The 56,753-nt window shown below is 63.9% G+C and carries 53 protein-coding genes and 5 pseudogenes (1 of these 58 running past the window's edge); 26 read left to right on the top strand and 32 right to left on the bottom strand.

Annotation, left to right across the window (positions count from 1 at the left end):
• Positions 1–75: the 5' end (the start) of a gamma-glutamyltransferase gene (gene ggt, locus AC1D2O_RS30225; protein WP_478158400.1), read on the bottom strand. Its footprint begins 1,521 nt before the window's first position; the window shows 75 of its 1,596 coding nt (coding positions 1–75); it begins with the start codon at positions 73–75; its stop codon lies beyond the left edge, outside the window.
• Between the two features lie 65 nt (positions 76–140).
• Positions 141–1,091, bottom strand: coding sequence for a Bug family tripartite tricarboxylate transporter substrate binding protein (locus AC1D2O_RS30220; protein WP_477650078.1), 951 nt, complete (start codon positions 1,089–1,091; stop codon positions 141–143).
• A 234-nt stretch (positions 1,092–1,325) separates the two neighbouring features.
• Here AC1D2O_RS30220 and AC1D2O_RS30215 point away from each other — a divergent pair, with 234 nt between their 5' ends.
• The 4 genes from AC1D2O_RS30215 (at position 1,326) to AC1D2O_RS30200 (ending at position 5,426) form a co-directional block, all read left to right on the top strand.
• Positions 1,326–1,769: a GAF domain-containing protein gene (locus tag AC1D2O_RS30215; protein ID WP_477650079.1), complete on the top strand. Its 444-nt coding sequence runs from the start codon at positions 1,326–1,328 to the stop codon at positions 1,767–1,769.
• A gap of 4 nt (positions 1,770–1,773) precedes the next feature.
• Positions 1,774–2,751 carry a Bug family tripartite tricarboxylate transporter substrate binding protein gene (locus AC1D2O_RS30210; protein ID WP_478158399.1) on the top strand — a complete coding sequence of 326 codons (978 nt, stop codon included), beginning with the start codon at positions 1,774–1,776 and terminating at the stop codon, positions 2,749–2,751.
• 15 nt (positions 2,752–2,766) lie between these two features.
• Complete coding sequence (gene ggt, locus AC1D2O_RS30205; protein ID WP_478158398.1) at positions 2,767–4,392, top strand: gamma-glutamyltransferase; 1,626 nt, start codon at positions 2,767–2,769, stop codon at positions 4,390–4,392.
• 71 nt (positions 4,393–4,463) lie between these two features.
• The gene (locus tag AC1D2O_RS30200) at positions 4,464–5,426 is read left to right on the top strand and encodes a LysR family transcriptional regulator (protein ID WP_478158397.1); all 963 of its coding nucleotides are present in this window, start codon (positions 4,464–4,466) and stop codon (positions 5,424–5,426) included.
• Positions 5,427–5,761: 335 nt separating this feature from the next.
• On the opposite strand, the gene AC1D2O_RS30195 is transcribed toward AC1D2O_RS30200, so the two are convergent.
• Both AC1D2O_RS30195 and AC1D2O_RS30190 read right to left on the bottom strand, forming a co-directional pair.
• Positions 5,762–6,097, bottom strand: coding sequence for an FAD-dependent monooxygenase (locus AC1D2O_RS30195; protein WP_478158396.1), 336 nt, complete (start codon positions 6,095–6,097; stop codon positions 5,762–5,764).
• A 38-nt stretch (positions 6,098–6,135) separates the two neighbouring features.
• Positions 6,136–6,261, bottom strand: a pseudogene (locus AC1D2O_RS30190) (DUF2783 domain-containing protein); the annotation flags it as partial.
• A gap of 2 nt (positions 6,262–6,263) precedes the next feature.
• Here AC1D2O_RS30190 and AC1D2O_RS30185 point away from each other — a divergent pair.
• The 4 genes and pseudogenes from AC1D2O_RS30185 to AC1D2O_RS30170 all read left to right on the top strand — a co-directional run.
• A pseudogene (locus tag AC1D2O_RS30185) lies at positions 6,264–6,512 on the top strand (aldehyde dehydrogenase family protein); the annotation flags it as partial.
• Between the two features lie 23 nt (positions 6,513–6,535).
• Complete coding sequence (locus AC1D2O_RS30180) at positions 6,536–7,501, top strand: Bug family tripartite tricarboxylate transporter substrate binding protein (RefSeq protein ID WP_478158395.1); 966 nt, start codon at positions 6,536–6,538, stop codon at positions 7,499–7,501.
• Between the two features lie 116 nt (positions 7,502–7,617).
• On the top strand, positions 7,618–9,303 hold the full coding sequence (locus AC1D2O_RS30175; protein ID WP_477649990.1) for an FAD-dependent oxidoreductase: 1,686 nt from the start codon (positions 7,618–7,620) through the stop codon (positions 9,301–9,303).
• A 49-nt stretch (positions 9,304–9,352) separates the two neighbouring features.
• Positions 9,353–10,318 (top strand): Bug family tripartite tricarboxylate transporter substrate binding protein, encoded by a 966-nt coding sequence (locus tag AC1D2O_RS30170; RefSeq protein ID WP_477649989.1) that lies wholly within the window; start codon positions 9,353–9,355, stop codon positions 10,316–10,318.
• A gap of 91 nt (positions 10,319–10,409) precedes the next feature.
• Here the strand turns inward: AC1D2O_RS30170 and AC1D2O_RS30165 are convergent, their stop codons facing one another.
• Positions 10,410–11,309 (bottom strand): LysR family transcriptional regulator, encoded by a 900-nt coding sequence (locus AC1D2O_RS30165; protein WP_478158394.1) that lies wholly within the window; start codon positions 11,307–11,309, stop codon positions 10,410–10,412.
• Positions 11,310–11,510: 201 nt separating this feature from the next.
• Between AC1D2O_RS30165 and AC1D2O_RS30160 the strand changes: the two genes are divergently transcribed.
• From AC1D2O_RS30160 to AC1D2O_RS30130, 7 genes and pseudogenes are all read left to right on the top strand, one after another.
• Positions 11,511–12,068 (top strand): DODA-type extradiol aromatic ring-opening family dioxygenase, encoded by a 558-nt coding sequence (locus AC1D2O_RS30160; RefSeq protein ID WP_477649987.1) that lies wholly within the window; start codon positions 11,511–11,513, stop codon positions 12,066–12,068.
• 266 nt (positions 12,069–12,334) lie between these two features.
• Positions 12,335–13,237, top strand: a complete 903-nt coding sequence (locus AC1D2O_RS30155; protein ID WP_478158393.1) for an NADP-dependent oxidoreductase — start codon at positions 12,335–12,337, stop codon at positions 13,235–13,237.
• Positions 13,238–13,361: 124 nt separating this feature from the next.
• A pseudogene (locus tag AC1D2O_RS30150) lies at positions 13,362–13,910 on the top strand (IS5 family transposase); the annotation flags it as partial.
• A 149-nt stretch (positions 13,911–14,059) separates the two neighbouring features.
• Positions 14,060–15,304, top strand: a complete 1,245-nt coding sequence (locus tag AC1D2O_RS30145) for a tyrosine-type recombinase/integrase (RefSeq protein WP_477649985.1) — start codon at positions 14,060–14,062, stop codon at positions 15,302–15,304.
• Positions 15,301–16,236, top strand: a complete 936-nt coding sequence (locus AC1D2O_RS30140; RefSeq protein WP_477649984.1) for a tyrosine-type recombinase/integrase — start codon at positions 15,301–15,303, stop codon at positions 16,234–16,236. The genes AC1D2O_RS30145 and AC1D2O_RS30140 overlap by 4 nt, the downstream gene beginning before the upstream one ends.
• The gene (locus tag AC1D2O_RS30135) at positions 16,229–17,224 is read left to right on the top strand and encodes a tyrosine-type recombinase/integrase (protein ID WP_478158392.1); all 996 of its coding nucleotides are present in this window, start codon (positions 16,229–16,231) and stop codon (positions 17,222–17,224) included. Before AC1D2O_RS30140 ends, AC1D2O_RS30135 begins: the two co-directional genes overlap by 8 nt.
• An 80-nt stretch (positions 17,225–17,304) precedes the next feature.
• A pseudogene (locus tag AC1D2O_RS30130) lies at positions 17,305–17,748 on the top strand (IS5 family transposase); the annotation flags it as partial.
• Between the two features lie 157 nt (positions 17,749–17,905).
• Here AC1D2O_RS30130 and AC1D2O_RS30125 read toward each other — a convergent pair.
• Entirely contained in the window at positions 17,906–18,400 is a 495-nt protein-coding gene (locus AC1D2O_RS30125; protein WP_478158391.1) for a cupin domain-containing protein, read from the bottom strand.
• Between the two features lie 322 nt (positions 18,401–18,722).
• Here AC1D2O_RS30125 and AC1D2O_RS30120 point away from each other — a divergent pair, with 322 nt between their 5' ends.
• The 6 genes from AC1D2O_RS30120 to AC1D2O_RS30095 all read left to right on the top strand — a co-directional run bounded on the left by AC1D2O_RS30120 (position 18,723) and on the right by AC1D2O_RS30095 (position 24,474).
• Positions 18,723–19,739: an ABC transporter substrate-binding protein gene (locus tag AC1D2O_RS30120; protein WP_478158390.1), complete on the top strand. Its 1,017-nt coding sequence runs from the start codon at positions 18,723–18,725 to the stop codon at positions 19,737–19,739.
• 8 nt (positions 19,740–19,747) lie between these two features.
• Positions 19,748–20,548, top strand: coding sequence for an ABC transporter permease (locus tag AC1D2O_RS30115; protein WP_478158389.1), 801 nt, complete (start codon positions 19,748–19,750; stop codon positions 20,546–20,548).
• A gap of 1 nt (position 20,549) precedes the next feature.
• Entirely contained in the window at positions 20,550–21,320 is a 771-nt protein-coding gene (locus tag AC1D2O_RS30110) for an ABC transporter ATP-binding protein (protein ID WP_478158388.1), read from the top strand.
• The gene (locus AC1D2O_RS30105) at positions 21,317–22,741 is read left to right on the top strand and encodes an amidase (protein WP_478158387.1); all 1,425 of its coding nucleotides are present in this window, start codon (positions 21,317–21,319) and stop codon (positions 22,739–22,741) included. The genes AC1D2O_RS30110 and AC1D2O_RS30105 overlap by 4 nt, the downstream gene beginning before the upstream one ends.
• Positions 22,738–23,469 (top strand): GntR family transcriptional regulator, encoded by a 732-nt coding sequence (locus AC1D2O_RS30100; protein ID WP_477650635.1) that lies wholly within the window; start codon positions 22,738–22,740, stop codon positions 23,467–23,469. Before AC1D2O_RS30105 ends, AC1D2O_RS30100 begins: the two co-directional genes overlap by 4 nt.
• Before the next feature lie 345 nt (positions 23,470–23,814).
• Entirely contained in the window at positions 23,815–24,474 is a 660-nt protein-coding gene (locus AC1D2O_RS30095) for an IS6 family transposase (RefSeq protein WP_477650637.1), read from the top strand.
• A gap of 290 nt (positions 24,475–24,764) precedes the next feature.
• On the opposite strand, the gene AC1D2O_RS30090 is transcribed toward AC1D2O_RS30095, so the two are convergent.
• The 13 genes from AC1D2O_RS30090 to AC1D2O_RS30030 all read right to left on the bottom strand — a co-directional run bounded on the left by AC1D2O_RS30090 (position 24,765) and on the right by AC1D2O_RS30030 (position 38,158).
• A complete protein-coding gene (locus AC1D2O_RS30090; RefSeq protein WP_478158386.1) occupies positions 24,765–24,947 on the bottom strand; it encodes a hypothetical protein in 183 nt (60 codons plus the stop codon).
• A 505-nt stretch (positions 24,948–25,452) separates the two neighbouring features.
• Positions 25,453–27,261: a serine hydrolase domain-containing protein gene (locus AC1D2O_RS30085; RefSeq protein WP_478158385.1), complete on the bottom strand. Its 1,809-nt coding sequence runs from the start codon at positions 27,259–27,261 to the stop codon at positions 25,453–25,455.
• A 31-nt stretch (positions 27,262–27,292) separates the two neighbouring features.
• On the bottom strand, positions 27,293–27,460 hold the full coding sequence (locus AC1D2O_RS30080; RefSeq protein ID WP_478093452.1) for a hypothetical protein: 168 nt from the start codon (positions 27,458–27,460) through the stop codon (positions 27,293–27,295).
• A gap of 286 nt (positions 27,461–27,746) precedes the next feature.
• Positions 27,747–29,063, bottom strand: coding sequence for an NAD(P)/FAD-dependent oxidoreductase (locus tag AC1D2O_RS30075; RefSeq protein ID WP_478093454.1), 1,317 nt, complete (start codon positions 29,061–29,063; stop codon positions 27,747–27,749).
• Positions 29,064–29,067: 4 nt separating this feature from the next.
• Positions 29,068–30,333, bottom strand: a complete 1,266-nt coding sequence (locus AC1D2O_RS30070; RefSeq protein ID WP_478093457.1) for a Glu/Leu/Phe/Val family dehydrogenase — start codon at positions 30,331–30,333, stop codon at positions 29,068–29,070.
• 69 nt (positions 30,334–30,402) lie between these two features.
• On the bottom strand, positions 30,403–30,606 hold the full coding sequence (locus tag AC1D2O_RS30065; RefSeq protein WP_478093458.1) for a hypothetical protein: 204 nt from the start codon (positions 30,604–30,606) through the stop codon (positions 30,403–30,405).
• A 73-nt stretch (positions 30,607–30,679) separates the two neighbouring features.
• Complete coding sequence (locus AC1D2O_RS30060; RefSeq protein ID WP_478158384.1) at positions 30,680–31,996, bottom strand: M20 family metallopeptidase; 1,317 nt, start codon at positions 31,994–31,996, stop codon at positions 30,680–30,682.
• Between the two features lie 34 nt (positions 31,997–32,030).
• Positions 32,031–32,885, bottom strand: coding sequence for a carbon-nitrogen hydrolase family protein (locus AC1D2O_RS30055; RefSeq protein ID WP_478094471.1), 855 nt, complete (start codon positions 32,883–32,885; stop codon positions 32,031–32,033).
• 39 nt (positions 32,886–32,924) lie between these two features.
• Positions 32,925–33,689, bottom strand: a complete 765-nt coding sequence (locus tag AC1D2O_RS30050; protein ID WP_478094473.1) for an ATP-binding cassette domain-containing protein — start codon at positions 33,687–33,689, stop codon at positions 32,925–32,927.
• The gene (locus AC1D2O_RS30045; RefSeq protein WP_478158383.1) at positions 33,689–34,669 is read right to left on the bottom strand and encodes an ABC transporter ATP-binding protein; all 981 of its coding nucleotides are present in this window, start codon (positions 34,667–34,669) and stop codon (positions 33,689–33,691) included. Before AC1D2O_RS30045 ends, AC1D2O_RS30050 begins: the two co-directional genes overlap by 1 nt.
• On the bottom strand, positions 34,666–35,520 hold the full coding sequence (locus tag AC1D2O_RS30040; protein ID WP_478090063.1) for an ABC transporter permease: 855 nt from the start codon (positions 35,518–35,520) through the stop codon (positions 34,666–34,668). Before AC1D2O_RS30040 ends, AC1D2O_RS30045 begins: the two co-directional genes overlap by 4 nt.
• The gene (locus AC1D2O_RS30035) at positions 35,517–36,488 is read right to left on the bottom strand and encodes an ABC transporter permease (protein WP_478090062.1); all 972 of its coding nucleotides are present in this window, start codon (positions 36,486–36,488) and stop codon (positions 35,517–35,519) included. The genes AC1D2O_RS30040 and AC1D2O_RS30035 overlap by 4 nt, the downstream gene beginning before the upstream one ends.
• 47 nt (positions 36,489–36,535) lie before the next feature.
• The gene (locus AC1D2O_RS30030; protein ID WP_478090061.1) at positions 36,536–38,158 is read right to left on the bottom strand and encodes an ABC transporter substrate-binding protein; all 1,623 of its coding nucleotides are present in this window, start codon (positions 38,156–38,158) and stop codon (positions 36,536–36,538) included.
• 180 nt (positions 38,159–38,338) lie between these two features.
• On the opposite strand from AC1D2O_RS30030, the gene AC1D2O_RS30025 reads away from it, so the two are divergent.
• Positions 38,339–39,769, top strand: coding sequence for an amidase (locus tag AC1D2O_RS30025; RefSeq protein WP_478090060.1), 1,431 nt, complete (start codon positions 38,339–38,341; stop codon positions 39,767–39,769).
• Entirely contained in the window at positions 39,750–40,682 is a 933-nt protein-coding gene (locus tag AC1D2O_RS30020) for a MurR/RpiR family transcriptional regulator (RefSeq protein ID WP_478090059.1), read from the top strand. The genes AC1D2O_RS30025 and AC1D2O_RS30020 overlap by 20 nt, the downstream gene beginning before the upstream one ends.
• A gap of 428 nt (positions 40,683–41,110) precedes the next feature.
• On the opposite strand, the gene pdxR is transcribed toward AC1D2O_RS30020, so the two are convergent.
• Positions 41,111–42,571 (bottom strand): MocR-like pyridoxine biosynthesis transcription factor PdxR, encoded by a 1,461-nt coding sequence (pdxR, locus tag AC1D2O_RS30015; protein ID WP_478090058.1) that lies wholly within the window; start codon positions 42,569–42,571, stop codon positions 41,111–41,113.
• A 106-nt stretch (positions 42,572–42,677) separates the two neighbouring features.
• Between pdxR and AC1D2O_RS30010 the strand changes: the two genes are divergently transcribed.
• Together AC1D2O_RS30010 and AC1D2O_RS30005 are read left to right on the top strand one after the other, a co-directional pair.
• On the top strand, positions 42,678–43,946 hold the full coding sequence (locus AC1D2O_RS30010) for a 4-aminobutyrate--2-oxoglutarate transaminase (RefSeq protein WP_478090057.1): 1,269 nt from the start codon (positions 42,678–42,680) through the stop codon (positions 43,944–43,946).
• Positions 43,943–45,409, top strand: a complete 1,467-nt coding sequence (locus AC1D2O_RS30005; RefSeq protein WP_478090056.1) for an NAD-dependent succinate-semialdehyde dehydrogenase — start codon at positions 43,943–43,945, stop codon at positions 45,407–45,409. The genes AC1D2O_RS30010 and AC1D2O_RS30005 overlap by 4 nt, the downstream gene beginning before the upstream one ends.
• Here the strand turns inward: AC1D2O_RS30005 and AC1D2O_RS30000 are convergent.
• From AC1D2O_RS30000 to AC1D2O_RS29950, 11 genes are all read right to left on the bottom strand, one after another.
• On the bottom strand, positions 45,400–45,879 hold the full coding sequence (locus tag AC1D2O_RS30000) for a hypothetical protein (RefSeq protein WP_478090055.1): 480 nt from the start codon (positions 45,877–45,879) through the stop codon (positions 45,400–45,402). The two genes, AC1D2O_RS30005 and AC1D2O_RS30000, sit on opposite strands and share 10 nt — an antisense overlap.
• A gap of 566 nt (positions 45,880–46,445) precedes the next feature.
• Positions 46,446–47,210 (bottom strand): SDR family NAD(P)-dependent oxidoreductase, encoded by a 765-nt coding sequence (locus AC1D2O_RS29995; RefSeq protein ID WP_478158382.1) that lies wholly within the window; start codon positions 47,208–47,210, stop codon positions 46,446–46,448.
• Positions 47,211–47,226: 16 nt separating this feature from the next.
• Complete coding sequence (locus AC1D2O_RS29990) at positions 47,227–47,679, bottom strand: GNAT family N-acetyltransferase (RefSeq protein WP_478158381.1); 453 nt, start codon at positions 47,677–47,679, stop codon at positions 47,227–47,229.
• Positions 47,676–49,109: an amidase gene (locus AC1D2O_RS29985; protein ID WP_478090644.1), complete on the bottom strand. Its 1,434-nt coding sequence runs from the start codon at positions 49,107–49,109 to the stop codon at positions 47,676–47,678. The genes AC1D2O_RS29990 and AC1D2O_RS29985 overlap by 4 nt, the downstream gene beginning before the upstream one ends.
• A gap of 5 nt (positions 49,110–49,114) precedes the next feature.
• A complete protein-coding gene (locus tag AC1D2O_RS29980; RefSeq protein ID WP_478090643.1) occupies positions 49,115–49,948 on the bottom strand; it encodes a polysaccharide deacetylase family protein in 834 nt (277 codons plus the stop codon).
• Between the two features lie 37 nt (positions 49,949–49,985).
• A complete protein-coding gene (locus AC1D2O_RS29975) occupies positions 49,986–50,723 on the bottom strand; it encodes an SDR family NAD(P)-dependent oxidoreductase (RefSeq protein WP_478090642.1) in 738 nt (245 codons plus the stop codon).
• 4 nt (positions 50,724–50,727) lie between these two features.
• On the bottom strand, positions 50,728–51,468 hold the full coding sequence (locus tag AC1D2O_RS29970; RefSeq protein WP_478158380.1) for an ABC transporter ATP-binding protein: 741 nt from the start codon (positions 51,466–51,468) through the stop codon (positions 50,728–50,730).
• Positions 51,461–52,243 carry an ABC transporter ATP-binding protein gene (locus AC1D2O_RS29965; RefSeq protein WP_478090640.1) on the bottom strand — a complete coding sequence of 261 codons (783 nt, stop codon included), beginning with the start codon at positions 52,241–52,243 and terminating at the stop codon, positions 51,461–51,463. The genes AC1D2O_RS29970 and AC1D2O_RS29965 overlap by 8 nt, the downstream gene beginning before the upstream one ends.
• Positions 52,240–53,148 (bottom strand): branched-chain amino acid ABC transporter permease, encoded by a 909-nt coding sequence (locus AC1D2O_RS29960; RefSeq protein WP_478158379.1) that lies wholly within the window; start codon positions 53,146–53,148, stop codon positions 52,240–52,242. Before AC1D2O_RS29960 ends, AC1D2O_RS29965 begins: the two co-directional genes overlap by 4 nt.
• A gap of 1 nt (position 53,149) precedes the next feature.
• Positions 53,150–54,031, bottom strand: coding sequence for a branched-chain amino acid ABC transporter permease (locus tag AC1D2O_RS29955; RefSeq protein WP_478090638.1), 882 nt, complete (start codon positions 54,029–54,031; stop codon positions 53,150–53,152).
• Between the two features lie 16 nt (positions 54,032–54,047).
• Positions 54,048–55,202 carry an ABC transporter substrate-binding protein gene (locus AC1D2O_RS29950; RefSeq protein ID WP_478158378.1) on the bottom strand — a complete coding sequence of 385 codons (1,155 nt, stop codon included), beginning with the start codon at positions 55,200–55,202 and terminating at the stop codon, positions 54,048–54,050.
• A gap of 157 nt (positions 55,203–55,359) precedes the next feature.
• Here AC1D2O_RS29950 and AC1D2O_RS29945 point away from each other — a divergent pair, with 157 nt between their 5' ends.
• A complete protein-coding gene (locus tag AC1D2O_RS29945) occupies positions 55,360–56,166 on the top strand; it encodes an IclR family transcriptional regulator (RefSeq protein ID WP_478158377.1) in 807 nt (268 codons plus the stop codon).
• 322 nt (positions 56,167–56,488) lie between these two features.
• On the opposite strand, the pseudogene AC1D2O_RS29940 reads toward AC1D2O_RS29945, so the two are convergent.
• Positions 56,489–56,753, bottom strand: a pseudogene (locus tag AC1D2O_RS29940) (DDE-type integrase/transposase/recombinase); the annotation flags it as partial.

The raw sequence follows: 56,753 nt of genomic DNA, 5'->3' as shown, positions 1-56,753 counted from the left end.
ATCAAGCGCGTTCCCCCCGGCGCGAAGCACGCTCGCCCCTGCCTCGACGGCTTCCGGCTGAGGTGCAACGATCATCGACTTGGCTCGGGGAAGCCTGTTCACTGGAATTCGGTCAGTCATCACAATCGGCTTCGCAAGGATCAGTCGTTGGAGATGCCAAGCTTGCGGATGAGCGGACCGAAGCTCTCCGACTCATGCGAGGCCTTCTGCATCACGGTCTCAGGCTTAGAAGGCAGGGGCTCCAGCGACATGCTGACCAGCTTGGCGTTGATCTCAGGGTTGAGCAGGAACTTCTGGGTCTCTGCGTTCAACCGGTCGACGATTGGCTTCGGTGTCCCTGCCGGCGCAACCAACGCGTACCAACCCGGGGCCGGAAAGTCCTTCACACCCAGCTCCGCAACCGTGGGCACGTCGGGCAGCGCAGGCTGCCTCTTCTCGCCAATGACCGCGAGAGGTACCACCTTGCCGTTCTTGGCTTGCGGCGCACTGGTGGCGAAGACGTCCGACATCAACTGGGTCTGCCCGGCCAGAACGCTCTGCAGTCCGGGCGCCGAGCCGTTGAACGGAACGTGCGTGATCTGAATATTCAAACGTTGGAAAAGCAGTTCGCTCACCAAATGGGTCACATTGCCTTTGCCCGCAGAAGCGAAGTTCAAGGAGTCGGGCTTGGCCTTGGCGACCCGCACTACATCATCCAAGGTCTTGATCCCTGTTTCGGGATGGGCCACCAACAGGAACGGCGTGTTCACGAGAAGCGCGACACCGGTGAAGTCCTTTTGGGGGTTGTACGACAGAGATTTGTACGTGATCGGGTTCAGCGCAAGCTGCGACACGCCTGCGAGCAAGAGCGTGTAGCCGTCAGCGGGCTGTCGTGCTACCAATGTTGACGCAAGGATGCCGTTCGCGCCAGGGCGGTTCTCGACGATCACCGGTTGCCCGATCGACTTCGAAAGGAAATCGGAATACAGGCGGGCGATAGTGTCCGACGCACCGCCGGGTGCTTGTGGAACGACCAGCTTGATTGGCTTGCTAGGGAAGATGGCCTGAGCGAAGCTTGGCGCCGACAAGCAAGCCAAGGTAGACAGGGCCATGGCCCTCACGCAATTTGACAACTTCATGAAATCCCACCTTGAGCTTGAGTGAATGCTTCAAGTTTCAGGGCGATGACACATCAACGCAAATGAATAAATTCGCTTAAACCATAAGCAAAATTGCATGCTTGCCCGCATGCGCCTAGGGAAACATGAGCTGGTGGTTATGGATGGCCACCGATTTATTCATTTGTGGCATGCGCATATGTCAAACAGAATCATTGGATGCCGCCGATGCACATCAACGCCTTTGAAGACCTCGAGCAGGTCTACGCACATGCTGCCGGTCACAAGCTCCTGACGGTGCTCACCATCGATGTGCCTCGGTCGCTCAACCGGCGTGTTCATTCAAGCAATCCTGTCGCGTATCCAAGAGGTGGAACGAAGCCTCTCCGAACAGACAGCGAGTTCTATCGCACGATCGTGGTTGAAGGAACGCCGAGGCTATGCGCTACACCGCAAGCCTGCCGAGACGCTTTTCCCGACTTCGCGATTTTCGAGGCTCTAGGCTGCGGCAGTGCCGTGAACGTCCCCATCAGAGCCAGCGGAATCACCATCGGCTCGATAAACGTTCTGCATGAAGCTGGGTGGTACCACCAGGACATGTTCCCGCTTCTCTTGGAACTGGCGGCACTCGCGGTGCCGCTGTTGAAGCAGCCTTCCGAATTCGAGGAGTAGTCCGATGACCCTTTTTACCCGCTGTCTTGTCCTTTCGATCTGCAGCCTGTTCGCAGCCGGAGCGGCAACGGGAGCAGCGGCCGCCGAGTACCCGACGCGTCCGATCACCATCGTCTTCCCCTACGCCGTCGGCAGTGCCTCGGACACACTTGCTCGGCAGGTCGGTGAGATTCTCACCAAGGCGCTGGGACAACCCGTGGTGGTCGATCCAAGGCCAGGAGCTGGCGGATCCACTGCTCTCGAGTACGCGTCCAAGGCTGCACCGGACGGATATACCCTCGTTCTGACCGGCACGGGGACGATGGCGGTGAACCCGCACATATACAACCTCCGGTACCGACCCGTTGACTCGCTGAAGTCGATCACCATCCTGACCGAGATCCCCTTCATCGTCGTCACCAATCGTGACCTGCCGGTAAAAGACCTCAAGGACTTCATCAACTACGCAAAGGCACGTCCTGGCCAGGTATCCTTCGGAAATGCAGGGATCGGAACGCAGGCACATCTCACGCAGATGATGTTTCTCAAGGCGGCCGGTATCACTGCAAATGTAGTCGCCTACAAAGGTGGTCCTCCTGCCACGACGGATCTCTTGGGTGGCCACATCAACGCGATGATCGACAACGCGGCGTCGCAGACGGAGAACGTCAGGGCGCAACGGGTCCGGCCGTTGTTCGTGACGACGCAAGTTCGCAGTCCCTCGATGCCGAACGTGCCGACCGCCGATGAAGCGGGTCTCCCGGGTTTCGTGACCTCAGGCTGGTTCGCCCTCGCCGCGCCGAAGGGCACGCCCACCGAAATTGTGGACCGGCTCCAAGCGGCCGTTGCCAAGGGATTCGCTCAGCCTGACATTCGGAAGAGGCTGCTCGAGGCGGGCTGGATCCCGGTGGCCAATCTCCCTGCCGAGGCAGACGCCCGTGCCAGGGCCGATCTGATCCGTTTTGAACGCGTCGCGGCGGATTTGCAGCTCAAACCCAACTGAACGATCAGGAAACCCATGAAAACATCGACGAGCCCACGCGGCATGGTGGTCTGCCCCCAACCTGAAGCGGCGGAGACTGGCGTCGAGATCTTGCGTGCGGGCGGCAACGCAGTGGACGCGGCTGTGGCCTGCGCTCTTGCCCAGACAGTGGTCGATCCGCTCATGTGCGGCATCGCAGGCTTCGGGACAGCTGCGGTGTACATGAAACAGCCTGCGGCGCATGAATACTTCGACTTTCACGCCCCTGCCGCGATGAGTGCAAGGTCCGACATGTGGGAGCATCTGCTCGAAGGTGAAGCCCGCGATGGTTTTGGCTTCAGCATCGCGGGGCGCTTAAACGACATTGGGTATCAATCAGTCGCTGTGCCTGGAACCCTCGCAGGGCTGCAGCGCATGCACGAGCGTCACGGGACGCTGCCGTGGAAAGAGGTCGTTGGACCGGCCATCACATGGGCTCGCGATGGCTTCTTCGTCAGACCCGCGATGCATGCGTTTTGGGTGGACGAACCGCTGCAAGGACGTGCTAGCAACCGGGAGCGCCTGGCCTTTAGCGCGGATGGTCGGGCGCTCTACTGCACACCAGAGGGCCAGCCAAAATCGATCGGCGCGCCTCTTCGCAATCCGGATCTTGCGAACACGCTTGAAACGATCGCCCGTGAGGGGATTGCTGCCTTCTATCAGGGGGAGATCGCAAGGGCGATAACGCAGGACATGGCTGCCAACGGCGGGCTCATCTCCATGGCGGATCTGGCCGCCTATCAACCTCGGCACAACGTGCCGCTGGTGGGATCGTATCGAGGGCGAAGGATCACCACGAACCAGCCGCCTGGCGGTGGCGCCATGCTGCTACAGATGCTCAACATCCTCGAACGATTCGATCTGGCCGCACTGGGGCACAACAGCCCCGAGTTCATACGCGTGGTCTGCGAGACGATGAAGCGTGCCACCATCGAGAAGGACCGGTCGATCGGTGATCCGCTTTTTGTGGATGTTCCACTTGATCGGATACTGTCCAAAGAACTGGCCGCCGAAGCTGCCGCGTCCATCGCCGCGGGAGAGAAGGCAACTGTGCCTCGGCTGAGCAGTGCAGTTCCTGTCCCCCGCGACACCACACACATTTCAGCAGTGGATGCAGACGGCAACTGCGTCGCCCTAACCCATTCGCTGGGGATGCCCTCGGGCGTCATCACACCTGGACTTGGCTTCATGTACAACGGTTGCATGGGCGTCTTCGACCCACGCCCCGGGCGCGCCGGCAGCATCGAGGCCGGAAAGTCAAGGTTCTCATCGGCCTGCCCATCCATCGTATTCAAGGACGCCGAGCCAGAGATCGTTTTGGGGGCTCCGGGTGGAACCCAGATCGCGATGGGCGTGCTGCAAACGCTGATAAATGCGATCGATTTCGACATGACGATCCAAGCGGCCGTGTCTGCTCCAAGGTTCTCCTCGACGAGCAATGCCATCGATGTGTCGAACCGAATTCCGCGATCTGTGACCCGTGCGCTGGAGGCGCTGGGCTACCAGGTAGTTAGGAACGCGTTCGGGTACACGATTGCCTGGGTGCACGCCATCAAGAACGTGAACGGTCGCCTCGAAGGCGGCGCCGATCCGGGCCGTGACGGGGTTGCCTACGAGGCTTAGTGGCGACGAGCGCTGTCGTCCAGAACGCGGTTCGAGCGGTCGGGGGACGGGCCATCCATTAACATTCGCTCATGGGACCGGATCTGAGCGAAATTCCGTGGGCACGCCGACTCAAGCTTCGCCACTTGGAGATGTTCTTAGTGCTCGACAGCACTRGGGGAATCACGTCGGCTGCTGAACAGATGCATATGACGCAACCGGCGGTGTCGCACTGGTTGGCGGAGATGGAGAGCGTCATCGGATGTCCTCTCTTTGTTCGCGGGCGCAAGCTCAAGCTGACCGCCGCCGGCGAGATCTTGCGCCGCCATGCCGAGCGAATGCTGGGTGACGTGCAGCGGGTCGACAACGAACTGGCAGCCGTTCGCACCGGCCTGGTGGGTCGACTTCAGATCGGGTGCATTCATTCGGCCGCACTGATGATGCTTCCTCGAGCCATTTCGGAGATGCAACTTCAGCATCCCAACATCATCGTGTACCTCGAAGAAAACACAATGCCGACATTGCTCGAACGCTTGAGCAAGCGAGAACTCGACTTGGTCGTCGGCACAGTGGACGTCCGTGGCCATCGATATGGCTTCGCGACCGAGGTGCTGATGGAAGATGTCGTTCGCATCGTCTGCCGAGATGGCCATCCGTTTGCTCGGAAGCGCAAGCCGACATGGAGCGAGGCCGCTACTTTTCCTTGGGTTCTGCCGCCCTCCGGCAGCCTGACGCGGCTGCGATTCGAGGAGGCCTTTGCCGAGCACAAAGTCGGATTACCGATCCCGCGTGTCGAAACCGCTTCGGTGGCATCTATCCAGGCCCACCTGCAAGCGTCGGAATGCCTAGCACCTCTTTCAGGCCTCGTCGCGGATTTTTATCGGTCCCTGAAGTTGTTGTCCGTGGTCCCTCTCACCCCGGCTGTCAACTTCGGTCAGCTCGGATTGATCTGGTCGGACGACAACCCGAACCCCCTGCTGGCCGAGTTGGTGAATTCCTTGAAACGAACTGTCAACAAGCTTGTGCCGTCGCCGACTGCGCGAGGGCCCAATTGAGCTTCGACACCCAAGCTACCGACCTCGCGGCAGATCGGCGTGGCAGTTCATCAACTCCCCCTCGACAGGGGATCCGCGCTCCGACGCCGAACGCATTCGCAGTTTTGCTGTTTCCTCAAGATCTTTCGAAGTCGCCATCACGGCAGCCGGCGCCTCGTGCCAGACATTGGAATAAGCTATGGACGTGTCCCGGCTATCGGCATGAGCAATCGCCCGGGAGACTCCTGAAAAAAAGTGCTAGTGCCGCCAATCAACTCTATGGGTCGGTCCTCGGGCCAGACGCACCTGCGGGTACACCGTGCCTTTGCACGGCACGTGCTTCATGAAGGTCGGCTTCAACGACCGGCCACCCCAGGCATCCAAATCATAGAGCGTGCGGCGGTCGAACTCACCGTCTCCGCCGAGACTGGTGCACCAACGCATCTTGCTGATGTCTTCCAACGGTATCGAACGCTGGTAGCCGCATCGGCGATGCCGTGCTGGCGGAAAATCTCCATCGTCCGCTGGTTCAGATAACGCGCCTTTGGCATGGGAGACTGTTGTGTATGTCGCTCGATCAGCAGCGAATCCACGCCCAAGTTCGACAGAAACAGCGCTGTGGACAGGCCACATCCTCCGCCTCCCATGATCAGGACCGGAACGCTCAGCGATTCCCTCTTTGTCTCCTTCATTGTTATGGCCGCCCTTTCCGCCACTCGATCGCAGGAGTTCAGATGCCTTCGCGGGCCAAGGCGAGCGCTTCGCGCAGCAGGGCGATGTCTCCGATGTGGTTCGACAGTAACAGAATCAGTTTGGCATTGAGCGTGGCGCTCTGCTCATCGCTCAGCTCCCGATGGGGACAACCCCTACGGTCTCTCGTCCGCCGTGTTCGGGCGCGACATCGCGCGCGCCTGGGATGTGGCCAATCGCATCGACTCCGGCATCTGCCACGTGAATGGCCCCACGGTGCACGACGAGGCGCAGATGCCCTTCGGCGGCGTGAAGGACTCGGGTTACGGCCGCTTCGGCGGTCGCGCCGGCATTGATGCCTTCACCGAATTGAGATGGCTCACGGTGCAGACCACCGAGCGTCACTACCCGTTTTGAACGCAAGCCGAAAGGACATCCCTATGAAGCTCCTGCTGAAAATCACAGCTCTTTCGTTCAGTCTTGGCCTGTACGCAGCCGCGCAAGCCGACGATTGGCCGAAGCAACCGATCCGGGTCATCGTCAACTTTGCGCCAGGCGGTGCCGCGGACCAGCTCGCACGCGTGGTCGGCGTGCCGCTTCAACAAGCGCTGGGCCAGCCTGTCGTGATCGAAAACAAGGGTGGCGCGAACGGCAATTTGGGTGGCGAGTTCGTTGCCAAGGCCTCCGCTGACGGCTACACGCTGCTCATGAGTTCAGGCGGCATGGTGTCGATCAATCCGCACATCTACCAGAAGATGACCTTCGATCCGGCAAAGGACCTCGTCCCTGTTGCATCGGTCGCGCTCGTCCCCTTCTATCTGGTCATCCGAGCTGACAGCCCAATCAAGGACTTCAAGGGCCTCATCGCGGACCTGAAGGCGAATCCAGGCAAGCGCGCGTTCGGCTCGCCCGGCAATGGAAGTTCGCCCCACCTCGCCGCAGAGATGATGACGATACAGACAGGCACGTCGGCGATCCACGTGCCTTATAAAGGCGCGGCGCCCGCTTTGGCTGATTTGCTCGGGGGCCAGATCGACTTCCTGTTCGACCCGGGGATTGCAATCCAGCATGTTAAGACGGGCAAGCTGCGCATGCTTGCGGTGGGCAGCCTCAAGCGGGCTCCGTTGGTACCGGACGTGCCGACGCTTGATGAACTCGGACTCAAAGGCTTCGATGCCGATGCAGTCTTCGGGCTCTACGCGCCTGCCGGGACCCCCCAATCCGTCATCAAGAAGGTCAACGCAGAAGTCAATCGTGCGCTCAAAACGCCTGAAGTGCGAGCACGCATCGAAGCCTTGGGCAATGTCCCGGAGCCACTCACACCAGCAGAATTCGGTGACAAGGGCGCATTGGACTCCAAGAGGTTCGGAGCCCTGATCAAGGAACGCGGAATTCGCGCCGATTGATGCAAAGCCCGGCCCAGTAGACGGCACCGCGCGAAATCCTCTCATTCCCGTCTGTCGGCGGCGTCGAGCTACATCTGGCGCCGCCCACCTGGTCCCGTATCTCATAGGAAAACCCAATGATCGCCCCCCTTCAGCTTGGAACAGCCAGGCGTCCTGTCACTGAGACCGATGTGTTGGTCGCGGGAGGCGGCCCGTGCGGCCTGATGCTCGCGAACGAACTCGGCCGGCGCGGCATCCGTTGCCTCGTGGTCGACGCCAAGCCAGGCACCGCTTTCAATCCGCAAGCCAACGCGACGCAAGCCCGCACGATGGAACATTTCAGGCGGCTAGGCTTCGCTGACGAGATCCGTGCGCTCGGCTTGCCAGCTGACCATCCAACGGACATCGTCTATCTGACCCGTTACGCTCGCCAAGAGCTGGCGCGCATCAGCCTTCCTACCGCCGCGGAAGCCGCCGTTAACGTCAAGAGCATGACGGGCTCGTGGAGTGCAGCCGAACTGCCTCATCGCGTCTCCCAGAAGTTTGTCGAGGAAGCGCTGCGGCGCCACGCTCAGAAGTGGCCGTCCACGGACGTGAGATATGGGTGGAAGTTGGAGGCTTTCCGCGACCTGGGTGAGGCGGTCAACGCCACGATCCGGCCGACCGACGAAAGCCCAGCGCACGAGGTCCAGGCGAAGTTTCTCATCGGCGCAGACGGGGCTCGCAGCTTTGTGCGCCAGCAACTTGGCATCGAATGGGGCGGAGAGACAGGCATCCAGCGCGAGTTCATGGGCGGCAAGATGTTTGCGATTTACCTTCGCGCTCCGCAGTTTCTCTCGGTACTGCGTCATCCCAAGGCCTGGATGTACGTAGCGGTCAATCCGCAGCGTCGTGCTTTTATGGCTTCGGTCGATGGCGTGGCCGAATATGCCTTTCATGCGGCCCTGCGCCCGGGCGAAGATGCCGACTCCTGGTCCGAAGCCGATGCGCGCCGCATTTTCGCTGAAGCCGTGGGCACCGAAGTCCCCATCGAGATTCTGTCCATGGGCACTTGGCTCGCAGGCCATGCGCTGGTGGCACAGCGCTTTCAACAAGGCCGGGTGTTCATCGCGGGCGATGCCGCGCACCTTTTCACGCCGACCGGCGGCTTGGGCTACAACACCGCTGTCGAAGACGCAGTGAACCTCGCCTGGAAGCTCGCCAGTGTGGTTCGGGGCCACTCGACGGCGTCGCTGCTGGAGAGCTACGAGGCAGAACGCAAGCCGCTGGCCGAGCGCAACACCGCCTATGCGAGGCGTTTCGCCGACTCGGTTGGGCTGTTTACGGCGAAGCCCGAACTCGAGGAGGACTCCGAAAGGGGCGCGACAGAGAGACAGCAGGCGAGCCGCCACTTCAACGAACATGCGCGCCTCGAATTCAACATCCCCGGCGTGACGTTCGGCGGGCGCTACGACGACTCGCCCATCATCATCCGCGACGGCGCGGCCCTGCCGCCTGACGAGCCCAACAGCTACACACCCACCGCCAGCCCAGGGGGCCGCCCGCCGCATGCATGGCTCGAGGACGGACGCTCTTTGTTCGACTTGCTCCATTCCGAATGGACGCTCTTGGCGCTCGGGCCACACCCGCCTTCCACAGAGGAATTTGAATCTGCGGCCGATGCCTTGGCAGTCGACCTGCGCGTAGTGCGCCTACCGCAGCCTTCCCTCTTGTCGCTCTACGAAGCACCGCTCGCGCTCATCCGTCCTGATCAGATCGTCGCGTGGCGCGGCACCAGCGCGGACGGCGCTCACGCGGTGCTCGCTCAACTGACCGGCCAATAAGACGGCCGCCTAGATGCTGCCAATCCGATCCATAAGTAGAGACACACATATGAAGCTTATCCCTGCCCTCCTTTTCCGAGTTTCGGCCATCGTCGTGACGTGCGCCATGGTGTCTCACGCGAGCGCCGAGGAGTGGCCGACCCGGCCCGTTCGCCTCGTCGCAGCGTTCCCGCCCGGCACCCCAGGCGATGTCATCGCCCGGCTGATTCAGCCCGCGCTTCAGGCCGCTTGGAAACAGCCTGTGATCGTCGATAACAAGCCAGGCGCTGGTGGCAATCTCGCCGCGGCGGAAGTCGCGCAGGCCAAGGACGGGCATACCTTGCTGGTCGGACCGGACACGGTACTCACGATCAACCCGCACCTCTACAAGCGAATGAGCTTCGATCTACGGGGCTCGCTCAAGCCTGTCACCTACTTCGCGAGCTTCAACCAGGTGCTGGTCTGCAATCCGGCCGCGGGCATTTCTTCCCTCAAGCAATTCTCGCAGTTGCCGGCCTCCCGGACCTATGCGTCCGGCGGTGCAGGATCGCCGAGCCACATGACGATGGAAATGCTGCAGACCACCATTGGCACCAAACTGACTCACGTGCCGTACAAGGGGCCAGGACCGGCCGCGTTGGACGTGATGTCAGGCACCGTCGACTGCGGCTTCATCGTCGGGTCCGTGGTGTTGCCGCATATCCAGAGCGGCAAGCTGCGCGCAATTGCGGTCTCCGGGATGGAACGGTCGGGCTTGCTCCCCAACGTGCCGACAGTGGCGGAAAGTGGCCATCCTGGCTTTGACGCGACCTTCCATGAGACTCTCATGGCACCTGCGGGCCTGCCGCCGCCGGTCGTCGACAAGATTCAGCGCGACGTACGGGCCGCGCTAGACACGAACGCAATGAAATCTCGACTCGCGGAGATGGATCTGCGTGTTGAAGCCAGTTCTACTGCCGAAGCACAGCGGCTCAGCCGCGAAGACTTTGCCAAGTGGGGGACGGTGGCACAGCGAGCCGGGGTGCTGCTGGATTGAAGGGCGCCAAACGTGTGAAAACTGTGTGGGCCCCGGTCCCCGGCGGTCCTGCCGTGGGCCACTGAGCGTGGGGCTGACCCGTTGGTGCCGATCATCCGCCGGCGAACGAACCCTTTGAGGCGATGAAGTCGATGAAGGTGCGGACCTTGGGGGACAGGAATTTTCGACTTGAATATACGGCGTGCAGCGTCAAGGTGAAATTCAATGCGCCTGGAAGGACGATCTGCAGCCTTCCGGCAGTGACATCCGCTTGGACCATCCAAGTCGGCAGGAAGACGAGCCCCATGCCTTCGAGGGCAGCAAGATGGAGGAGCGTTTCGTTCTCGCTCTGCATCACGGTACGAAACGTCACCGTCTGGCGATCATCCGGGCCGCCCAGCACGACGCCCTCGTTGCCCCCCATCCCGCTGTAGCGAAGCAGGGCGTGCCCATTGAGGTCTGACAATGCCCTGGGGCAGCCGGCCCTGCGCAGATAGTCAGGTGAGGCCATCAGGCAGAACTCGATCCGCGAGAGCGGACGCGCGACCAGGCCCGGGTCGAGGCGTTCGGGCGCCGTCGCGCGCAGGGCGAGGTCGAGGCCTTCTTCCACGAGGTTGACGATCCGTCCGCTCAGGTCCATGTCCAGGCACACATCCGGGTAGCGTCGCCCGTATTCGGCCAACAGGCTCGTGAAGCAGGGACTGGCCGTCCACACCGGGGCGCTCAGCCGGAGTGTTCCGCGTGGCATCTGGGTGACATTGCCGATCGCCGCCTCCGCCTCGTCCAGACCGTTGAGCAGTTGCAGGGCCTGAGCGCAGTAGAGCGCACCGACCTCGGTCAGGCTCACACGGCGGCTCGTCCGATTGAGCAGGCGATTCCCGAGGCGACTCTCCAGGTTCATCACATGCTTGCTGGCCATCGCAGGTGAGAGGTTCAGGCGCTTGGCCGCAGCGGAAAAGCTTCGAAGTTCCGCCACGACGCAGAACACCCGCAGGCTGGTCAAGGTGTCCATACATCATCAACATAGAGGAAATGATCCATCCACTGATTATGGGTTGATCAACCAGTTGAGGACCACGATCCTTGCGGCATCAGAAATTCCAATGCTAGCCGGCCCGGTCGTAGATCGCGCGAGCGGTTTGAGCAACGCAAGATGTCCGATCCGAGACTCCCGACCTATTTCATCAGCCACGGGGGCGGCCCCTGGCCGTCCATGACCGACGGATTCCGCCACCGCTTCGACCAGCTCGAACGATCCCTGGTGGCCATGCGCGCGGAGCTCCGCGACGCCCCCAAGGCCGTGTTGGTGATCTCCGGTCATTGGGAAGAACCAGGTTTCGAGGTTTCTTCGAATCCGCATCCCGGGATGGTGTATGACTACCACGGCTTTCCCGAGTACCTGTATCGGATCAAGTACGGCGCGCCAGGTTCTCCGACGCTTGCTCAACGCGTGGCCGAGCTACTGGGCGCCAACGGCCTCGACGCGAGGTCCGATCCAACGCGCGGCTTCGACCACGGCACGTTCAGCATCCTGAAGCCGCTGTATCCCGATGAGGACGTGCCCGTCGTCCAGTTGTCCTTGGACGCCGGCCTCGATCCCGCGTTGCACCTCGCCGCCGGGAGAGCCCTGTCGCCGTTGCGCGACGAGGGCGTGCTCATTGTCGGGAGCGGCCTCAGCTTCCACAACCTGCGACTCATGCGTGACACGAGCGCGTACGAGCCCTCCCGACAATTCGATGCGTGGTTGCAGCAGACGCTCATCCAAGCCTAATTGGATGACCGGGCAGCACGGCTGAGGCGGTGGGAAACCGCTCCCTCAGCTCGTATCGCCCACCCGCGGGAAGACCATCTGCTTCCGCTGATGGTCACTGTGGGCGCGGCCTGGGACGAGCCAGGAGCCACCACTTATCACCAGACGGATTTCGCGGGCGGCCTGACCGTATCGAGCTTTCGATTCGGCTTTCCGCCAGCATCCGCCGATCGCACCATCGCCCCGAAACCTTCGCAGGGGCGACATTCAACTTCCGGAGATATGCAATGAAGGCTGCACTTTTGAAATCCTACGGCGGCGTCGATCAATTCTCGATCGAAGAAGTGCCAACGCCCAAGCCCGGGCCAGGCGAGGTACTCGTCAAGATCGAAGCGTCGGCTGTCAATCCATTCGACCTCATCCTGCGGCAGGGCTTCATGGCCCAATACATCCCGCTCCCGTTGCCTGCCATTCTGGGCGGTGACGCCGCCGGCACAATTGCGGAATTGGGCGCGGGCGTCACCGGATGGCTGATCGGAGACCGTATCGTCGCGGACTTCGCGGCAAACGGCAGGGGTGCGCATGCCGAGTATGGGGTGGTCCCCGCCAGTTCGATCGCAAAGCTGCCCGCAGGCCTTAGTTTTGAGCAGGGAGCGGCGCTCGTGAAGGCAGGGCTCACGGGACGGCAGACCGTCGATTCACTCGGTGTCAAGGCCGGCGATCGCGTGCTGATTTCCGGCGCCCTGGGCGCCGTCGGACGTGCCGCTATCCAATACCTACGGCAGCTCGGCGCTACGCCGGTGGCAGGCGTTCGACCCGAACGGCTCGCCGAGGCACGTGAACTTGCGGGCGAGGCGCTCGACATCACCGTGCCGCCTGCAATGCCCACGTTCGACTTCGCCATCAGCGCCACGGCACCCGTGGCAGGCAACCTCATCGCGCTGGTCCGCGACGGCGGACAAGTCGCCAGCATCGTCCCGGTGCCCGAGGGTGCCAACGCGAACGATCGCGTGAACATTCACGAGCTTTATCACCAGACCGACGCAGCCACGCTCGACGCGGTACTGGATGCCGCCGCGCGTGGCCTGCTGGTCATCCCTATCGCACGGACCTTTACCTTGGAGCAGATCCGCGAAGCTCAGAACCAGGTTGCAGCCGGCGCGCAAGGAAAAGTTGTGCTGAGGCACTGAGCAGCCAATCTCGAAAGCAATTGCGATTCAGCGCTGTTTCCTGCCTGAGTTCGCGCATGGTAGTTGTAGTGAGGACAACTAGGGATGGTCTGCAAAACAGGCCCGAGCCTTGCATGATCTGCTCATGATTGCGAAACGCGTGACTCCCCCGAATCAGCTGGGCCTCGGCCTGAACCTGTCGACGAAGAAGACGCGCAAGCGCGAGTTCCTCGATGAGATGGATCGGGTGGTGCCGTGGAGCGCGCTCGTGCAGATTATCGAACCGCACAGCCCTCGGGCCAAGACTGGCCGCCCGCCATTTGCGATCGAGACGATGCTGCGCATCCATTACCTTCAACAATGGTTTGGCCTGAGCGACCCGGCGATGGAAGAGGCGCTGCACGACGTGCCGCTGTACCGAGAGTTCGCCGGGCTGGATGACGGCGTGAGCCGCTTGCCCGATGAGTCCACCATCCTGCGGTTTCGCCATCTGCTGGAGGCTCACGACCTGGCCGTCGACATGCTGCGGGTGGTCAACGACATCCTGCAGGCCAAGGGCCTGTTGCTGCGCACCGGCACTGCGGTGGACGCCACGCTGATCGCAGCACCCAGTTCGACCAAGAACGCCGAAGGCGAGCGCGACCCGGAGATGCATCAGGCCAAGAAGGGTAATCAGTGGTACTTCGGGATGAGATGTGGTCGACCACATCTCATCCCTAATGTGGCGCTGGTCCATATGTGGCGCCCGGCGGCATCCTGCTCTGGAGGTCGGTCGCTGAGCACCACATAACTTTCAGCGTCGGCGTAGTGTCGGGCCCCCTCAGTTCACAAGGGGATCCGATCATGTTCGAGACTCTGTTTCGGTATTCGCGCGTTCTGGCCCGGCATCTCGATGGACCGGCAGCCGAGGAGCGAGACTGCTTTGTTGCGCACTTCGCCGCGTCTGGTGCGACGAGCAACTCGGTTGCCAACCTGGCGAGCGAGCTTCTGGTCGTCGCGCAGCGCCTGGACGTCAGCGGTACGAGGAGCGTGGCGCCCGAGGAGGTCGCCTCGGTTGCCGATCGTTGGGTCCGGCATCATCGACGACGCGGCCGCAGCATCTCACCCGATCGGCGCCAGAGATTCGTGCAGGTAGCCACCGACTGGCTACGATTCATGGGGCGTCTGCAGGTGCCGCCTTCGAAGCCGGGGGCCGGCACCGAGCTCGTGGACGAGTTCGCGCTGCACATGCAGAGGGAGCGTGGCCTGTCGCCGAAGACTGTCAACAACCGCTGCTGGCATGTTCGGGCATTTCTGACGTGGCTCGACGACCAACACAGCGGCGCTGACGTGGCTACCTTGGAACATGTAGATGCGTTCCTCTCGATGCGGGGTGCACAGGGGTGGTGCCGAGCGTCCATCGCCACAGCAGCCATCGCATTGCGATCCTTCTACACGCACATGGCCGCGACGGGTCGTTGCGCAGAGAGCTTCGCCGCCGGGATCGAGGGACCACGCCTGTTCAGGCAGGAGACACTGCCTGCCGGCCCGGGCTGGGACGACGTTCAGCGGCTCATCGCGAGCACCGACACGGATCGGCCCCGGGATATTCGCGACAGAGCTGTTCTGATGCTCCTTGGGATCTATGGCCTGCGCAGCAGTGAGGTCGTCGCGCTAACTCTGGATGACATCGACTGGGAACGCGACATCCTTCACGTCGCACGTCCCAAGCAGCGTTGCAGGCACGATTACCCGCTGGTGACCGCGGTCGGCAATGCGATCCTTCGCTATGTGCGCGAGGTGCGACCACGTTGCGCATCGCGCAAGCTGTTCTTGACGCTCAGGGCTCCGTTGGGACCGCTAGCGCCACATAGCCTGCGCTACGCGGTGGCGCCACGCATTCAGGCGCTGGAGATCCGCTGTCCCCGACAGGGACCTCATGCCTTGCGCCATGCCTGTGCAACGCATCTTGTGGCCGAAGGCCTGTCTCTCAAGCAGATTGGCGATCATCTGGGCCACCGCAGTTCTTCCGCCACGCGCACCTACGCCAAGGTGGATCTTGTTGGCCTGCGCCTGGTTGCCGAGTTCAGTCTTGGGGGACTGCTATGAAGATCGAGCAAGCCGTCGCGGCCTACGTGGGCTACAAGCAATCTCTGGGAATGCGCTTCGTGACCCAGGCGCGCATGCTGAAGGCATTCAGCAAGAGTATGGGAGGCATCGACGTCGACCGGATCGGGCCGAAGTCGGTGCGCGCCTTCCTTGATGGCAACGGGCCGATGACGCGGTCCTGGCATTGCAAGTTCGGAACCCTTACCGGCTTCTACCGCTTCTGCCTTGCCCGCGGCTACGTCTCCAGCGTGCCGCTGCCCACCGCCGAACCGAGGTGCCCCCAGACCTTTACACCCTACATCTACTCGGAGGATGAGATCAAGCGGCTCCTGCAGGCAGCCGCTTGCCGTGCTTCCCGCAGAATCGATGCGCTCACCAGCCGAACCCTGCTCTTGTTGCTGTACGCAACCGGACTGCGCATCAGCGAAGCGCTGAACCTGAACTTGGCCGACGTTGACTTGGACGATCGTGTGCTACACGTGCGCGGGTCCAAGTTCTACAAGACACGACTCGTGCCCATAGGCACCGACCTGACGCAGGTCTTGCGCGAGCACGCGCAGAGGCGTTACAAGCGTTCACCGCTGGATCCCGACGCCCCGTTCTTGCTGACATCTCGAGGCGAGCGAGTCTCGCGCGCGGGCGCGGAGCAAGCCTTCCATCAGATGCGATCGCAGGCCAAGGTGTGTCGACATGATGGTGCGCGATACCAACCCCGGTTGCATGACCTCCGGCACACGGCGGCCGTGTCGCGTCTTGTGCGCTGGTATCGCGACGGCGTCGACGTACAGCGCATGCTGCCGCAGTTGGCGACGTACCTGGGCCACGTGCACATCAGCGGCACGCAGTGCTATCTGAGCATGACCCCCGAGTTGCTGCAGCAGGCCAGCGCGCGCTTCGAGCAATTCTTCCTCGGGGAGGCCAGCCATGCGTGAGACCAGAACACTGGGCCCGTGGATCCGTCGATTCCTCTTGGAGCACCTGATCAGCGAGCGCAATCTGGCGGCGAACACGCGGCGCAGCTACCGCGACACGATGTGCCAGCTCCTGCCCTTCGTGTCGGGGCGCCTGCATAAGGCCGTGGACCGACTGGCAGTGGTCGATGTGTCGCCGCAGTTGGTGCGGGAGTTCCTCAGTGACGTCGAGACTCGCCGCGGCTGTAGCATCGCCACGCGCAATCAGCGCCTGGCGGCCATTCACGCCTTGGCCCGATTCGTCGGCGAACACAGCCCCGAGCACATCGCCTGGTGTGCACAGGTTCGCTGCGTGCCCTACAAGAAAGGAACTCATGCCGCAGTGCCTTACCTCGTCAAGGCGGAAATCGACGCGCTGCTGGCCTGTCCGAACCGGCGCACGGAGCAAGGCCGTCGAGACTACGCGCTGCTGCTGTTCCTCTACAACACGGGCGCGCGCGCCAGCGAGGCATCGGAGCTGATCGTCGGAGACCTGCATCTTGATCAGGCGAGCGTGGACATTCTCGGCAAGGGGCGTAAACGCCGCCAATGCCCACTGTGGCCAGCGACGGTGCGCGAGTTGCGCTCGCTCGTGGGCGAGCGCTCCCGGCAGGAGAACGTCTTCCTCAACCGGTGTGGCCAACCGACGACGCGGTTTGGCGTTCACGCATTGGTCGAGCGCATCGCTGCGAGAGCCAAGGACTCCATGCCATCCCTCGCGACGAAGAGAGTCAGCCCGCACTCCATTCGCCACTCCACGGCCTCGCATCTGCTAAATGCGGGCGTCGACATCAACACCGTGCGAGCATGGCTCGGACATGCATCGCTCGACACGACCAACGTCTACGCCGAAATCGACCTTGAGGGCAAGGCGTGCGCGCTTGCGAAGTGCGAGATCGCTGCGGCCCAGAAGACAGGCAAGCAGTGGCATTCCCAACCGCAGATCCTGGAGTTCCTAAGATCGCTGTGACCTGAAATTATGTAGCGCTCGACGACCGGCCTCTCGAGCGCGAAGCCATCGGCCGCCACATATGGACCAGCGCCACATTAGGGATGAAGGCTCACATCGGCGTCGACACCGCGTCGGGGCTGGTGCACACGGTGGTGGGTACGTCGGCCAATGTGAGCGACATCAACGTAGCTGGCGAACTTCTTCACGGCGAGGAGCACGTGGCTTTCGGCGATTCGGGCTATCAGGGCGTGCACAAGCGAGCGGAGGCCGCAGGGCCGACCTGGCATGTGGCGATGCGCCCAGGCAAGCGCAGGCTGCTCAACCCGTTCATCGAGCCGGAGTTCATGGCCGAGCGTGTAGAGAAGATGAAGGCCAGCATCAGAGCCAAGGTCGAGCACCCGTTCCGGGTGATCAAGCAGCAGTTCGGATTCACGAAGGTGCGCTATCGCGGCCTGGCAAAGAACACGGCGCAGATCGTCACGCTGTTTGCGTTGTCGAATCTGTGGATGGCGCGGCGGAAGTTGATGCAGGCCAAGGGATGAGTGCGTCTGCGAGGCCAAAATCGGGCTCGCCAGGCCCGCGCAAGGGCCGCGACGCGCAGCAAATCGATACCGAGCCTGCGCGATCGAGCCATCCGGATGCGTCGAGATCACCTTTATCACTCAGCCGCGATTGCAGATCGTGTTCTGCAGACCATCCCTAGATGTCCAGGCGCTCTTGAGACAGCGGCTTGCGCTGTGTCATGTTGAAGCGGCCGTCGTAGATCGGACGACCGCCCGTCGTGGGTCCTTCGTACTGGACATACAGGATCACGCCTCCGGTATCCGTACGCAACTCTTCTTCGAAGTGCGGGTCGGCATGGAACACGAGGGTGCCCTGCCGATACCGCTTGTCGCCGATCGTGAAATCGCCTTCGAGGATGTACCAGACCTGAGCAAAGTCATGGCGGTGCAGCGGATGCGACGAGCCCGGCGCATAACGAACCAGCCCCACATTGGGCTCTGTCGGGTTCGCTTCGCTGGGATGGAAGACCATCTTGCTGTGCTGCCCTTCGAATCTCAGAAGCTCCCACTCCATGTCATCGGGATGCATATACCTGGGCGGGAGATCGCCGCTTTTGAGGGGATCGCCTGCTGCGCTCATCCCGCCGCCATTCTGGTTGCCTGCGCTGGCCACGACACCGACTTTGCTCATCTCGAATTCCTCGTCTTTCTAACATGTTTATAAAGATGTCCATTGACATGGTAAAAGCCCGTCCCTAGACTGTCAAGCGTGCGGTTGGCCGGGTTTCCGAAAGTCTTGCAAGCCGCCGAAGTTGTCCCGCGTTCGCGTGGGCTCGCCTCGGTGGCCAGGGAACTCATTGATGAGGACAGACGCGTGGCGCGTTCAAGCGCGGTCACAAGAGCGTCGCGCCGAAGAGCGCAGTCATCACGGTCCCACCGCTCGAAGCGTGCGAGGCGACGCTGAGCACTGCCTCTTGCGAGGCACTCACTGCAATGATGAATAAGGAGACAAGATGAGCATTTCCAGACGAATCTTCGGGACGTTGTCACTTGCGGCCGCACTGGTCTGCGCACAGCTTCCCATGCAAGCGATGGCCCAGCAGAAGGTGACGCTGACGCTGAACTGGACACCCTATGGGCTGCACATGGGACCGGCGGTAGCACGCGAGCGGGGGCTGTACAAGGCCGCAGGGCTCGACGTGGAGATCCTGCGAGGCTACGGTTCCGGCGAATCGGTCAAACGTTCCGCCATGGGCACGACCACGTTTGCATTGGCCGACGCCGCATCCGTCGCATTGGGCAGAGACAAGGGCCTGGCGGTCCGCCAGTTGGCCACTATCATGGACCGCTCATCGGATGCCATGTATTTCCGCAAAGGCGCAGGTATCAAGACGCCCAAGGACTTGGAAGGCAGGACCATCGGCATTGCTGCCGGAGAGTCCCACCTCGCACTCTTTCCTGCCTTTGCCAAGAGCGCAAACATCGACGTCTCGAAGATCAAATGGGTGACCTTCAATCCACCGGCGAAGCTGCCCAGCCTCATGGGAGGCTCAGTGGACGCGGTGATGACCTTTGCAACGGAGGAGCCCACCTTAGATGCAGCCGCAGAAAAGGCCAAGAACGGGTGGGACAAGTTTGCTTTCAGCGACTATGGCATAGATAACTATTCGATTGGAATCATCGCAAGCGACGAACTCATCAAGAAGGATCCGGAGCTCGTTCGCAAGTTTGTCAGCGCCACCATGGCCGGCTATGCATTGGCCGTCGACGATCCTTCCGCCGCGGCGAACGACTTTGTCAAATCCTTTCCCGAGACATCGCGCGACCTCGTCCTCGCCCAATGGCGCATCGTCGCCAAACACCTGCTCACGGATACCGCAAAGGAGAAGGGCTACGGCTACATCCGGGAGGACAGGATGGCCGCGACGCTGGAGTACGTCAGGAACTTCAGCAAACTGGAGAACCCCATCAAGGGTACGGACCTGTTTTCGATGGACTACCTGACGCCGACTCTGCCGAGCAAGAAGTAGGACGCCAGATGCGACTCCAAAAAAACCATCCTCTCGTTGCCAAGACACTGAAGTTCGTGCTTTCGATGGTCACGATGCTGCTCATATGGGAGGTCGCGTGTAAGGTGTTTGCCATTCCGGCGTTCGCTTTGCCCGGACCCTCCGACATCTGGGAGGCATTCATGAAACGTCGTGAGCTCTTTGCTGCGCATTCGTGGACCACCCTCTACGAAACGCTCGGCGGCTTCGCGCTCGCGGTGATTCTGGGAATTCTGATTGCCGCGATCATTGTGGTCATGCCGTCCCTGCACGACATCATCATGCCGGTGCTGCTGATCTCGCAGCTCGTGCCGAAGGTGGCGATCGCTCCCATCCTCTTGATATGGTTCGGCTACGGTCCGTTTCCCAAGATTCTGATCGCGTTCCTCATTGCGTTCTTCCCTATCGTCATCAACACCGCAGCCGGCCTGGCGGCCGTGGAGAAGTCAGTGCTTGACTTGGCGTACTCACTGCGTGCTTCCCGCTGGCAGATCTTCTGGATGTTTCGCGCGCCCAATGCGATGCCAGAACTCTTCAGCGGCATGAAGGTGGCAATCACACTGGCGATCATCGGCGCCATCGTGGGTGAGTTTGTCGGCGGGAGCAATGGGTTGGGCTATCTCATCATCGTCGCCAACTCCGAGCTCAATACACCCCTGGCGTTTGCCGCGCTATCCATCCTGTCGCTGGGAGGGATCGTCTTGTACATGATGGTCGAAGGAGCTGAACGAGTCCTGATTCCGTGGAACAGGCCCTCGGATACGCACCGTCGCCTGGCAGGTGGAGGTTGAGATGAACAACGCAATCGCTATCGAATATCAAGACGTCAGCAAACGCTTCGAGACAGATGATGGACCTGTCTACGCGGTGAACAACGTGTCGTTCCAGGTCCTCAATGGGGAGTTCGTCTCGATTCTGGGACCTAGCGGCTGTGGAAAGACCACCTTGCTGAAGATTCTTGCCGGCCTCGAGCTGCCCACCCAGGGCACCGTCAAGGTGAACGGCAGGACGGTAAATGGTCCGCACCAAGGCACGGGCATCGTGTTCCAGGCACCCGCCTTGTTGAAGTGGCGCAACTCATTGGACAACGTGCTCGTTCCGGCGCAGATCCTAAGGCAAGGCGCCGCGCAAAGCCGCGAGCGCGCATTGAAGTTGCTCGACCTGGTCGGCCTGCGCGAGTTTGCGGGGAAGCTGCCTCATGAGCTCTCAGGCGGTATGCAACAGCGCGTGGCCATCGCCCGCGCTCTGGTTCACGATCCGGCGATTCTGCTGATGGACGAACCGTTCAGTGCGCTGGACACAATGACGCGAGGACAACTCAACGTCGAGCTGCTGCGCATATGGAGCGAGAGCCGCAAGACGAGCATGCTGATCACGCACAGCATCCCCGAGGCAGTATTCCTGTCGGACCGAGTGATCGTGATGACAGCGCGCCCGGCCAAGGTCAGCGAGATCGTCACCATCGACCTGCCGCGCCCACGGGTTCCGGCCATGCGGACGTCTCCTGAGTTCACGAAGATTGTTGACCACATCGGACGCATATTCGGCCTGGAGTACATGTGATCGACAGCCCCAACTCCTGCGATGACCTCGCCTTTGCGGGCGCCACCGAACTGGCGTCCCTGTACGCGGCACGCAAGGCATCACCGGTCGATGTGGCGCGCGCCGTCCTCGCCCGGATTGAGCAGTGGAACCCCATCGTCAATGCGTATTGCCAACTCGCGCCGGAGCGGACGCTTGCCGAAGCGCGGGCGTCCGAGGTCCGCTGGATGAGAGGCGAGGCGCTCGGACCGGCCGACGGCATTCCCTTTGGTGTCAAGGACATGCTGCTCGTCGCAGGCTGTCCCACTGGCTTTGGCTCGCTGGCTGGGCAGCAGGTGCTGCCCAGCCAGCACGACGCGCCGGCAGTGGCGCGACTACGTGAAGCTGGCGCCGTGTTCGTCGGCAAGACCAACACCTCCGAGTATGGTTGGAAGGGAACTGGCGACAGCCCCCTGCACGGCATTTCGCGCAACGTCTGGGATGCCGAACTCACCAGTGGCGGAAGCAGTGGCGGCGCGGCCAGCGCTGCCGCCGCGGGCCTGGGGACCTTCCAGCTGGGCACAGACGGTGGCGGCTCGACGCGTATCCCGGCCGCCTTCACCGGCATTGCCGGGATGAAGGCCACCTTCGGGCGCGTCGCCGCTTGGCCAGCCGGGCCAATGTTCACGTTGTCCAACGTCGGCCCGATGGCTCGGACGACGCAGGACCTCGCCATCATGTACGACATCATCGGCCAGCCCGACAGTCGGGACTGGAATTGCGTGCCCGCAAGTGCTGCCCGTCGCCCCGACGCCACCAGCCTGAAGGGGCTGCGCGTTGGCGTCTACACAGGCAACGGAATTTGTGACGCGGGCGTCGAAGCGATCTTCCTTGAGGCTGTTCGCACCCTGGCTCACCATGGGGTACAGATCGAGCCGACCGAACTGCCACTCGACGATGCACTGTTCCTTCAGAGAGCGCATTGGGAAGCGGGTGCCGCCTGGCTGGTCTCGCAGGTTCCCCTAGAGCGGCAATCGCTGCTTGACCCTGGCTTGCGTTCAGCCGCAGCCAAGGGAGAAACCCAGCAGCTGTCGGACTACTATCGAGCCATGGTGCTTCGCCAAAGGTTTGGCGAGGCCATGCAAGCTCACTTGTCCAGGTTCGATGCCGTCCTGACACCCACAATACCCATATTCCCGTTTGCAGCGGGTCGGGAAGCACCTGCCGATGCACGGAGCCAGGACTGGCTCGACTGGAACCCGTTCACCTATCCCTTCAACCTTACCCGTCAACCCGCCATCTCGATCTCAGCCGGTTTCCACGTCAACGGCCTGCCCGTTGGGCTACAACTCGTATCCTGCTTGTACGAAGACAGCCGGCTCATGAGTATCGCCCGGTTGGTAGAGAGAGCGTTAGGTAACAATCCGCGTCGACCGTCCCTTCCCCTTCGCAATATCGCATGAACAAGAAAAGCAGCACCCGGCCAGTCGCTTCGGCAAAGCGCCCGGCAGCCCCCAAGCGAACTCAATCGCTCAGTGACCAGATTTACGACCGACTAAAGGGCGACATCGTCGTCTGCAAGTTTCGGCCCGGCGAGGAGATCACCGAGATCGGGATAGCGGAAACCTACAAGGTGGGGCGCGCTCCGGTGCGCGCGGCGCTGTCGCGCCTTTGCCAGGACCGGTTGCTGGTCGCGGTACGCCGGCGCGGGCACGTGGTGGCGCCCATCACGGCCCAGTCCATTCAGGATGTGTTCCGCCTGCGTCTGATTCTCGAGCCTGCGGCGGCCCGCGCCGCAGTAGGCCGTGTGGATGTCGAGCTTCTACGCAGTTTTGTGGCCAACCCTGGTCCGCTCACCGACAGAAAGCATGCACTGACGTTCTTGCACGAGAACCAGGACTTTCACCTTGCCATCATTCGTGCTTGCGGCAATGAACGGCTTGAACGGATTCTTTACGAGCTGTACGACGAGATGAGCCGCATGCTGCATCTCGGCCTGTATGCCGAGCGCGACTCGAATGCGATGCGCGTCGACCACGACGAACAAGAGAAGCAGCACAACGCCATCATTGACGCGTTCGCAACCCAGGATGCTGACGCTGTCGAGGCCGCGATCCGCTCGCACATCGAGTCCAGCCAGTCGCTGGCCATCAAGGCGATTCTGAGCGGACGCCTGCCCTTCACGCTTTGAGTCGACGCCAACAGCGTCAGCGACGCGAGATGAACGCACGAAGCAGCCTCGAGAGAGTGCTTGCTGGCCGTCAGCAGCGCGTGTTCGACGTCCCGGAGTGCTCCCGCGCTGCGGTCGTAGGTTTGCATTAGTTGTGGAATCTTTATGCAAAGGGCTGCCCTTCGAAGGCAGCAAAGCCGGGCAGCGGCCAGATGCCGCACTGCCACGGGGCCTCGAGGCGCTTTGATGTGGCAAGCCCTGACGCGTTTTGCGGTTCTGTCGCGCTAAGCCGAGGTTGGTAAGCTGAGGCGGAACTGTTGACTGGACGAAAACGTGATCGAGGCTTTGCGCAAGGTGATCAAGCGGATGCATTACCCACTGGAGGTGATGCTGGTGTGCGTGCGATGGTACGCGGCCTATCCGCTGAGCCTGCGGCACATTGAAGAGATGATGGCCGAGCGCGGCGTATCTGTCGATCACGCCACGGTCCATCGCTGGGCGATCAAGATACTGCCCATACTGGCGTCGGTGTTCCGGCGACGCAAACGCCGCGTGGGCACGAGTTGGCGAATGGACGAAACCTATATCAAGGTCGCCGGCCAGTGGAAGTATCTGTACCGCGCCGTGGATCGAGACGGCGACACCGTTGACTTTCTGCTGCGCGCCAAGAGAGACCGCGCTGCCGCACGTCGTTTCCTGGAGCAGGCCATCGGACTGCATGGCGTGCCCGAGAAGATCACCATCGACAAGAGCGGCGCCAACACGGCTGCCATCCAGAGCGTCAACGATGACGCCGGGGTGGCCATCGAACTGCGGCAGAGCAAATACCTCAATAACGTCGTGGAGCAGGACCATCGCGCRATCAAACGTGTCGTGCGTCCCATGCTGGGGTTCAAGTCCTTTCGCTGCGCACGTATCCTGATTGCCGGCATTGAGTTGATGCACATGATCAAGAAGGGCCAACTCCACCGCGCCCAAAGCCAAGCCTCGCCCGCGGCATCGCAGTTTTATTCGCTGGCTTTCTGAGCGACACCGAGAAACCACGCTCGCTCAGGCCGGCGCTGCCATTGCGACAGAGCCCGCGAGCACAGCTCGAGCTTCGCAGCCGCTACAGCCGGCCCTCGGATGTTCAGATGTAGATGGTGGACTGAACACCTATGATCGCCGCCTTTGGGATTGCCGCGACGACTTTGCTGCAATGGTCGCTGAGCTTAGAGCGCACGGACTACAGGCTCGAAACGCCGGTTCGTGATCGACGCCACCAGCGCCTCCATCAACCGATCGACTCGCTCGTCAGCGGCCTCGACCGTGTGCCATTACTCGGTAGACGCCGTCTGGGTGGCGCCGGCGTCGAGGTTCAGCGTCGACAGCCAACGGTAGTAGGCAATGCTCCACGAGGTCTTGCCGGGGTAGCGGATGTCGTGGCGCAGCAAGAAGCCCTTGAGTTGGTGTCGGGCCTGGACGCGGCTGTTGACGGCGTCTTCGCGCGCCCGCGCCAAGTCGCGGATCGCTCCGTCGCCAGGCTCGGGTATCCACACCGCACTGAACTGTCCGACGCGGGAGCACTCGGCCAATTGAATGCAGTCACGTCAATCGGCTTGACTCGGCCGCCCGGACGCCGCGGGATCTGCGAAGGGGCAATGATCTCGCAGAGGTAGCCCCTTTCCTTCAAGGCGCGTTGCAGCCCGAGGCCGGTCGATCCAGCCTCATACACGATGTGCAACTGCTCGGCGGATCCGATCTTGGTCAACACTTTCAGAAGCTTGTTCAGATCGTGCGTCACCTTGCCAATCAAAGGTGCCGGTGCTCGACCCAACTCGGCCGCGCCAACACTGATGCTGTCCTTATGGACATCCAGGCCCACGTGAAACTTGGTACGCTCTTTCATGGTCGGTCTCCTTGTGTTGCTGACGACGAAAGTCACAGCGTGTAGCTCTACACGCCTCGGCGTTCAATCTACAATGTTGGAGCCGGCCGCCTACCATGGGACGGCGACCGTCATGTCTATTTGCAGATGCTCCGGATCTTATTCAGTTCGATCACTGCGTTTTTGAACCCATACTCGTGATTGTCACTTACGTAGTAATACACCATATTGTTTGGAAGAAGGACAAGGCCGATGCCGCCGAATCCGGACATAAAGGGAATCCACTTCGCATTTGGGCAGACAGCCGCGTCTGAATCCGGGCTGCCCGCGTCCCAAGCCCAGAAGCCGTGCAGATACTTGTAACTGGCGGCGCCGGCGGTCAGACCGTGGTTGCTGGTTCTTTGCATGGCTTCGTCGTAGAGGGTGCTGTCGAGCATCTGGACACCGGCGATGGACGCGTTGTTCTTGTTCAGGAATTCACCGATCTTGACCATGTCGTCATGGTGAAAGGTGAGGCCATAGCCGGTAAAGGGATGGGCGACGCTGTCGATGACACGGGCGGAGGTCCAAGTGGTTGGGCTCATTTTCAGCGGCTTCCACAGCTCGGTCACCAGCATATCGCGGTAGTAGTCCTTGGTATCGCCTTCCCAATGTTTATAGATCATGTTGAGAGCGGAGCCGAGCAGAAAGGTGTCGGAGGTGTGATAGACCCAGGTTGTTCCAGGCGTGGACATCCTGGAATAGCTGCAGGCATGAGTGGCTTTCTGGCTGTACGTATTGACGCTGAAGAAATTGCTGTATGCGTTTGCGGAGCGTTCGTCCACCTCATAGCCGGTACTCGCATAGTTGCCCGTCGCCATGTCCAGCGTATTCAGTAGTGTTACTTCCCTCCATTGGTTGCCGGAGCACGGCCCTACCGTCGCTTGTATGGTCATCGCGCTCTGAACACCTTCATACTTCTTCTCAATCCGCATCAGGCCAATGGCCCCAGCCACCGATTTGGCCAGCGAGTAGGAGGGCAGGTCGATGACATCGCAAAACGGATAGGTTCCATAGCGTGTTTCGCAGCCGCCGACGTAGTTGATGCCGTCAGTGGCAACTCCCCAGAGGCTCCTGGCAGAAAGGGATTGTTCGCTGCCGATATTTGCTGGCACGATTCCAGAGGCGGGGAAATCAGTGGCTAACTGATCGATTGGCCTGGTCGGCATGCGTGCGGCGACTTCGGTCTGGTAGGCGGTGATTGTTTCGGCGGCGTTGTCGATGGTTTGTGGCGTGTAGCTAGCCGCCGCAAGGCCCCACATATTGAATTTGAAGTACTGGCACGTCTCGCCAGCGATCTGGTAGGCAACTTTGCTGACGCTACCGTCAGACTTGAAGAGAAAGCTCATCACCCCGTTATGGGTGCAGTTCGCGCCTTTCTCCTGCAGGGAAAAAGGCATAGCTGCGCGGGCGTAGCCTTGATCGTTCGTTTCCTTCCAAACCCGACCCGGTTCTAGGATGTAGGACCAATTTGGATGGGTGGTGCTGATCAAGCCGCGCGCGACGGGGACGATGTGCGTTCCGGTCTGAACGAACTGAAAAGAAAAGGCGGGTAGATGGCCCGGATCCTGGTAAAAAACGGCACGCGAGGTGCCCTGTTCACTGAAGCTACCAGTGGTGCCGAGGTTATTTAGCGTCAGTGTGCCCTCGAAAGTTTGGTCGGGGTTGGCTGCGTTCGTTGGAACGGCAAAGGCGCCATAGTCGACCAAGCTGGTGGCGCTACCCATCAAGGTGGCGTAGCTGAGATTGGCGGCGGTGCGGGCGACCGCGCCGGTACCTGACAAAGGCGCATAAAGCGGCGCATAAGTTTCGATGTTATCAACCTGTCCTCCTGTTCCGCGGGCACTCAGCGCCCCAGCCAGGCATGCGGCGGCGCACAGCGTTTTTAGAAGTTGAAGGCTTGTCATTATTTGTTTCCGATTTTGATTTTTGGATTACCTAAAGATGGCTCAATAGTCGCCCCTGCAATTCGCCTGTAACCTTCATGAATGTCATGCCGTCGGCTCCGATGTTGTTGGTCTCCAGAGCGAACTTGCCGGTCAGGCTCTCGGCCACCTGCTTGCCGCCGCATACGCCGAACACCGACGGCGTGTTGAGGCTGGACATTCACGTCTGGGTTGACGGTCTTGGTGCATGGTCGACAGCGATCCTGGGGCTGCCGCCACGGCAGTCCCCTGCAGAGAAGAAGGACGAGAGAGATCAGTGCCGGCCGAGCGGCCGGCAGGCTCAGCGCGCTGGCAGGGTCAGCGGCTCAGTGATGTCATTTGTCTCTTCTTCGTTGCCAAACACATTGCGCCGATTCCAGTGTCGGCACCTCAACGGCCAAGTGGCGATCACACCCTGCATCGGTCGCCTGTGTGCGTAGCCCATTGGGGTGCCATGCCCCAACGGCTCAATGGAGCTTCACGCGCGGGCGGGTGCGGCGCGTGAAGAAGTGCCCGAGCATGTTGAGCACGACCCGTGCCGCGCCATGCAGCACGTGCTGGTGCATCTGGTAGAGCGACAGGTACATCACCCACGCGAAGTACCCGTCCAGCCACAGCGTGCCCCCCTTCAGGCTGCTCATCAGGTTGCCCACCGTGCTGTAGCGCCCCAGCGAGACCAACGAGCCGAAGTCGCGATAGTGCCAAGGCTTGAGCGGCCGGCCGCGCAGCCGGCGCGCCAGGGCATCGGCCACATGCGTGGCCTGCTGGTGCGCGGCTTGCGCGCGCGGCGGCACGGTGGCCGGCTCGCGGCCCAGCCATGGGCAGGCGGCACAGTCGCCAATGGCGAACACGTGCTCGTCCTGCGTGGTCTGCAGCGTCGGCAGCACCTTCAGCTGGTTCAATGCATTGGTTTCCAATCCCAGCCCCGCCAGGAATGCCGGCGCGCGGATGCCCGCGGCCCACACCACCAGCTCGGCATCGATGCGCCGGCCGTCGGCCAGCTGCACGCCCTGCCCGTCCACCGCGGCGACGCGGGCGCCGGTGTGCACGGTCACGTGCTGGGCCTGCAACTGCCGCAGGGCACCGGCCGACAGCCGCTCGGGCAGCGCCGGCAGCACACGCGGGCCGGCCTCGATGAGGTGGATGCCGATGTGCCGCGCATGGTCGAGCCGGTCGAGGCCGTAGCTGATCAGCTCGCGCGTGGTGCGCTGCAGCTCGGCGGCCAGTTCCACGCCGGTGGCACCGGCGCCGATGATGGCCACCTTCAACTGCCATGGCGCCAGCGGCGAGCGCTGCGCATGGGCGCGGATGCACGCGTTGACCAGCCGACGGTGAAAGCGCTCGGCATCGGCCGGTGTCTCCAGCGCCACCGCGTGTTCGCGCACGCCGGGCGTTCCGAAGTCGTTGGTCTGGCTGCCGACCGCGATGACCAGCGTGTCGTACAGGAACTCGCGCGCCGGTGTCACCGGCCGGCCGTGCTCATCGAGATGCGGCGCCACCTGCACGAGGCGGCGGTCGCGGTCCAGCCCGCTCATCTCGCCGATGCGGTCGGTGAAGCCATGCCAGTGCGCCTGCGCCATGTAGCTCAGTTCGTGCAGACCGAGGTTCATGCTGCCGGCGGCAATCTCGTGGAGATGGGGCTTCCAGAAGTGGGTGCGGTTGCGGTCGATGAGCGTGACGTGGGCACAGCCGCGGCGGCCCAGGCGATTGCCCAGCCGCGTCGCCAGCTCCAGGCCACCGGCGCCCCCCCCAACCACAACGATGCGATGCACGGGGCTGGCCATCGCGTCAGGGGTACAGGCCGCGTTCCTGCCGCGCCGTCAGGATGCGCGAGCAGGCCACAACGAAGGCCGCCGTGCGCAGCCCGATGCAGTGCGTGTCAGCCGTGTGCCAGATGTGCCGGAAGGCATCGAGGATGATCTTGTCCATTCGCTGGTTGATCTCCTCCTCGGTCCAGAAGAAATTGGAAAAGTCTTGCACCCATTCGAAGTACGACACCGTGACGCCGCCGGCATTGCAGATCACGTCGGGCACCACGGTGATGCCGCGCTCGGCCAAGATGTCATCGGCCCGCGGCACGGTTGGCCCGTTGGCGCCCTCGAGCACCAGCCGCGCGGCCAAGCGCCCGGCCCGCTCCGCGGTCAATTGACCTTCCAGCGCGGCCGGAATCAGCACCTCTGTGGGTACGTCCCAGAAGGCATCGTCGCCCAGCACCTCGGCGCCCGCAAAAGCATGCACGCCGCCATGCTGTGCCACGTGGGCCTGTAGCGCCGCCACGTCCAGGCCGCCGGACTGGTATACGGTGCCGGTGTGGTCCTGCGCTGCGACGATGCGCGCGCCGGCCTGCGCGAACAGTTCAGCCGCCACGCCGCCGACGTTGCCGAAGCCCTGCACCGCGACGCGCGCGCCGGCCAGCTCGATGCCCAACCGCTGCATCGCCTCGCGGCCGGTGACGAACACGCCTCGGCCGGTGGCCTTGACGCGGCCCAGCGAGCCGCCCAGGTGCAGCGGCTTGCCAGTGACCACGCCGGTGGCGGTGGCGCCGGTGTTCATCGAGTAGGTGTCCATCATCCACGCCATCACCTGTGCGTTGGTGTTGACGTCGGGCGCCGGGATGTCCTGCTGCGGCCCGATAATGATGCCGATCTCGCTGGTGTAGCGCCGCGTGATGCGCTCCAGCTCCTTGATGGACAACCCCTTCGGGTCGACGCGGATGCCGCCCTTGGCGCCGCCGTACGGCAGGTTCACGGCCGCGTTCTTCACCGTCATCCAGGCCGACAGCGCCATCACCTCTTCCAGCGTCACATCGGGGTGGTAGCGCACGCCGCCCTTGCCGGGCCCGCGCGACAGGTTGTGCTGCACGCGGTAGCCCTCGAAGTGGGCCACCGCGCCGTTGTCCAGCTCGACCGGGATGTCGACGATCAGCGCGCGCTTGGGGCGCTTGAGCGTCTCGGCCCAGCGCGCCAGCGGGCCGAGGTACGGCACGACGCGGTCGACCTGCGTGAGGTAAGTGCCCCAGGGGCTGACGGCCGTGGGCTGGACATAGGACAGCATGCCTTTGACGTCGTTGGTGTTGGCGTCGGCCAGTTCGGTGGAGGTGGTGCGGTGGTTCATCGGATGCGGTCACAGGCCCGCCAGGGCCACGTATTTGGTGACGAGGTAGTCGTCGATCAGTTCGGCGTTCTCGGCACGGGCGGCGTAGAAGGTCTGCTGCACCGCGACGCCGCGCGGCGTGGCCTCGTCTTTGCGACGGCGCCAGTCGGGGTTGTTCGGCGGCACGCGGTCTGCATCGGCGGCCTGCGGGGCGGCAAGGTGGGTGGTCGACATGTAGACGCCAGCTGTTCGCCGGCGCGCGGGCAAAAAAGCGCCCGCCGGCTGCGTACCGCAGTGGTACGCCGGATCAACGACCTCCAGAACGGTCCGCAAGCCGATTTACTCCGCACCACCTTGCAATGAACAGGGCGTAGACCGCCGTCACGCGCTGCAGGCTCTCGATCGATACCCATTCGTCGACGCCGTGAATGCTCTCGCCGGTGGGCCCGTAGCAAGTCGACGGGATCTTTCCGTAGAGGTGAAAGAACTTCACGTCCGTCGTTGCCGTGAAGGCGGTTGTCCCGGGCTGGGCCTCCAGCAGGTCCTGGTGGCACTGCATCAAGGTGGAGATCACGGGCGCTTCCATGTCAACCACGACGCCCTCGGATTGAAATCCGCCGTAGACCACCTCGTACCGGACGTTGGCGGCGCGCGGATGCCGGGCGTGCGCTGCCTTCAGCAATGCTTCGATCTCGGCCTGCACCTCAACGACTGGCCGCCCCGGGTAGTAGCCGATTCGCAGGTCCGCGCGGCAATGCGTGGGCACCGATGAGGTCCACTCGCCGCCCGCCAGCCGGCCAAGGTTGAAGTTGATCGGGTGCGCATGCTTGCAGTACATCGGATGGCGCGCTTCGGGCTGGTTCCACTGCCGCTCCAGGGCGCGCAGTTCGTCGACCAGGTATTGGGCAAACTCGGTCGCGGCAATGCCCTCCTGTGCACGCGACGCATGCACGGGCACGCCAAAGACTTCGATCGCCATCCACATCACGCCGATCTGGGCAGTCATGACGCATTCCTGGCTAGGCTCCGGGATCAGTGCCGCATCCGCCGTGTAGCCGGCGACCAGGCAGGCCAGCGCACCGTTGCCGGTGCACTCCTCCTCGATTACAGACTGCAGGTAGAGCGGCGCTGCCGGTTCGAAGCCAAGCTGGCGCAACGCCTTGAACGCCATCGTGTAGGCGACGATGCCCGCCTTCATGTCGGCAGCACCACGCCCGTAAACGCGATCGCCGACAATGCGCGGCTCGAAGGGCGGCGTCGCCCACAGCTGCGGATGGCCGATCGGCACCACGTCGATATGTCCGTTCAGGATCAGCGAGCGACCGGTTGTCGCGCCACGCGGCCTGTGCACGCCCACCACGTTGCGTCGGCCGTGGTATGAAATGAGCGAAGGCGAGTAGCCTGGATGCTGCTGGATCTTCGATTCATCGATCTCGAACTCATCGACTTTCAGCCCGAGTTGACCAAACTTGCGCGCCATCACGGCCTGCGCCGGGGCTTCATCCCCCAGCAGCGACGCATGCGCCACCAGTTCGCACAGCATGTCGACGGACTCCTCTTTCAAGCTGCGGACGGCGCCCAGGATCTGCTGTTCATTCAAGGTGCTCGAGGTCAAAGTGCTCATTGCGTTCCTCCATCGCGCTGGCGCGCATTCACAATTACTCGCCGCGCGCCGGCAGCGTCAGCGGTCCCAACTCACGCAAGCTTCGCGAATCGGCCGGCGGGTTCGCGTAGCACGGAAAGTCGACGCGCGTATCGCGAAAGGACTTCAGCATCTGGCCCAGCCCGTTGATCCCGCGCCTGCGGGACGCGCGGACCCGCTCCAGGTCGAGCGTCACCGGAATGACCTCGTTGTGCTCGCCGGCCTGGTGGATAACCTCGCCTTCGGGCCCGACAATGATCGAGCGGCCGTTGCCAAGCTCCCCCGCATTGTTGATGTCCACAAAGTAGCACTGGTTCACGATGGCGTTCGCCTGGGCCAGCACAAGCTCCTGGGCACGATCGATGGTGCTGGTGAGCGTGGGATGCAGGATGACTTCCGCCCCTTTCCACACGAGAGCTCGGGCCACTTCCGGAAACCATTGGTCGTAGCAGATCGACAGGCCGAAACGCCCGACCTCCGGCACGTCGAACACCACGCATTCCCTGCCATGGGTGACGCCGGCTTCGTAAGGAAGAAACGGATAGATCTTGCGATAGCGGGCAACGGTCATGCCCGCTGGGTCGATCGCGATGGCGGTGTTGTAGATGCGGTCACCTTCCCGTTCGTACAGCGATCCGGGCACGAGCCAGATGCCGAGCTTTCGGGCGAGCGCCTGATAACGCGCCTCGGTCGGTCCCGGCAATGGCTCGGCGCTGCCGAGCGCCGAGCCGAACGAGGCAAGTTCAGGCAACAGGACCATCTGCACCCATGGAAAGCGCTTCACCGTCGACGCGATTTCGCGCTCGATGCAGTCTCGATTGTCCCCGGGCGCCAGGGCGAGTTGCAGGCCCGCGATAGAGAAAGGCTTCAAAATAGGGTCTCCAGGAATCGACTCGCGCGGTCGGGGTCGTCACACGATCGAATCGTGCAGCGCACGGCTGTACGGGTGCTCGGGACGGGTATAGAACTGCTGCGCGGAAGCGACTTCCACCAAGTCGCCCGCGCGCATGACCGCGATCCGGTGCGAGACGTAGCGGGTCGCCGCGAGGTCGTGCGAAATGAACAGTGCGGCGAAGCGGTGCTGCTGTTGCAGGCCGCGGATCAGATTCAGGATCTGGCTCTGCACCGAGACGTCGAGCGCGCTCACTGCCTCGTCGAACACGATAAACCGTGGGCTCGTGATCAGCGCCCGTGCGATCGCCATGCGCTGGCGCTGCCCGCCCGACAGCTCGCCCGGGTAGCGGGCAGCGAGCTCGCCGTCGAGGCCGACCTCGGCGAGCATGGCGGCGACCCGGCGCTGTCGCTCGGCGCGGTCGCCGAGTCTCTGGATCAGCAACGGCTCGGCAATCGAGGCGCCGCAGCGCAGGCGAGGGTTCAATGCCCACTCCGGATGCTGGAAGACCACCGACAGCGCGCCCTGTCGCCGCACGACGGGATCGAACGGCTTGCCTTCGAACAGAAAAGTCCCGAAGGTGGGCCGCACGAGACCGAGCATGATCCTCCCCAGCGTTGTCTTGCCCGATCCGGATTCGCCGACCAGGCCGACCGTTTCGCCCGGGGCGATGTCGAGGTCGACCCGATTGACGGCGGGTACGGCGATGCGGTGCCAAGGCGGACCCTTGCGGTAGGTGACACCGAGTCCACGCAACTGGATGGTAGGTTGGGCGGTGACCATCACGACGCCTCCAAGGGCTCGGCAGGAACAGTGTTGCCGTCGAGCGCAAAGTGGCACGCGACGACCCGTCCTCGCAGGTTGACATCAGCCGGGCGCTGGCTGTGACAGATCGGCTGCGCATGCGCGCAGCGCGCCGCGAATGCGCAATTGGTTGATCGCTGGTGCAGCACGGGCGGCACTCCGGGAATAGGTTGAAGCTGGCCACCGGGGCCTTCGTTACCGGCCGCAGCCCGCACCAACGCCTGCGTGTAGGGGTGACGGGGCGCGGCGAAGACCTGGCGGCTCTCGCCTGACTCAACGACGCGGCCGCCATACATGACGAGGATGCGCGCGCAGCGCCGCGCGACCATCCGCAAATCGTGGCTCATGATCACCAAGCTGGCGCCAGTGTCGCGGCCGAGCGCCATAAGCAAGTCGAGTATCGCGCCTGTAATGGAGGCATCGAGGGACGCGGTCGGTTCGTCGGCGATCACGACCGCGGGGTTGCGCGCGATCGCCAGGGCGATCACCACCCGCTGCGCCATCCCGCCGGACAATTCGTGTGGGAAGCAGGCCGCCACCCTGGCGGGATCGCTCAGGCTCGCTTTCGCGAGCAGTTCGACGATGCGGGCCGACCCGGCAGGCAAGTTCAGCGCGAGGGCGATCTGGCGGCCAATGCGCATCGTCGGGTCCAGTGCCAACATCGGGTTTTGGAACACGAAACCGAGCCGGTCGCGTCGGACGGCGCGCAGTTGCGCGTCCGTGCAGCGCAGAATCGAACGGCCTTCGACCAAGACGTCGCCGCCGTCGAAAGATGCATTCGGCGCCAGCAAGCGGCCGATGGTCATGCCAAGTGTGGACTTGCCTGACCCGCTTTCCCCGACGATGCCGATCGTCTCGTCGGCGGCGATCGCAAGGCTCACGCCATCAAGTGCGCAAATGGACCTGTCGCGCGACGCGTACGACACTACGAGATCCCGGATTTCAATACGTTTCGTCATGTCAGTGGCCTCCCACGCAGGGGCTCCAAACCATCCCGGATAGCGTCGCCAAGCAAGTTAACGGATGCGATCGCTAACGCCAGCACGACGCCGGGGATCAATACCAGCCATGGCGCCACCGTTAGGTAGACGCTCCCGAGCCGAAGCAGCGAGCCGAGCGACGCGCTCGGCGGTTGCACGCCCAGCCCGAGGAAGCTCAGGCCGCTCTCGATCAGCATGCCGACCGACAGCGCGTAGGTCAGCTGGACGATGGCTGCGCCCATGACGTTCGGCAGGATGTGCACCACCATCACGCGCATCGTCGACGCGCCGGCGATGACCGACGAGACGACGAATTCGCGCTCCCCTACTGTGAGCGACACTGAACGAATCACGCGAATGAACAACGGCAGCGTCGCCGTGGAGATCACGACGATGGCAGATGTGCTGCCCGGGCCAATCACGGCGGCGGCGAGCAACCCGAACAGCAGCGCCGGAAAGGCGAACAGCACGTCCGCGCAGCGCGCGATCACACTGTCGACGGCCCCGCCCAGATAGCCGGCGGCGATACCCAGGAAAGCGCCGATGACTGCGGTGATGACCACCGCGATCGAGGACAGCAGGAAGGTCGCACCAATGCCTTCGACCACGCGTGGCAGATAGTCCCGGCCGAGTTCGTCGGTGCCGAAGAGGAACTGTGCAGTCGGCGCGCCGAGCCGTACACCCGCGCCGATCGCCGTCGGATCCCCAAGCGGCAGGTGGGGGCCGAAGACGCCGAGAAACAGGAACAGCGCGAGCAGGCACGCACCGAGCAGGCCGAGCCGGTCACCCCCCAGGACGCGCAGCGCAGCGCGGCTAGACAGTAGCTTCACGTGCTGGCCCTCTTAGCGCCAATGCGTGGGTCGATCAGCGCATACGCCACGTCCGCGAGCATGTTGAGCGAGATGAAGGCAAATGACGCCACCAGCACACCAGCCTGCACCACCGCGTAGTCGCGGCTCTCGAGCGAACTGAAGATGTAGTACCCGACACCGGGGATCGAGAACAGGATCTCGGCGATGATCGCGCCACCGAGCAGGAAGCCGAAATAGGTAGCAGTCACGGTGACGATCGGGATAGCCGCGTTGCGCAGGATGTGGTGCCGCACGATCTGGTTCGGCGTCTCGCCACGGGCCACCGCTGCCAGAATATGTCCCTCGGTCATCACCCTCAGGACCGCATCCCGGGTGGTCCGCAGGATGAGGGCGATGCCGAAGATGCTGAGGGAAGCGGTGGGCAGCACGACGGATCGCAGGTTTTCCCAGGGGTCCTGCATCAGCGGAACGAAGCCGCCTACCTTCAGGCCGAGCGACCAGCGCGAGAACAGGAATATCAGAGCGCTGCCGAGCACGAACTCCGGCACGCTGGCGCCCAGTGCACCCACCAGCCGGCCCGCCCCCCCTGTTCCGCTGGCGCTCGATCGAATGCCGCTGGCGATCCCGAGCGGAAAGCCGACGCCAAGCGCGAACGCCAGCGTCAGCACTGCGATTTCAGCCGTGACTGGCAGCCGACGGAGCAGCTCGTCGATCACGGGGCTCTTGTTCACCATTGAAACGCCGAAGTCGCCGCGCATCAGCGCCGTGAGCCACTTGAGGAACTGGATGGGCACAGGCTGATCGAGGCCGTACTTCGCGCCGATCATCGCGCGCGCCTCCGGCGTGGCGAAGGGTCCGAGAAGGACATCGGCGTAGCCGCCGGGCAGCAGGCGAAGCGCGACGAAGACCATCAGAGCGACCCCGAGCATCGTGATCACCGCGATCCCGAGCCTCGGCGCAAGGAAGGGAATCAGACGCGCGCTCACTGCTCGAACGCGAGCAAGCTGCCGATTCCGTGGGTGTGCTGGCGCAATCATCGCTTCGAGCCGAACTCGGCCACATACTGGAACGTGTTCGAGGAGCCGGACACCGGGTCGAGCCGGATGTCCATGGTGTCGCCTCGATGCACGATGAAGTCCACCTTGGTGACCAGCGCGAGGATGTTCGCTCCATCGTCGATCATGCGGCACACCTCGGCCAGCTGGGCGTCGCGCTCGGCGCCTTCAGGGGCACTCTTCGTCTTGTCGAGCAAGTCGGCCAGCGCCGGGACGTATTCTTGGAACACCGTATTCCAGACCGCATACTTCGGGTTCCACCAGGCCACAACCATGCTCGGGTCGCTGTATCCGGCCAGCCACGACAGGGAGGCATCGAACTCACCCTTGTTGAAGGTCTTGTTGAGGTATTCGGCCGCGGGCATCTGCTGGATCTTGATGTTGATGCCGACCTGCCTCACGTTCTGCTGGATCACCTGCGCAATTCGCGCGTAGATCGGGTCTGCGGTTGAGGCGATCACCTCGACATCCACGCTTTGCTTGCCGGCCGCGGCCATCAGCTTCTTCGCCTTGTCCAGCCGCTCCGCGCGCGGCAGCCGGTAGGTGTCGACGTCCCTGCACGCGTTCTTGCCGAAGGCGCTGGGTACCGGGTAGTCGGGTTTCGAGGCGCCTGCAAACACGATGTTCGCGATCGCATCGCGGTCGATCGCCAGATTCATCGCTTGGCGAACCCGCTTGTCTTTGAAGGCCGACTTGTCCGACAGCGCGTTGATGTCGAGGCGGTAGTAATTACTCGTCGCCTGTGTGTCGACGACCAGGCGCTTGTCACCGGCCACAAGGCGGCCGATGTCCGGATTGGAAAACGTCGAGTAGTCGATCCGACCGTCTCGCAACGCTGCCACGCGCGCCGCGTCGTCCGGGATGATCAGCACATTGAGTGTGTCGACCTTCGGATAGCCCTTGCGCCAGTAGTACGGGTTGCGCACCAGGGTCCAACTTTCCTTGGGCTTGTAGGCGCTGACCATGAACGGGCCGGATCCCATGAGCTGCTTCGACGGATCGTAGCTGCCGTCCTTCAGCTCCTTGATCGGGATGATCGCGGCTGTGATGTGCGCAAGTGCCGGCAGGAAGGCAGTGTGCGGCTTTTCAAGCTCCACGCGGACAGTGCGCTCGTCGGGCGCGGACATCGACTTGATGACGCCAAATTGGCGGGACCAGTACGACGAGATCTTGCCGCTCGCCTTCGTCTTGTCCTCTTCGGTCTTCGCCGCCGCCACGCCGGCCGCATTCGTCTCCACGCCCGTGATGCGCTCAAGGCTGCCGATCACGTCGGCCGCGACAACCGGACGGCCGTTGGACCATTTCGCGTCCCCGCGCAGCGTGAGCGTATAGCTGGTCGGCGAATTCTGCTTCCAGCTCTCGGCCAGCCCTGGACGAAGCCTCATGTCCTTGTCAGTCGTGAGTAGCGTCTCATAAACCATCTCGTATATCTGCCACGAGTTGACGGTGCCCGCGACGTGCACGTCCATGCTGTCCACGTCGCCGCCGGCGCCCCAGCTGAGCGCCTTTTGCGCCAGCACCGTGCAGGGGGCGAAGAGGATGGCGGCGGCGATCAAGGTCGCCGCGCCGCGCTTGCCACAGGCGAGCAGATGAATCTTCATGGGGAACACTCCTTTTAGCGGGTCGCCGGGTTCGCGCCAGCGCGCGGTTCGACTGTCATGTCAGTGCCGTGCGATTATGTTATCGACATATCTTTATGTCAACGGTGTTGTTTGAATAACATTCCGCTGCCGACAGGCGCATACTGGCTGCCTACGCGCGCCGCGCGAGAGGATGATTACGTGCTGACTTTTGACGAGTACCGCAGCCACGATGCGATCGGCCTGGCCCAACGGGTGGCCAGGGGCGACATCACCCCCGACGAATTGCTGCAAACGGCCATCGATCGCGCCCAATCAGTAAACCCGCTGATCGGCGCCCTGTCCCAGACGCATTACGATCTGGCACGCGCGGCGATCCGAAACGGGCTGCCGGACGGCCCGTTCAGGGGCGTTCCGTTCCTGCTGAAAGACATCTCCGTGCAGCTCGCCGGGACGACGACGAGCAATTGCAGCAAGCTTTTTGCCGACAGCGTGGCGCCTGCGGACTCGACGCTGGTCGAGCGCTACAAGCGGGCGGGCCTCGTGATCTTCGGCAAGACCAACACCCCGGAAATGGGCCTTGCTGCTTCCACCGAGACTGCGCTCCATGGGATTACGCGGAATCCGTGGAATCACGAGCACACCTCGGGGGGATCATCGGGCGGTGCCGGCGCCGCGGTCGCTGTCGGCATCGTGCCGGCAGCCCAGGGCAGCGACGGCGGCGGCTCGATCCGCATCCCGGCGTCCTGCTGCGGCCTGTTCGGGCTGAAGCCGACCCGTGCCCGCACGCCGCTGGGCCCGGTGATCGGTGAAAGTTGGGGCAGCATGGGCGTCGCTCACGTCCTCACGCGGAGCGTGCGTGATAGTGCCGCACTGCTGGACGCGACCCAGGGCGCCGCGCCAGGCGACCCTTATGCCGCCCCTCCGGTCGCGCGCAAGTACCTCAGCGAGGTCGGGGCCGACCCGGGCCGGCTGCGCGTGGCACTGCAACTGGCACCGCTCTCCGGCTCCCCGGTGGACGCGGAGTGCATTGGTGCGGCCCGCAGCGCCGCGCAGTTGGTCTCGAGCCTCGGGCACATTGTCGAGGAGGCACAACTGCCCGGGAACATGGAGGAGTTGGGAATCGCTTCCTGGGCGCTGGTGGCCACCGGCGTGAGCGGCGCCCTGCATCGGCGGGCGGCGGTGCTGGGACGCGCACTGCGCGAGGACGATGTCGAACCCGTGACGTGGCGCGCAGTTCGCCATGCAGCCACGCTCTCCGCGCTGGACCATGCGGACGCGCTGCTCAGGATCCACCAGCACGGCCGCCGCATGGCGGCGTTCCACGAGCGCTACGACATCGTGCTCAGTCCGACCCTGGGGCAGGTCGCCGTGCCACTCGGCCCGCTGAGCATGAGCAATCCCGACCTCGACGCGTACACTCGGACGCATATGCGTTTTACCCCGTTCTGCAATCTCTTCAACATGAGCGGCGCGCCCAGCATGTCGGTGCCGCTGCACTGGACCCCGGACGGCTTGCCGGTGGGCGTGATGTTCAGCGCGGCGTTCGGTCGGGAAGACCTGCTGTTTCGACTCGCCGGCCAGCTGGAACAGGCGCAGCCTTGGTTCGACCATGTCCCCTCGCCAGTCTGATCGGAGCGCGGGCAGCGCCGCGAAGACGGCCGCGAAACGGCCGGCGCGCGGGGGTGGCGTAGGCGCGACGCTCAGCGACCGCATAGCCGGGGCCTACCCGGACATGACACCTTCGTCCCGCAGGATCGCAAGCTACATGCTGACCAACGAGCACCTGCTGCCGTTCGAACACGCTGCTGCGATTGCGGACAAGGTGGGCGTCAGCGCGATGACAGTCAGCCGGTTCCTGCGCTCACTCGGGTATCGAGGCTTCGATCAACTGAAAAACGAATTGCGCGGCACCGCCACCACTCCCGGCCTGCTGGTCAGCGACCGGCTCGACCGCATCCGCGGCAACGACCGCGATGGTGTCGCGCTGCACGACAACCTCCAGCTCGAAGTGAACGCACTGATCGCGGTGTACGAGCAGGTCGGCACACCATTGTGGAACCAGACCGTCGCGCGGCTCGTCACGAGCGACCAGGTGTTCGTCGCGGGCTTCCAGACCTTGGGCGGCCTTGCCGCCGATTTCGCGGCACGGTTGCAGTACTTGCGCCCCGGGGTCGGTATGCTCGATGGCCGCGACGGCACCTTCGCGGAGTTGTTCGCTGGCAGCGCGAAACGTCCATGCCTGGTGCTGTTCGAAATGCGTCGCTACACAAAGTTCAGCCAGTTGCTGGGGCAGCAGTGCCGCCAGCAGGGTGTCCCGCTCGTGATAATTTGCGACACCCACTGCCACTGGGCTCGCGACTGCACCGACGCGGTCTTCGCCGTCAATACCGAGAGCAACCTGTTCTGGGACGCGCAGGCGCCTTACTTGAGCCTCACCAATTTGATGCTCGACCAGGTGGCCTGCAAGCTAAAGGACCGCACCGCCGGCCGGCTGAAGGCTCTTCGCGCGTTGCAGGACTCGTTCGGCATGTTCGTCGACTGATTCGCGCGCGGTGAACGCCACGCGGGCTTGAGTTGGGTTTTTTCGAACCGCTGATCGCGGGGAAGTTCGACTTTCATGCGATCAACCCGCAAGCCCCGCAACCCATTTGAAATTCAACAGAGCCCCAAAATCTTGTCGTAGGAAATTTGGTTGCCGCCGGCCAACTTGTCGTTCATCACCACCATGACATGGAGAAATTCAGAACCCTTGACGACCTGGTGGGTGGCAAGCACAGAGTTCTCTGCAAGGTAGGTGCGGTACTTTTGGAGTTGATTCCAAATCAGATCCCCGACGAGCAGTGCCCGGTCATTGAGAAGGTGACTTGCTATTCAGAAGTTCCCACAGCCAGATCGCAACCCTCGTTGAGCGTCAGGGAAAAGCGCCAACTACGGATTTGGGATCGGGCAATTTCGTGACGTACCTTTCATTCAGCGCAAGCATCCCAGCAGCAACTCGAACGCCGGCGCAATGTGCTCCTCCTGCACGCAGGCGTATCCCAACAGCAGGCCGCGCTGCGTGCCCCCTCGCGCGTAGTAACGCGACAGCGGCCGCGTTAAGACGCCGCGCTGTTGCGCCTGCTGCGTGACGGCCACGTCATCGCTGCCGTCGGGCAGGCGCAGCACCAGGTGCAGCCCCGCATTGCTCGACTGCGCATCAAGGTAGGCCTGCCCGAGCCGCTCGCCGATGAGTCCGGCCAGCAGCGCGCGCCGCCGCGCATAGAGGACGCGCATGCGCCGGATGTGAGCGGCGTAGTGACCTTGGTCGATCAGTTCGGCCAGCGCAGCCTGTGTGATTGCGTGCCCCTCGCGGTAGAGATCGGCATGGGCGGTGCGAAACGGCTCGGCCAGCGCCCGAGGCAGCACCATATAGCCCACGCGCAGGCCGGGGAACAGCGTCTTGCTGAAGGTCCCGACGTAGATCACTGGGCTGTCGGCCTCCAGCCCCTGCATCGCGGGAATCGGACGGCCGGCGAAACGGAACTCGCTGTCGTAGTCGTCCTCCACGATCCAGCTGCCCGATGCGCGCGCGAAGTCCAGCAACTCGCGCCGCCGCGCCAGGCTCATGACCGAACCCAGCGGGTACTGGTGCGACGGCGTGACGAAGATCAGCCGTGGCGGCTGCCCCCCGCGCGGCCAGGCAGCAGACCCCGCCTCGACGCGCAGCGGCCGCACGCGTGCTGAGCCCATCTGCAGCACTTTGTGGAAGCCCCAATAGCCCGGCTCCTCGACCCACACGGTGTCCCGTGGGTCGACCAGCATGCGCAGGGTCATGTCGATCGCCTGGTGCACACCTTCGGTCACCAGCACCTGGTCTGGATCGCAGCGCACCGAGCGTGCCACGCGCAGGTGCTCGGCAATGGCGGCACGCAGCGCCGGATGGCCGCCGCCATGCGAATAGGTCAGCAGCTCCGGAGCCGGTGCGCGCCACAGTCGCGTGAGTATGCGACTGAAGGTGCGGTGCGGGAACTGCGTCACGTCGGGCACACCGGGCATGAAGGCTCCCCATTGCTGCGGAGCCGCTGAGGCGTTGGCCAGGAGCGCCTTCGCGCGCTTCGCCAGGCGCACCGGTGAGCTGGCGGCGGGCTCGGTGCTGCGTGCGAGGCCCGCGCTGAGGAGGCTGTCTGGCGTGGTCTCGGCGACGAAGGTGCCGCTGCCGACGCGCGAATGCAAGTAGCCCTCGGCCTGCAGCTGCGCATAGGCGTGCAGCACGGTGTTGCGCGACATGCCGGTCTCCCGCGCGAGGTCGCGCGAAGCCGGCAGCGCACTCGACGGCGGCAGGCTGCCGTCGAGGATCGCCTCGCGCAGGCAGTCGTAGAGCCGGCGGTTCAGCGCGGTGCGGTCGTCGGCCGCGAGGCGCTGCAGTATCAGGTCGGCGCAGATCGATTTCATACTTGCTTCTTGAATTGGCACCACCCAACAAACAAAAGTGGATCTTTCAATTGGTGCCACTTCGACATTCAATCAGATCTTCAGCAATCACTCCACTTTCTTGACCATGACCACCAACAGTGAACTCCGTGACCGACGCCTTGCAGCCACGCCGCGCGGTGTCGGCGTGATGTGCGACTTTTTTGCCCAACGAGCCGAGAACGCCAGCCTCTGGGACGTCGAAGGCCGCGAGTTCATTGACTTTGCAGCCGGCATCGCCGTGCTCAACACCGGGCACCGACATCCGCGCGTCGAGGCCGCCATCGCCGCGCAACTGGCGCGCTTCACCCACACGGCTTACCAGATCGTCCCGTACGAGAGTGTCGTGACCCTGGCCGAGCGGCTGAACAAGCTGGCGCCGATCAGCGGTCCGGTGAAAACGGCCTTCTTCACGACGGGCGCCGAGGCGGTCGAGAACGCCATCAAGATCGCCCGCGCCCACACCGGCCGACCCGGTGTCATCGCCTTCGGCGGCGGCTTCCATGGCCGCACGCTGATGGGCCTGGCGCTGACCGGCAAGGTGGCGCCGTACAAGGTCGGCTTCGGCCCGTTCCCGGGCGACGTATTCCACGTGCCGTTCCCGAGCGCACAGCAGGGTGTGGCCGCAGCCGACTCGCTGGCCGCCATCGGGCAGTTGTTCAAGACCGACATCGACCCGCAGCGCGTCGCGGCGATCATCATCGAGCCGGTACAGGGCGAGGGCGGCTTCAACGTCGCGCCGACCGAACTCATGAAGGGGCTGCGCGCGCTGTGCGACGCGCACGGCATCGTGCTGATTGCCGACGAGATCCAGACCGGCTTCGGACGCACCGGACGCCTGTTCGCGATGCTGCATCACGGCGTCGAGCCCGACCTGATCACCATGGCCAAGAGCCTCGCCGGCGGCATGCCGCTGTCGGCCGTCGCCGGCCGCGCGGCGATCATGGACGCGCCCGCGCCAGGAGGCCTGGGCGGCACCTACGCGGGCAATCCGCTGGCGGTGGCTTCGGCCCATGCGGTGCTCGACGTGATCGAGGACGAACAGCTCTGCGGCCGCGCCGACGCGCTCGGCCGTCGGCTGGTGGCGCGCCTGCTGGCGGCGAAGGAATCGAACCAGGGCATTTCCGATGTGCGCGCGCAGGGTGCCATGGTCGCGATCGAACTGCGCGACCCCGCGACTGGCGGGCCCGATCCCGAGGCCGTGCGGCGCGTGCAGGCACGCGCGCTGGCGCAGGGCCTGTTGCTTCTGAGCTGCGGCATGCACGGCAACGTGATCCGCTTTCTGTTTCCGCTGACCATTCCCGATGCGCTGTTCGAGCGTGCGCTGACGATCCTCGATGGCGCGTTGCAGGCATGAGCAGCTTGCGCGACCTCGGGCTCAGCCGCCCGCAACTGCTAAAGAACGCCTGCCTGATCGATGGCCAGTGGGTGCCCGCCGATGACGAAGGCACCCTCGAGGTCCGCGACCCGGCCAATGGGGAACTGCTCGGCCTGGTGCCGAACATGGGCCGCATCGAAGCCGGGCGTGCCATCGCCGGCGCCGAGGCCGCGCTGCCGGCCTGGCGCGCACGAACGGCGCGCGACCGTGCCGCGATCCTGCGCCGCTGGGCCGACCTGATGCTTGCGCACCAGGAGGATCTGGCGCGCCTGATGACCCTCGAGCAGGGCAAGCCGCTGGCCGAGGCGCGCGGTGAGATCGCCTATGCCGCGTCGTTCATCGAATGGTTCGGCGAGGAGGGCAAGCGCGTCGACGGCGAGGTGCTGCAGGCGCAGCGCGACGGCCAGCGCATGTTGGTGCTGAAGCAGCCGATCGGCGTCTGCGCGGCGATCACGCCCTGGAACTTCCCGGCTGCGATGATCACGCGCAAGGTCGGCCCGGCGCTCGCGGCCGGCTGCACCATCGTCGTCAAGCCGTCCGAGCTGACGCCGCTCAGCGCGTTCGCGCTCGGCGCGCTGGCGCAGGAGGCGGGCATCCCGCCCGGCGTGCTGCAGATCCTGGTCGGCGATGCCGCCGCGATCGGCGCCGCGCTGTGCGAGAGCGACACGGTGCGCAAGCTCAGCTTCACCGGCTCGACCGGCGTCGGCCGTCTGCTGATGCAGCAGTGTTCGCCGACCATCAAGAAGCTGTCTCTCGAGCTCGGCGGCAATGCGCCCTTGATCGTCTTCGACGACGCTGACCTGGACCGCGCGGTCACGGGCATCATGGCCTCGAAGTTCCGAAACATGGGCCAGACCTGCGTGTGTGCCAACCGAATCTACGTGCAAGCCGGCGTCTATGACGAGCTGGCTCGCCGGCTCGTGAAGGCTGTCGAGGCGCTGCGCGTAGGCAATGGCCTGGAACCGGGCGTCACGCAGGGCCCATTGATCGACGGGCGCGCCATCACCAAGGTGCGCCAGCACATCGACGATGCGCTGACCCAGGGCGCGAAATTGCAGACCGGCGGCAGTGGCCATTCGCTCGGCGGAAACTTCTTCGAGCCCACGGTGCTGACCGGCATGACGCAATCGATGCGCGTCGCGGGCGAGGAAACCTTCGGGCCGGTGGCGCCGCTGTTCCGCTTCGAGACCGAGGACGGCGCCATTGCGATGGCCAATGCCACGGTGTTCGGGCTCGCCGCCTATGTCTTCACCGAGGACAGGCGCCGCATCCGGCGCGTCAGCGAGTCGCTCGAGACCGGCATGGTGGGCGTCAACACCGGGCTGATCTCGAACGAGGTCGCGCCATTCGGCGGCGTCAAGCAGTCGGGCCTGGGCCGCGAAGGCTCGCGGCATGGCATCGAGGACTACCTCGAACTCAAGTACGTGTGTCTTCAGGATTGACCCGTGCTCCCACGAATGACGGTGCGTGCGAAGGGGACCGGTGTCCCGGGCAACCCGTGATACACATAGTGCATTTGACCCCACTGGTGAGCATCGACTCCACCGTCATTGACCTGAGCCTGTCCATGTACGCCTGGGCCAAGTAGCAGCGTACCAAGGGCGCCGTGAAGCTGCACCTGGTTCTCGACCACGACAGTTACCTGCCGTGCCTCGGCGTGGTCACCGACGGCAAGGTGCCAGACGTGAAGGTTGCCCAGTTGACTGACTTCGGCGCCGGCACCATCGTGGTGGACAACCGGGGCGTCATCTTTGTGAGACGTATGAAGAGAGATGCCTTCTACGAGGTCGTCCAGGAGCGCGAGCCGCCGCAAAACCGCACCATCGTGCGCGACCAGCCGCATCGACTCTTCCAATGCCATGCGGGCCTTGGCCGGATCGGCCTTGAGGATTGCGAACTGCCCAGGAATCAAGGCTCTCTCGCTGCATGTTCGCGTTGTACCAATCTGCGAAGAGGTCGGCGCGGCGCTGCTTCTCCTCCTAGCGCGCATTGCGCGGCCCTTGGCCGTCGAAGGTCCGCTCGCCCAGCAGGAACCGGTTGGCGCGCCGCTCCGGCGAGTGCCACAGCCTGGGCGCATTCGGAAGAGTCTCGCCGACACAGGCCTCCGCCAAGTCCTGCACGCCGTCGAACGTGCCCTGTGCGGCGACAGGATCCGTTGGACGGCCGTGCGCATCTGCGTGTGGCGCGGCGGATCGACTTCGACGATCGGGCTGGGCGCGCGCCAGGCGCCCGGCTTGCGGATGTCGGCCAGGCCCGAACCGCCTTCAGAGGAGAAGGTCTGCCAGCCCTTCAGCGCCGGCTGGACGTTGCGATGGCGGCCCATCACGTAGACGCCGTACCGCGAGAGCAACCCGACGGGGCCGGCCTGCCGCACCTTGGCGTGCATCCCGAAAAAGGCGTTTCGAGTACGCTGTCTTCGTAGGGATCGCCGTCGCTCGAGGGGATGGGTGTGGGATGCGAGCTCATGGCCTTTCCCGCTCAGGCAATGCGGCCGCCGTCCACCGGCAGCGCGATTCCAGTGGTGAAGCCGGCCTCGTCCCCGAGCAGATAGAGCACCGCCGCGGCGATCTCCTCGGGTTCGCCGAAGCGGCCGCTCGGTATGCGCGAAAGCATGGTCTGCGCACGGACCGCCCGGGCGTCGCTGTCCCCTGCCTGCGCAAAGCTCGCGTCGGTCATCGGCCCGTTGATGGTCCCGGGGCAGACGCAGTTCACGCGGATCTTCTCCGCCGCATGGTTGAGCGCGAGACTGCGAGTGAGCATCGTGACCGCGCCCTTGGACGCCGAGTACGCGGAGAGAAAGGGCGAGCCGATCAGGCCCGCGGTCGACGAGAACAGCACGATCGAGCCGCGGCCGATCTCCCGCATCTGGGGCACGAAAGCGCGCGCGGCGAGCCACGGGCCTTTCACGTTGACCGCGAACAGCCGATCCCACTCGGCCTCCTCGATCTCGATGGCCGGCTTGGCCGGGCCGAGGATGCCGGCGGCGGCGGCCAGCAGTTCGACCGGGCCGAGCTCGCGGCGCGCGGTCTCGGCGGCGCGCGCGACGTCGTCGGCCGACGAGGCATCGCCCACGACGCTCACCGAGCCGGCACACCGCGCGGCGGTCGATGCCAGGCCGGCCGCGTCGCGATCGAACAGGAGCACGCGTGCGCCCTGCCCGGCAAGCGCCAGCGCGGTGGCTTTTCCGAGGCCGCTCGCGGCCCCGGTCACGGCCGCCACGCGGCCTTCGAAACGTTGGGTCATCGATGGGTCTCCCGTGTCAGGGCATGGCACGCCGGTACTGCACGAAGCCCGAGCGCTCGGCGACCTTGTCGTAGAGCTTCATGGCGTCCGTGTTCGTCTCGTGGGTCAGCCAGTAGACGCGTGAGGCGCCCTGCTTGCGGGCCGTGTCGTAGACGTGCTCGATCAACTTCCGGCCCTGCCCGCCGCCCCGGCATGCCGGGTCGACGAACAGGTCCTGCAGGTAGCAGTAGTCGCCCTCGGTCCAGGTCGAGCGATGAAAGATGAAATGCACGAAACCCACGGGCCGGCCGTCCTGCACGGCCAGCGCGCAATGCATCGGCTCGGCGGCGTCGAGCAGGCGCGCGAAGGTGCGCTCGCTCACCGCCGGCGCGAGGTCGACCTTGTAGAACTGCTGATAGCCCTTCCAGAGCGACGCCCAGGCATCGAAGTCGGCCGAGGTCAGGAGACAAATGGAGACCGCGCTTGTCACGTTGCTGTTCCTTTGTGAGGTTGCCAGGTTCCGGTCGCTTCGATCTGCGCGGCCAGTTGAAGAATGAGGTCGTCACGCCCGAGGCGCGCAATGATCTGGGTGCCCACGGGCAGCCGTTCGGGTGTCCAGTAGGTCGGCAGGCTCGCAGCGGGCTGCCCCGAAGCGTTGATCAATGCAAAGAAGGTCGAGTAGCGCCCCATGCGGCGGCGGAAGTCGCTGAAGCTACCGGTCATCGCCAGCTCGCCGATCGGAGCCGGCAACTGGACCAGCCCCGGCGTCATCAGCACGTCGACGCCGTCCATGCAAGCCTCCATCTGGCGCCCGATGTCATGGAAGCGGTTGATCGCCGAGGCGTAGACCGCCGCCGACACCGAATGGCCCATCTCGTAGCCGTCACGGATCGCCGCTTCGAGATCGTCGTCGCGCAAGGCCCGACCGAGCACCTTCAGGCGTGCATCGACCGACACCACGATGTTGGCCGCCAGCACCTCGGCGTGCGCATCGACGAAGCCGTCGTAGTCGAAGGCGGGCGTGTCCATCTCGACGATCTCGTGTCCGAGCGATGCGCAAAGCCTGGCCGTCGCCTCGAGTGCCGCCACGCATTCGGGGGCAAGCACCATGTCGCCGAAGGGCTTGCGCCATACGCCGATGCGCAGCGCCCGCGCCGGGCCCTGATCGAGCGCTGCGAGGAAGGTCTTCTCGAACACCGGGCCGGCATAGGGCGCGCCGGGCTCCGCGCCGGCGATGGCATCCATGGCGGCCGCGGTGTCGCGCACCGTGCGGCTCAACACGCCGTCGACTGCCAGGCCGCCCCATCCTTCACCCCGGAACGGCCCCATCGGCACCAGGCCGCGCGAGGGCTTGAGGCCGAACAGCCCGCAGCACGAGGCGGGAATCCGGATCGATCCGCCGCCATCGCTGCCATGGGCCACCGGAACGATGCCGGCCGCCACCGCAGCGGCCGTGCCGCCGCTGGATCCGCCGGCCGAACGGCCTGCATCCCAGGGGTTGCGCGTCGGCCCGCCGTTGCGCACTGCCTCAGTGGTCGGCGCCATGCACAGCTCCGGCACGTTCGAGCGTGCGAACGCGATGAAGCCGGCCATCTCGAAGCGGTCCACGAGGGTGGCGTTGCGCGTGTAGCGCATGTCGTTGAACAGCCTCGAACCCAGGCTCGATGGCAGCCGCGTCGAGGCCAGGCCGGAATCCTTCAACAGGAACGGGATCCCGCCGAAGGCGCCGCGCGACGTCCACGCCCGCGCGACGGCCATCGATTCCTCGTACTGCTCGTAGCTCAGCGCATTCAGGGCCGGGGCGCGCGCGCGCGCCAGCCGGATCGCGCACTCCATCAGGTCCTGCGACGTAACTTCGCCGGCCCGCAGCAGCGCGGCCAGGCCCAGGCCGTCCAGCTTTTCGTACTCGTGATCTTGCATGGAGCTCAGGCGTTGGCCTCGGCGTTCGCCCAAGCGTCGGCGACTTCGCCACCGCGCGCAAACCACACATTGGGGAAATCCTGCATCCAGGCGATGAATTCGCGCAGCATCGCGATGCGCGACGGCCGGCCGATGACCTGCGGGTGCATCGTCAGAGAGAAGAGGCCGCCCCAGCTGTAGATCTCGCGGAACTCGTCCTTCCAGACCTCGAGGATCTGCTGGTTCGACACGATCGTGCGCGGCGTCTTGATGGAGAACAGCGCGAACGGTGCATCATCGAGGCTCCAATGGACTGGCAGTTCGATCGGGCCGGCGCTGCCGTCGGCCAGCACATGGCGGTAGGGATTGATCTGGTCCATCAGCGAGCTGTCGTAGCGCAGCCCGTACTTCTGGATCAACGCGATCATGTTGTGGCTCGTCTCCCACGCCGGTGAGCGGTAGCCCAGGGGCTTGACGCCGACGGTGGCCCGAAGCGCCTCGAGGCCCTTGACGAAGACCTCTTCCTCGAGATCCGGCTTGTCGGGGTCGATCCATTCGTGGAGGTAACCGTGGTGCCCGACCTCGTGCCCGTGGCGCAGCACCAGCTCGACCTTGTCCTGGTGCCGTTCGGCGGTCCAGCCGGGAACGAAGAACGTGGCGGACACGTCGGCGTGCTTCAGCGTCTCGACGATCTTCGGCACGCCGACCTTGGCACCGTAGGTGCCTTGCGACAAGGTGCCGGGGCGCTTCGCGTTCGCGGGATCGCGAGACAGCCAGAGCGTCTCGGCGTCGAAGTCGAAGGCCAGCATGACCGCGCAGCGCGCGCCGTTCGGCCAGATCACGGGATCGTTGGGATTCATCGGTATGTCCTTGGAGTGGATGGAAGGCACGCGGCACTCAGGCGTGCGCGTGGCAGGCCAGCCACCCGCCGTCCACGGCGATGACCTGGCCTGTGACAAAGGAGGCGTCCTCGCTGCAGAGGAACGCGATGACGGATGCGACCTGCGCACCGGTGCCGATCGACTTCAGTGGCGTCGCGTCGACCATGGCCTTCTGGTAGGCGGCGTCGTGATTCAGACGGTGCGCGGTCATCGCGGTATGGATCACGCCGGGCGCCACCGCATTGATGCGGATGCCGCGCGCGGACAGATCGGACACGAGCTGCCGGGTGAGCTGCGAGATGCCGGCCTTGGCCACCGCGTAGGCGGTCGAACCCGGGAAGCCCGTCTCGCCGAAGACCGAGGCGACGTTCACGATGCTGCCGCCGTCCGCGAGCGCGGGCAGCACATCGCGCGTCAGGCGCAGCACCGCACGCAGGTTGACACCGAGGATGCGGTCGATCAGGGCATCGTCCGACAGCGCGAGCGCTTTGGAGCCGCCGACGCCTGCGTTGTTGACCAGGAAATCGACGGCGCCGCCGAGCCCCCGGGCCGCCTCTATGACGCGCAGGGGCGCCTCGTCGCTCGCGAGGTCCAGCGCCAGCGTGTGTACGCCGGCGCCGATGGCCTCGCCTGCCTCGAAATCGAGGTCGACGGCCAGCACCCTGGCCCCCTCGGAAGCAAAGCGCTCCACGGTCGCGCGACCGATGCCCCGGGCCGCGCCGGTGACGATGATGTTCTTGTCCTTGAATCGCATGCGCTCAGGCCTCCTTCGAAGCGGCGACCGGCATCGGCGCGGCGCCCAGGTAAAACTGCTGCAGCGAGGCCAGGTCGACATCGGGTCCGTTGACGCACGAGTGCGCCACCCGGCCTTCGCGCAGGATGTGGATCTCGTCGGCGAGCTCGAGTGCCATCGAGACGTTCTGCTCGACGAGCAGGATGGACAGGCCCCGGGTGCGCAGGTCGCGGATGATGTCCGCGATCTCTCCTACGACCTTCGGCGACAGCGCGGCAGAGGGTTCGYCGAGCAGCAGCAAGCGGGGCTTGGCCAGCAGCGCGCGCCCGATGGACAGCATCTGGCGCTCGCCCCCCGAAAGCAGTCCGGCCAGCGCCTTCCTGCGCACGACGAGCCGCGGGAAGAACGCGTAGACGTCGTCGAGGTCGCGCCGGATCTGCGCCTTCTCGCTGCGACGGTGATAGGCGCCCATCAGGATGTTCTCCTCCACCGACATGCCGGCGAAGACTTCCTTGCCCTGCGGCACCAGCACCAGGCCATTGCCGGCCATCTGGTACGCCGGCACCTGATCGACGCGCTGGCCGTCGAGCAGGATCTCGCCGGCGGTCGGCACCACCAGGCCGGCCAGCGCCTTCAGCGTGGTCGACTTGCCGGATCCGTTGCCGCCCAGCACCGCCGTCAGCCCGCCCTTGAGCACGGAGAAGGATACGCCATACAGCACCTTGGAGCGTCCGTATCCGGCCTCGATGTTCCTGACTTCAAGCATGCTTCGACCGTCCTGTTCCCAAATACGCCTCGACCACGCGCGCGTCGTTGATGGCCTCCGACGGCGTGGCGTCGGCAATTTTCTCGCCGTAGTCGAGCACCACCACGCGGTCGCACACGGCCTGGACCACGCGCATCACGTGTTCGACGAGCAGCACGGTCACACCGTAGTCGGCACGCATGCGCCCGATGACTTCGATCAGGCGGTCGACCATGGGCGGCGAGAGCCCGGCGGCCGGCTCGTCGAGCACGAACACACGCGGTCCCGTGGCCAGGCCGCGCGCCAGTTCGACCATGCGCTGCTGGCCGATCGACAGTGCCGTGGCAGGCTGGTCGATGAACTTCTCGAGGTTGAACAACGAGAGCATCTCGATGGCCTTCGCGCGAACCTCGCCGTCTTCCCGGCTGGCCGAGGCCAGGCGGAAGATCGAGGCGCCGTAACCGCTCTTCAGCCCCGGTTGCATCGCCAGCGCGATGTTGTCGGCGACCGACATCGAGGGGAACAGCCGCAGCATCTGGAAGGTGCGCGCGACGCCCGCGCGCGCAATCCGCCACGGGGCGGTGCCGGAGATCCGGGTGTCTCCCATGTAGACCGTCCCGGCGCTCGGCGGCAGGACGCCCGTGACGATGTTCGCGAGCGTTGACTTCCCCGAACCGTTGGGCCCGATCAGCCCCACGATCTCGCCCTCGCCGACGTCGAAGCTGATCCCGTTGAGCGCCACCAGCCCGCCGAAGCGGCGCGTCACGGTGTCGAATCGCAGCAGAGGCGCCTTCATTTCTTCGTCCTTCCGACCCATGCGCCGAACACGCCCTGCGGCATCACGATCACCATCACGATCATGAGCAGGCCATAGATGATCAGTTTGTAGTTGGCGGCGAAACCGAGCACCTCCGGCAGCGCGGTGAAGACGACCGCACCCAGCAGCGGGCCCCAGATCGTGCCGCGCCCGCCCACGACCACCATCGCGACGATCGTCGAGGAGGTCAACACGGTGAAGTCGTCCGGCGTCACGCCGCGGATGTGGTGTGCCACCAGCACGCCCGCCGCGCCGGCCAGCGCCGAGGCGATCACGAAGGCCGTCAGCTTGCTGGCCGTGGTGTTCAGGCCGATGGCCCGTGCCAGCACCTCGTCGTCGCGCACGGCTTTCCACGCCATACCGAGGCGCGAATGCGCAAGGCACCAGCCGATGGCGACGCTCGCCACGCTCAGTCCGAGGGCCAGGTAGTAGAAGCGGTCGATCGACTCGAAGCCCGCAACCGGCTTCACTTCGATGCCGAACTGGCCGCCGGTGAGCCCCTTCCACTGCGTGAGTGCGAGGTAGACGATGGTCTGGAACGCGATCGTCACGATTGCCAGGAAGTGGCCGCGCAGCCGCAGCGCCGGCAGTCCGAGCAGCAGGCCGCACAGGCCGGCGACCAGCATGCCCGCCGGCAGGTTGAGCCAGATGCCGGTCCCGTAATCCCGCTCGAGAATGGCGGTCGTATAAGCGCCGATCCCGAAGAAGGCCGCATGCGCAAAGGAGAACTGCCCGGCCCAGCCCATGACCAGGTCGAGGCTCACCGCGAGCATGACGAAGATGAAGATCATCACCAGGATGTTCAGGACATAGCCGCCCGGCCCCATCGCCGGCACAAGAAGCAAGGCGCCGATGGCGACCAGCAATGCAAGAAGATGACGCATGTCAGGAACGCTCCGTGGATTGGCCCAGCAGGCCCTGCGGGCGGATCAGGAGCATGGCGATGACAAGGAAGAAGCCGATCATGTCCCGCAGTTCATTGCCGATGTAGCCGGACACCATCGCCTCGATCACACCCAGGCCGATACCGGCGATCACGGCGCCGCCGATGCTGCCCATGCCGCCGAGAATCACGACCGTGAAGGCCTTCATGACCAGCATGGCACCCGCAGTCGGCTGCACCAGAAGCACCGATGACATCAATGCGCCTGCCACACCGGCCATGGCGGCGGCGATGGCGAAGGTGATCACGGCGATCTTGCGCACGTTCACACCGCTGATCAGCGCCACGACAGAGTGTTGCGCCATCGCCCGCAATGCGCGTCCGGTCCAAGTAAAGCGCAGCACCAGCAGCAGCGCGACCACGATCGCGATCGTGACGCCCACGATCAGCACGCGCTGCCCCGTCAGGAACACCGGTCCGATCTGCACCGGGACGCTCGCCAGGTCGGTCTTCAGGGACTGCGGCTGGGCGCCGAACACCATCAGGGCGCCGTTCTGCAGCAGCACCGAGAGACCGAAGGACGCAATGATGGCGTTGCCCGGATCTCGATTGGCCAGCGGCTTGAAGACGATCCGCTCGGCCAGCATGCCGAATGCGGCAAGACAGAGCACCACCACGAGCAGCGTGAGAAAGAGAGGCAGGCCGAACACCGCGGAGGCTGTGACGGCCGCATAGCCGCCCAGCATGTAGAACTCGCCATGGGCGAAGTTGACGATGTGCAGGATGCCGAAGACCAGGGTCAGGCCGACGGCCACCAGCACGTAGCTGGCGCCGTTGACCAGCCCGTTGGCCAGGAACTGCGGGAACAGACTGAGCAAATCCATTTTGACCTGGGGCTCGTCAGTCGAACGGCAGCCACTGGCGCTTGCCGTTGCGCACCACGGCCAGGCCGATCTTGAAGCTGACGCTGCCCTTGTCGTCGAACTTGGACACCGTGCCGTCCGGTCCTTGCACCAGCGGCACGTCCTTCATCGACTTGAGCGTGGCCTGCATGGCGGCGCCGTCGAGCTTCGGCGCGCGGCGGGCAGCCTCGATCAGCAGGTGCATCGAGTCGTAGCCCAGCGCGCTGTAGACGTCGGGCTCCTTCCTCATCTTCTGGCGGAAGGCGGCGGTGAATGCCTGGCCGACCTTGTTGGGCGTGGACGGCTCGAACATGGACGACACCGCGAAACCTTCCGAGGCCGGTCCCGCCAGCTCGATCAGCTTGTCGCTCATCATCGAGCCTGAGCCCACCAGCTCGGCCTTCAGCCCGACCTCGCGCGACTGCTTGATGATCTGCGCGCCGGCATCCATCAGGCCCGCGATGTAGATCGCGTCGGGCTGCTTCATGCGCACCTTGGTGAGCACCGTATAGAAGTCGCGCTCGTCGGGGTTGTAGCTTTCGACACCGACGATCTGGCCGCCGTACTGCGGAATCACCTTCTTCATCTGCTCGGCCAGGGACGAACCGTAGATCGAGTTCTCCTGGATGAGCGCGACCTTCTTCGCATTGAGCTTCTTGACGATGTCGCGTGCCGATTGCTCGCCCTGCTCGTCGCTGCCGGGGAAGGCACGGAAGAACCACGGGTCGCCTGCGGTGTTCGCGTCGGTCACGTTCGACGAGGTCGAGCCTGCCGAGACCATGGGCACCTTGAACTCCCGCGCCACCTTGAATGCAGCCAGCGCAACCGCGCTCACATAGGTGCCGCTGATGGCGATGACCTTGTCGGATTCCACCAGCTTGCGCACGGCGGTCACGCCCTTGGTCGACGAGCCCTCGTCGTTCTCGACGAAGAGCTGCACCTTGCGACCGTTGGCGCCGCCCTTGGCATTGGCCTCGTCCGCGGCGAAGCGAATTCCTTCCAGGATGGAGGTGCCGGCCAGCGCGGCGGGCCCGGTCAAGGGGAGCATCACACCCAGCCGGATCGGTTCGCTCTGACCCTGGGCACCAGCCATGGGAACGACGGCAGCAGCAAACAGTGCCAGAACGGCACGACGCATGACGATTCGCTTCATATCAAGGATCCTTCTTTTGGGGAGTCAACACAGTCTCGGAAATGCACCGATTCGACGCAGATCCATAAATTTTGGGCTATCTGTATTGCAATGCAGTACACTATGATTCTATAATAGTACGATCAAACCATTTATCAGGGTTAGTACGCAGATTTTCGTGCGTGCCCTGGATCGCCTCGATTTACTTACCTTGGAAAACCCGATGTCAGCGCCTGATCACTTGTTTGTGCAGTCCGTGGCGAAGAGCATGAGCGTGCTGGAGGCACTGGGGGCGCGGCCGGGGCCGCTCAGCCTGAATGAGCTTGCGGAGCAGGCCGGCATGGACCGAAGCACGGCCCAACGCATGGCACATACCCTGGCCATCTTGGGATATCTGGAAAAGGGACCGAATGGCCGCGGCTACGTTCTTGGCAAGAAACTGCTGGAGCGCACGTTCGACTTTCTGCGCGGCAATCCGCTCATGGAACGTGCTACACCCGTCCTTGCCGATCTGCAGCGGCAGACGGGTGAGCGCGTCGACTTGAGCCTGTTCGACGACTTGTCCATCATCTATGCGATGCGCAGGCAGAGTAAGCGCGAGACGTTCTTCGCGACACTGGTGGGACGACGTATCCCAACTTACTGCTCATCGGGGGGGCGAGCCATCATGTCGTTCTTGAGCGAAGAAGCGGTCGACGACATCCTGGATCGTTCGGTGCTTGCGCCCCTGACGCCCAAGACCGTGACGGACAAGGCGCAGATCAAGTTGAAGGTCGCCGAGGCGAAAGCGCTCAACTACGGCCTGTCACTGGAGGAGAGCCTGCTTGGCGAGATCGCAGTCAGTTCGGCAATCCTCGACCACAACAACCAACCCATCGCGGCCGTCCATATTGCCGGGTCTTGTTCTGAATGGAACCGCGAGTCGTTTACACAGCGCTTCGCACCACTAGTCATCGAGGCTGCCCGAGCCCTCGGGCGCGGATAGGATGAACGAAGGCGCCCATTCTCTCAAAGGCAACTGCATAACTTGGGCATCAAAGTGCCTGAGCAGAATCGGAACCGTAGAACTCAGCGATGCCTTCCGAATCCCGCGATTGGCCACTCGACAGCCCGCCCAATGCGGCGTGCCTGACAGTCCGGTCCATTGTCGAGGACGTAGAACCCATTGTCATGGCCTCGCGGGATGCGAACGATGGCGCTTGGCACCTTCTCACCGGCGACGCCTTCGACGCAGCAGAAGGGATGCTGGTTTCATTGGCAAGCATGGTTTTTTGGCCGGACGTCGCGATAGGGTGCTCGCTCAGTCTGGGTTGATGGCTGTTCTCGGCGCGGTTGTTCACGCGCGCACAGGCCTTCACGAACACGTGCCGCACGGTCGCAAGCTCAGGGATCTCGACCTTGGCAGCCGGATAACTTCGCAGTTGGTCGGTGACGATCTTGCGTGGCGCCTCCGGGCAGGCGGCCAGCACGCGCTTGAAGAAGCGCTTGGCAGCGACCTTGTCACGGCGTTTTTGCACCAGGACGTCGAGTTCAGCGCCATGCTGATCGACCGCGCGCCATAGCAGGTAGGGT

The sequence above is a fragment of the Variovorax sp. P1_G12 genome (assembly GCF_056405555.1).
Note: the sequence above shows the minus strand (reverse complement) of the source record. Positions and strands in the feature narration are given on the sequence as shown.

Bases quoted from the DNA above. Each gene is read 5' to 3' on its own strand.
- AC1D2O_RS30220 (WP_477650078.1), bottom strand. From the start codon at position 1,091: ATGGCCCTGTCTACCTTGGCTTGCTTGTCGGCGCCAAGCTTCGCTCAG.
- AC1D2O_RS30215 (WP_477650079.1), top strand. From the start codon at position 1,326: ATGCACATCAACGCCTTTGAAGACCTCGAGCAGGTCTACGCACATGCT.
- AC1D2O_RS30210 (WP_478158399.1), top strand. From the start codon at position 1,774: ATGACCCTTTTTACCCGCTGTCTTGTCCTTTCGATCTGCAGCCTGTTC.
- ggt (WP_478158398.1), top strand. From the start codon at position 2,767: ATGAAAACATCGACGAGCCCACGCGGCATGGTGGTCTGCCCCCAACCT.
- AC1D2O_RS30195 (WP_478158396.1), bottom strand. From the start codon at position 6,097: ATGAAGGAGACAAAGAGGGAATCGCTGAGCGTTCCGGTCCTGATCATG.
- AC1D2O_RS30180 (WP_478158395.1), top strand. From the start codon at position 6,536: ATGAAGCTCCTGCTGAAAATCACAGCTCTTTCGTTCAGTCTTGGCCTG.
- AC1D2O_RS30175 (WP_477649990.1), top strand. From the start codon at position 7,618: ATGATCGCCCCCCTTCAGCTTGGAACAGCCAGGCGTCCTGTCACTGAG.
- AC1D2O_RS30170 (WP_477649989.1), top strand. From the start codon at position 9,353: ATGAAGCTTATCCCTGCCCTCCTTTTCCGAGTTTCGGCCATCGTCGTG.
- AC1D2O_RS30165 (WP_478158394.1), bottom strand. From the start codon at position 11,309: ATGGACACCTTGACCAGCCTGCGGGTGTTCTGCGTCGTGGCGGAACTT.
- AC1D2O_RS30160 (WP_477649987.1), top strand. From the start codon at position 11,511: ATGACCGACGGATTCCGCCACCGCTTCGACCAGCTCGAACGATCCCTG.
- AC1D2O_RS30155 (WP_478158393.1), top strand. From the start codon at position 12,335: ATGAAGGCTGCACTTTTGAAATCCTACGGCGGCGTCGATCAATTCTCG.
- AC1D2O_RS30145 (WP_477649985.1), top strand. From the start codon at position 14,060: ATGTTCGAGACTCTGTTTCGGTATTCGCGCGTTCTGGCCCGGCATCTC.
- AC1D2O_RS30140 (WP_477649984.1), top strand. From the start codon at position 15,301: ATGAAGATCGAGCAAGCCGTCGCGGCCTACGTGGGCTACAAGCAATCT.
- AC1D2O_RS30135 (WP_478158392.1), top strand. From the start codon at position 16,229: ATGCGTGAGACCAGAACACTGGGCCCGTGGATCCGTCGATTCCTCTTG.
- AC1D2O_RS30125 (WP_478158391.1), bottom strand. From the start codon at position 18,400: ATGAGCAAAGTCGGTGTCGTGGCCAGCGCAGGCAACCAGAATGGCGGC.
- AC1D2O_RS30120 (WP_478158390.1), top strand. From the start codon at position 18,723: ATGAGCATTTCCAGACGAATCTTCGGGACGTTGTCACTTGCGGCCGCA.
- AC1D2O_RS30115 (WP_478158389.1), top strand. From the start codon at position 19,748: ATGCGACTCCAAAAAAACCATCCTCTCGTTGCCAAGACACTGAAGTTC.
- AC1D2O_RS30110 (WP_478158388.1), top strand. From the start codon at position 20,550: ATGAACAACGCAATCGCTATCGAATATCAAGACGTCAGCAAACGCTTC.
- AC1D2O_RS30100 (WP_477650635.1), top strand. From the start codon at position 22,738: ATGAACAAGAAAAGCAGCACCCGGCCAGTCGCTTCGGCAAAGCGCCCG.
- AC1D2O_RS30085 (WP_478158385.1), bottom strand. From the start codon at position 27,261: ATGACAAGCCTTCAACTTCTAAAAACGCTGTGCGCCGCCGCATGCCTG.
- AC1D2O_RS30080 (WP_478093452.1), bottom strand. From the start codon at position 27,460: ATGTCCAGCCTCAACACGCCGTCGGTGTTCGGCGTATGCGGCGGCAAG.
- AC1D2O_RS30075 (WP_478093454.1), bottom strand. From the start codon at position 29,063: ATGGCCAGCCCCGTGCATCGCATCGTTGTGGTTGGGGGGGGCGCCGGT.
- AC1D2O_RS30070 (WP_478093457.1), bottom strand. From the start codon at position 30,333: ATGCTGTCCTATGTCCAGCCCACGGCCGTCAGCCCCTGGGGCACTTAC.
- AC1D2O_RS30065 (WP_478093458.1), bottom strand. From the start codon at position 30,606: ATGTCGACCACCCACCTTGCCGCCCCGCAGGCCGCCGATGCAGACCGC.
- AC1D2O_RS30060 (WP_478158384.1), bottom strand. From the start codon at position 31,996: ATGAGCACTTTGACCTCGAGCACCTTGAATGAACAGCAGATCCTGGGC.
- AC1D2O_RS30050 (WP_478094473.1), bottom strand. From the start codon at position 33,689: ATGGTCACCGCCCAACCTACCATCCAGTTGCGTGGACTCGGTGTCACC.
- AC1D2O_RS30045 (WP_478158383.1), bottom strand. From the start codon at position 34,669: ATGACGAAACGTATTGAAATCCGGGATCTCGTAGTGTCGTACGCGTCG.
- AC1D2O_RS30030 (WP_478090061.1), bottom strand. From the start codon at position 38,158: ATGAAGATTCATCTGCTCGCCTGTGGCAAGCGCGGCGCGGCGACCTTG.
- AC1D2O_RS30020 (WP_478090059.1), top strand. From the start codon at position 39,750: ATGTCCCCTCGCCAGTCTGATCGGAGCGCGGGCAGCGCCGCGAAGACG.
- pdxR (WP_478090058.1), bottom strand. From the start codon at position 42,571: ATGAAATCGATCTGCGCCGACCTGATACTGCAGCGCCTCGCGGCCGAC.
- AC1D2O_RS30010 (WP_478090057.1), top strand. From the start codon at position 42,678: ATGACCACCAACAGTGAACTCCGTGACCGACGCCTTGCAGCCACGCCG.
- AC1D2O_RS30005 (WP_478090056.1), top strand. From the start codon at position 43,943: ATGAGCAGCTTGCGCGACCTCGGGCTCAGCCGCCCGCAACTGCTAAAG.
- AC1D2O_RS29995 (WP_478158382.1), bottom strand. From the start codon at position 47,210: ATGACCCAACGTTTCGAAGGCCGCGTGGCGGCCGTGACCGGGGCCGCG.
- AC1D2O_RS29985 (WP_478090644.1), bottom strand. From the start codon at position 49,109: ATGCAAGATCACGAGTACGAAAAGCTGGACGGCCTGGGCCTGGCCGCG.
- AC1D2O_RS29980 (WP_478090643.1), bottom strand. From the start codon at position 49,948: ATGAATCCCAACGATCCCGTGATCTGGCCGAACGGCGCGCGCTGCGCG.
- AC1D2O_RS29975 (WP_478090642.1), bottom strand. From the start codon at position 50,723: ATGCGATTCAAGGACAAGAACATCATCGTCACCGGCGCGGCCCGGGGC.
- AC1D2O_RS29965 (WP_478090640.1), bottom strand. From the start codon at position 52,243: ATGAAGGCGCCTCTGCTGCGATTCGACACCGTGACGCGCCGCTTCGGC.
- AC1D2O_RS29960 (WP_478158379.1), bottom strand. From the start codon at position 53,148: ATGCGTCATCTTCTTGCATTGCTGGTCGCCATCGGCGCCTTGCTTCTT.
- AC1D2O_RS29955 (WP_478090638.1), bottom strand. From the start codon at position 54,031: ATGGATTTGCTCAGTCTGTTCCCGCAGTTCCTGGCCAACGGGCTGGTC.
- AC1D2O_RS29950 (WP_478158378.1), bottom strand. From the start codon at position 55,202: ATGAAGCGAATCGTCATGCGTCGTGCCGTTCTGGCACTGTTTGCTGCT.